At 36.7% G+C, this 57671-nt stretch carries 50 protein-coding genes, 1 pseudogene and 1 riboswitch (1 of these 52 running past the window's edge); of the genes and pseudogenes, 39 read left to right on the forward strand and 12 right to left on the reverse strand.

The window, feature by feature from the left end:
- Positions 1–6: 6 nt before the first annotated feature.
- The 8 genes from AC4G3O_RS14045 (at position 7) to AC4G3O_RS14080 (ending at position 6281) form a co-directional block, all read left to right on the forward strand.
- The gene (locus AC4G3O_RS14045; protein WP_151675546.1) at positions 7–744 is read left to right on the forward strand and encodes an AAA family ATPase; all 738 of its coding nucleotides are present in this window, start codon (positions 7–9) and stop codon (positions 742–744) included.
- A 202-nt stretch (positions 745–946) separates the two neighbouring features.
- Positions 947–1282, forward strand: coding sequence for a hypothetical protein (locus tag AC4G3O_RS14050; protein ID WP_491136378.1), 336 nt, complete (start codon positions 947–949; stop codon positions 1280–1282).
- A 385-nt stretch (positions 1283–1667) separates the two neighbouring features.
- Positions 1668–2444: a class I SAM-dependent methyltransferase gene (locus AC4G3O_RS14055; RefSeq protein WP_491136379.1), complete on the forward strand. Its 777-nt coding sequence runs from the start codon at positions 1668–1670 to the stop codon at positions 2442–2444.
- Positions 2445–2700: 256 nt separating this feature from the next.
- Positions 2701–3432, forward strand: coding sequence for an ABC transporter ATP-binding protein (locus tag AC4G3O_RS14060; RefSeq protein ID WP_066108437.1), 732 nt, complete (start codon positions 2701–2703; stop codon positions 3430–3432).
- Positions 3429–4493, forward strand: coding sequence for an ABC transporter permease (locus AC4G3O_RS14065; RefSeq protein WP_066108436.1), 1065 nt, complete (start codon positions 3429–3431; stop codon positions 4491–4493). Before AC4G3O_RS14060 ends, AC4G3O_RS14065 begins: the two co-directional genes overlap by 4 nt.
- 40 nt (positions 4494–4533) lie before the next feature.
- Entirely contained in the window at positions 4534–5187 is a 654-nt protein-coding gene (locus AC4G3O_RS14070; RefSeq protein ID WP_066108434.1) for a TetR/AcrR family transcriptional regulator, read from the forward strand.
- A 280-nt stretch (positions 5188–5467) separates the two neighbouring features.
- Positions 5468–5956 carry a hypothetical protein gene (locus AC4G3O_RS14075; RefSeq protein WP_140462136.1) on the forward strand — a complete coding sequence of 163 codons (489 nt, stop codon included), beginning with the start codon at positions 5468–5470 and terminating at the stop codon, positions 5954–5956.
- Positions 5957–6083: 127 nt separating this feature from the next.
- Positions 6084–6281, forward strand: coding sequence for a hypothetical protein (locus AC4G3O_RS14080; RefSeq protein ID WP_140462137.1), 198 nt, complete (start codon positions 6084–6086; stop codon positions 6279–6281).
- Between the two features lie 103 nt (positions 6282–6384).
- Here AC4G3O_RS14080 and AC4G3O_RS14085 read toward each other — a convergent pair whose 3' ends face one another.
- Complete coding sequence (locus AC4G3O_RS14085; RefSeq protein ID WP_491136380.1) at positions 6385–7380, reverse strand: DUF4179 domain-containing protein; 996 nt, start codon at positions 7378–7380, stop codon at positions 6385–6387.
- Positions 7358–7885 carry a sigma-70 family RNA polymerase sigma factor gene (locus AC4G3O_RS14090; protein ID WP_491136381.1) on the reverse strand — a complete coding sequence of 176 codons (528 nt, stop codon included), beginning with the start codon at positions 7883–7885 and terminating at the stop codon, positions 7358–7360. Before AC4G3O_RS14090 ends, AC4G3O_RS14085 begins: the two co-directional genes overlap by 23 nt.
- A gap of 1044 nt (positions 7886–8929) precedes the next feature.
- Between AC4G3O_RS14090 and AC4G3O_RS14095 the strand changes: the two genes are divergently transcribed.
- From AC4G3O_RS14095 to AC4G3O_RS14105, 3 genes are read left to right on the forward strand one after another with little or no spacing between them, the layout of a single operon-like run.
- On the forward strand, positions 8930–9358 hold the full coding sequence (locus AC4G3O_RS14095; protein ID WP_066108432.1) for a helix-turn-helix transcriptional regulator: 429 nt from the start codon (positions 8930–8932) through the stop codon (positions 9356–9358).
- Between the two features lie 4 nt (positions 9359–9362).
- Positions 9363–10094, forward strand: coding sequence for an ABC transporter ATP-binding protein (locus tag AC4G3O_RS14100; protein ID WP_066108428.1), 732 nt, complete (start codon positions 9363–9365; stop codon positions 10092–10094).
- Positions 10094–10825 (forward strand): ABC transporter permease, encoded by a 732-nt coding sequence (locus tag AC4G3O_RS14105; protein WP_066108426.1) that lies wholly within the window; start codon positions 10094–10096, stop codon positions 10823–10825. Before AC4G3O_RS14100 ends, AC4G3O_RS14105 begins: the two co-directional genes overlap by 1 nt.
- 814 nt (positions 10826–11639) lie before the next feature.
- Here the strand turns inward: AC4G3O_RS14105 and AC4G3O_RS14110 are convergent.
- Entirely contained in the window at positions 11640–12908 is a 1269-nt protein-coding gene (locus tag AC4G3O_RS14110) for an MFS transporter (protein WP_066108425.1), read from the reverse strand.
- A gap of 817 nt (positions 12909–13725) precedes the next feature.
- Here AC4G3O_RS14110 and AC4G3O_RS14115 point away from each other — a divergent pair.
- The gene (locus AC4G3O_RS14115) at positions 13726–13914 is read left to right on the forward strand and encodes a hypothetical protein (protein WP_066108423.1); all 189 of its coding nucleotides are present in this window, start codon (positions 13726–13728) and stop codon (positions 13912–13914) included.
- Positions 13915–14053: 139 nt separating this feature from the next.
- Here AC4G3O_RS14115 and AC4G3O_RS14120 read toward each other — a convergent pair whose 3' ends face one another.
- Positions 14054–15214, reverse strand: coding sequence for an ROK family transcriptional regulator (locus AC4G3O_RS14120; RefSeq protein ID WP_066108420.1), 1161 nt, complete (start codon positions 15212–15214; stop codon positions 14054–14056).
- A 250-nt stretch (positions 15215–15464) separates the two neighbouring features.
- On the opposite strand from AC4G3O_RS14120, the gene xylA reads away from it, so the two are divergent.
- The 8 genes and pseudogenes from xylA to AC4G3O_RS14160 form a co-directional block, all read left to right on the forward strand.
- Positions 15465–16772 (forward strand): xylose isomerase, encoded by a 1308-nt coding sequence (xylA, locus tag AC4G3O_RS14125; protein ID WP_066108417.1) that lies wholly within the window; start codon positions 15465–15467, stop codon positions 16770–16772.
- Between the two features lie 127 nt (positions 16773–16899).
- The gene (locus AC4G3O_RS14130; RefSeq protein WP_491136382.1) at positions 16900–18510 is read left to right on the forward strand and encodes a glycoside hydrolase family 43 protein; all 1611 of its coding nucleotides are present in this window, start codon (positions 16900–16902) and stop codon (positions 18508–18510) included.
- A 53-nt stretch (positions 18511–18563) separates the two neighbouring features.
- Positions 18564–20072 carry a sugar ABC transporter ATP-binding protein gene (locus AC4G3O_RS14135; protein ID WP_066108411.1) on the forward strand — a complete coding sequence of 503 codons (1509 nt, stop codon included), beginning with the start codon at positions 18564–18566 and terminating at the stop codon, positions 20070–20072.
- A gap of 65 nt (positions 20073–20137) precedes the next feature.
- Positions 20138–21100, forward strand: coding sequence for an ABC transporter permease (locus AC4G3O_RS14140; protein ID WP_077248174.1), 963 nt, complete (start codon positions 20138–20140; stop codon positions 21098–21100).
- A gap of 82 nt (positions 21101–21182) precedes the next feature.
- Positions 21183–22211: a sugar ABC transporter substrate-binding protein gene (locus AC4G3O_RS14145; protein ID WP_066108405.1), complete on the forward strand. Its 1029-nt coding sequence runs from the start codon at positions 21183–21185 to the stop codon at positions 22209–22211.
- Positions 22212–22305: 94 nt separating this feature from the next.
- Positions 22306–23799 carry a xylulokinase gene (gene xylB, locus AC4G3O_RS14150; RefSeq protein ID WP_066108401.1) on the forward strand — a complete coding sequence of 498 codons (1494 nt, stop codon included), beginning with the start codon at positions 22306–22308 and terminating at the stop codon, positions 23797–23799.
- A 68-nt stretch (positions 23800–23867) separates the two neighbouring features.
- Complete coding sequence (locus tag AC4G3O_RS14155; RefSeq protein WP_491136383.1) at positions 23868–26246, forward strand: phosphoketolase family protein; 2379 nt, start codon at positions 23868–23870, stop codon at positions 26244–26246.
- A 66-nt stretch (positions 26247–26312) separates the two neighbouring features.
- Positions 26313–26429, forward strand: a pseudogene (locus AC4G3O_RS14160) (adenine deaminase C-terminal domain-containing protein); the annotation flags it as partial.
- A 352-nt stretch (positions 26430–26781) separates the two neighbouring features.
- Here the strand turns inward: AC4G3O_RS14160 and AC4G3O_RS14165 are convergent.
- Positions 26782–27081: an IS3 family transposase gene (locus AC4G3O_RS14165; RefSeq protein ID WP_066108397.1), complete on the reverse strand. Its 300-nt coding sequence runs from the start codon at positions 27079–27081 to the stop codon at positions 26782–26784.
- A 383-nt stretch (positions 27082–27464) separates the two neighbouring features.
- On the opposite strand from AC4G3O_RS14165, the gene AC4G3O_RS14170 reads away from it, so the two are divergent.
- The 6 genes from AC4G3O_RS14170 to AC4G3O_RS14195 all read left to right on the forward strand — a co-directional run bounded on the left by AC4G3O_RS14170 (position 27465) and on the right by AC4G3O_RS14195 (position 33584).
- On the forward strand, positions 27465–27647 hold the full coding sequence (locus AC4G3O_RS14170) for a Sec23/Sec24 zinc finger-containing protein (protein ID WP_066108395.1): 183 nt from the start codon (positions 27465–27467) through the stop codon (positions 27645–27647).
- Positions 27648–27707: 60 nt separating this feature from the next.
- Entirely contained in the window at positions 27708–27953 is a 246-nt protein-coding gene (locus AC4G3O_RS14175; RefSeq protein WP_066108394.1) for a hypothetical protein, read from the forward strand.
- Positions 27954–28684: 731 nt separating this feature from the next.
- On the forward strand, positions 28685–29824 hold the full coding sequence (locus AC4G3O_RS14180; protein WP_217491086.1) for a BMP family lipoprotein: 1140 nt from the start codon (positions 28685–28687) through the stop codon (positions 29822–29824).
- Between the two features lie 124 nt (positions 29825–29948).
- Positions 29949–31481 carry an ABC transporter ATP-binding protein gene (locus AC4G3O_RS14185; protein WP_066108391.1) on the forward strand — a complete coding sequence of 511 codons (1533 nt, stop codon included), beginning with the start codon at positions 29949–29951 and terminating at the stop codon, positions 31479–31481.
- A complete protein-coding gene (locus tag AC4G3O_RS14190; RefSeq protein ID WP_139892748.1) occupies positions 31474–32625 on the forward strand; it encodes an ABC transporter permease in 1152 nt (383 codons plus the stop codon). The genes AC4G3O_RS14185 and AC4G3O_RS14190 overlap by 8 nt, the downstream gene beginning before the upstream one ends.
- Positions 32625–33584: an ABC transporter permease gene (locus AC4G3O_RS14195; protein ID WP_139892747.1), complete on the forward strand. Its 960-nt coding sequence runs from the start codon at positions 32625–32627 to the stop codon at positions 33582–33584. The genes AC4G3O_RS14190 and AC4G3O_RS14195 overlap by 1 nt, the downstream gene beginning before the upstream one ends.
- Before the next feature lie 286 nt (positions 33585–33870).
- On the opposite strand, the gene AC4G3O_RS14200 is transcribed toward AC4G3O_RS14195, so the two are convergent.
- Positions 33871–34365, reverse strand: coding sequence for a DinB family protein (locus AC4G3O_RS14200; protein ID WP_139892746.1), 495 nt, complete (start codon positions 34363–34365; stop codon positions 33871–33873).
- 466 nt (positions 34366–34831) lie between these two features.
- Positions 34832–34936: riboswitch (purine riboswitch) on the forward strand.
- Positions 34937–35020: 84 nt separating this feature from the next.
- Here AC4G3O_RS14200 and ade point away from each other — a divergent pair.
- Positions 35021–36730 carry an adenine deaminase gene (gene ade, locus AC4G3O_RS14205; RefSeq protein WP_491136384.1) on the forward strand — a complete coding sequence of 570 codons (1710 nt, stop codon included), beginning with the start codon at positions 35021–35023 and terminating at the stop codon, positions 36728–36730.
- Positions 36731–37233: 503 nt separating this feature from the next.
- Here the strand turns inward: ade and AC4G3O_RS14210 are convergent.
- Genes AC4G3O_RS14210 through AC4G3O_RS14220 form a run of 3 tightly spaced genes read right to left on the reverse strand, consistent with a single transcriptional unit; the run spans position 37234 to position 39398 of the window.
- Positions 37234–37602 (reverse strand): hypothetical protein, encoded by a 369-nt coding sequence (locus AC4G3O_RS14210; protein WP_139892769.1) that lies wholly within the window; start codon positions 37600–37602, stop codon positions 37234–37236.
- 54 nt (positions 37603–37656) lie between these two features.
- Positions 37657–38730 carry a HAMP domain-containing sensor histidine kinase gene (locus AC4G3O_RS14215; RefSeq protein ID WP_139892745.1) on the reverse strand — a complete coding sequence of 358 codons (1074 nt, stop codon included), beginning with the start codon at positions 38728–38730 and terminating at the stop codon, positions 37657–37659.
- Positions 38727–39398: a response regulator transcription factor gene (locus AC4G3O_RS14220; protein ID WP_139892744.1), complete on the reverse strand. Its 672-nt coding sequence runs from the start codon at positions 39396–39398 to the stop codon at positions 38727–38729. Before AC4G3O_RS14220 ends, AC4G3O_RS14215 begins: the two co-directional genes overlap by 4 nt.
- Before the next feature lie 300 nt (positions 39399–39698).
- Between AC4G3O_RS14220 and bsh the strand changes: the two genes are divergently transcribed.
- The 6 genes from bsh (at position 39699) to AC4G3O_RS14250 (ending at position 45883) form a co-directional block, all read left to right on the forward strand.
- Positions 39699–40697 (forward strand): choloylglycine hydrolase, encoded by a 999-nt coding sequence (gene bsh / locus AC4G3O_RS14225; protein ID WP_491136385.1) that lies wholly within the window; start codon positions 39699–39701, stop codon positions 40695–40697.
- 390 nt (positions 40698–41087) lie between these two features.
- Positions 41088–41459, forward strand: coding sequence for a DUF956 family protein (locus tag AC4G3O_RS14230; RefSeq protein WP_066108374.1), 372 nt, complete (start codon positions 41088–41090; stop codon positions 41457–41459).
- Between the two features lie 434 nt (positions 41460–41893).
- Positions 41894–42862 carry a mannose/fructose/sorbose PTS transporter subunit IIA gene (locus AC4G3O_RS14235; RefSeq protein ID WP_066108371.1) on the forward strand — a complete coding sequence of 323 codons (969 nt, stop codon included), beginning with the start codon at positions 41894–41896 and terminating at the stop codon, positions 42860–42862.
- A gap of 37 nt (positions 42863–42899) precedes the next feature.
- The gene (locus AC4G3O_RS14240) at positions 42900–43706 is read left to right on the forward strand and encodes a PTS mannose/fructose/sorbose transporter subunit IIC (RefSeq protein ID WP_066108368.1); all 807 of its coding nucleotides are present in this window, start codon (positions 42900–42902) and stop codon (positions 43704–43706) included.
- Between the two features lie 18 nt (positions 43707–43724).
- Positions 43725–44636: a PTS system mannose/fructose/sorbose family transporter subunit IID gene (locus tag AC4G3O_RS14245; RefSeq protein WP_066108365.1), complete on the forward strand. Its 912-nt coding sequence runs from the start codon at positions 43725–43727 to the stop codon at positions 44634–44636.
- A 230-nt stretch (positions 44637–44866) separates the two neighbouring features.
- Positions 44867–45883, forward strand: coding sequence for an oxidoreductase (locus AC4G3O_RS14250; RefSeq protein ID WP_491136386.1), 1017 nt, complete (start codon positions 44867–44869; stop codon positions 45881–45883).
- 121 nt (positions 45884–46004) lie between these two features.
- Here the strand turns inward: AC4G3O_RS14250 and AC4G3O_RS14255 are convergent, their stop codons facing one another.
- Positions 46005–47033, reverse strand: coding sequence for an HD domain-containing protein (locus AC4G3O_RS14255; RefSeq protein ID WP_066108359.1), 1029 nt, complete (start codon positions 47031–47033; stop codon positions 46005–46007).
- A gap of 451 nt (positions 47034–47484) precedes the next feature.
- Between AC4G3O_RS14255 and AC4G3O_RS14260 the strand changes: the two genes are divergently transcribed.
- On the forward strand, positions 47485–48462 hold the full coding sequence (locus AC4G3O_RS14260; protein WP_490558872.1) for a tRNA dihydrouridine synthase: 978 nt from the start codon (positions 47485–47487) through the stop codon (positions 48460–48462).
- A gap of 280 nt (positions 48463–48742) precedes the next feature.
- Positions 48743–50404 (forward strand): M4 family metallopeptidase, encoded by a 1662-nt coding sequence (locus AC4G3O_RS14265; RefSeq protein ID WP_066108356.1) that lies wholly within the window; start codon positions 48743–48745, stop codon positions 50402–50404.
- Between the two features lie 409 nt (positions 50405–50813).
- Here AC4G3O_RS14265 and AC4G3O_RS14270 read toward each other — a convergent pair whose 3' ends face one another.
- The gene (locus AC4G3O_RS14270; protein ID WP_491090507.1) at positions 50814–51668 is read right to left on the reverse strand and encodes a DegV family protein; all 855 of its coding nucleotides are present in this window, start codon (positions 51666–51668) and stop codon (positions 50814–50816) included.
- 151 nt (positions 51669–51819) lie between these two features.
- On the opposite strand from AC4G3O_RS14270, the gene AC4G3O_RS14275 reads away from it, so the two are divergent.
- The 4 genes from AC4G3O_RS14275 (at position 51820) to AC4G3O_RS14290 (ending at position 56567) form a co-directional block, all read left to right on the forward strand.
- Positions 51820–52383, forward strand: a complete 564-nt coding sequence (locus AC4G3O_RS14275; protein ID WP_066108350.1) for a TetR/AcrR family transcriptional regulator — start codon at positions 51820–51822, stop codon at positions 52381–52383.
- A 403-nt stretch (positions 52384–52786) separates the two neighbouring features.
- Positions 52787–53089, forward strand: coding sequence for a nucleotide pyrophosphohydrolase (locus AC4G3O_RS14280; protein ID WP_066108347.1), 303 nt, complete (start codon positions 52787–52789; stop codon positions 53087–53089).
- Positions 53090–53142: 53 nt separating this feature from the next.
- Positions 53143–54789, forward strand: coding sequence for a DUF2075 domain-containing protein (locus tag AC4G3O_RS14285; RefSeq protein ID WP_066108344.1), 1647 nt, complete (start codon positions 53143–53145; stop codon positions 54787–54789).
- 278 nt (positions 54790–55067) lie between these two features.
- A complete protein-coding gene (locus AC4G3O_RS14290) occupies positions 55068–56567 on the forward strand; it encodes a malate:quinone oxidoreductase (protein WP_490558870.1) in 1500 nt (499 codons plus the stop codon).
- 115 nt (positions 56568–56682) lie between these two features.
- On the opposite strand, the gene AC4G3O_RS14295 is transcribed toward AC4G3O_RS14290, so the two are convergent.
- A protein-coding gene (locus tag AC4G3O_RS14295; protein WP_491136387.1) for an SH3 domain-containing protein crosses the window boundary here: on the reverse strand, positions 56683–57671 show its 3' portion. Its footprint extends 106 nt past the window's final position; only the last 989 of its 1095 coding nucleotides appear in the window; its start codon lies beyond the right edge, outside the window; its stop codon occupies positions 56683–56685.

Raw genomic sequence — 57671 nt, forward strand, 5'->3', positions numbered from 1 at the left:
CTAATGTTGTTTTTACGTAGAATTACTTTTTTACGAGAAGAAGTACCTGATTTAAATACGTACCCATTCACTGTGCCTGCAATTAGAGGAATGAATACATTGGACTTAAAAAGTGAAGTAACATTTTTTGTAGGGGAGAATGGTTCAGGAAAATCTACTTTGCTTGAAGCAATTGCTTACAAATGTGGGTTTAATACAGCAGGCGGAGGAATAAACAATATATACGATGTAGATTCATCCCACGCTGCTTTGGGAAAATACATTCGTTTGTCTTGGTTGCCAAAAATCAATCAAGGTTTCTTTTTAAGGGCTGAAAGTTTTTATCATTTTGCGTCTCATCTGGATCAACTAGCCAAGGAAGACCCGACTATTTATCAAGCATATGGAGGTAAATCATTACACCACCAGTCTCACGGAGAATCTTTTTTATCGCTATTTTTAAACCGTTTTTCGGGTAAGGGCATTTATATATTGGATGAACCCGAGGCAGCATTATCACCAGCTCGCCTATTAGCATTTATGAGAGTTATTTATCAATTGGTGAGTAGCGGAAACGCTCAATTTATCATCGCCACACATTCGCCTATTCTTCTGGGGTATCCAAACGCACACATCTTTAGTTTTGATTCCAATGTAATCGAAAGTGTCAGATATGAAGACACAGAACATTATCAAATAACAAAGGGTTTTTTAGATAGAAAGGAAAGGTACTTAGAAGAGTTATTTTTAAATGACGAGGATTAATAAAAATATAGCTTACTCCGCTAACAAAGACATTGGTCCAAGAAGGATTAATGCCTTTTTGTGTTGAATTTCTTATGGAAGTAACGGGGCAGGTTTGTTTAAGAAGGTTATAGGTGAATCAATCACTATGTTTATTATAGAAAGGCTGTTTTCGTAAAGATTGTTGCTTTTGAATAAAAAGGGAAGCTGAAAGGGTGCTCTTATGTCAAAGAAAACTGTCATTCGAATTTTAATTGCAATTGTTATTATAGTAATTGGCGTAGTAGGGTATGTTCAAGGAAAGCACTATGTAACAAGGAAAGAAGTTAAAGACTATCTCTTAACTGAGAAAGGATACTCTGAATCTGATATTGTTGAAACTGAATCACTTATAGGTAATCTATCTGGTGATAGCAACTGGTTAGTATTAGTGAGGATAAAAGGGGACGACGGGCGCTACTACTATTATTATGATCGGGATAAAGATAAAGTTATTTTATTGACTTATATCTTAGGTGATACAGAGTATAGCGACCCATCTGAAGCACCGAAAGAATAAGAGGGAGGCAGATTGCCTCCCCTACAGTACAACTTAGTGTAGCCTATCCAACCTTCTTGAACAAAAGGGTCAGCATTCCTGTAATGAATGAAGAGTGTGGAGTAAGTTTGTGAAGAAACGTACTTAAACTAATAGGGGCGTTGATCCAAGAAGAAGGATTAATGCCTTTTTGTGTTGAATTTCTTATTGAACAAACGGGGCAGGTTAGTGGAACAGTATCATATGGAAAACTTATGAGTGCTAATAATTGTTTTGAAATTTTATCACGGAAATATATGGCATAAAATAAGGGTGGGAAGTACACACGTCGCTGCTGTTAGTTAATTATCAATCTTACTCAAATAATTCTGATGAAACTAACTAAATGTGAAATGGGGGATGTTAGGTGGGAATTGATTTTCATAATGAGGAAAATCGAAATACTTATACAACTCGAAATGCCGATAATTCGTGGATTGACGCTATTAAAGACCTTGTACCAATCGAAAATATAACCAAGGCATTGGATATAGGATGTGGCGGTGGTATTTATTCTAAGGCACTGTCTGATATGGGGATATATTCTGTTACTGGCGTCGATTTTTCCGAAGCAATACTTGAAGGTGCAAGAGAAAACTGCAAAGAACACCAAAATATATCTTTTAAGCAAGGTAACGCTTTTCATACTGGATTAGAAAGTAATAATTTTAATTTACTGCTTGAAAGAGCATTGATACATCATATAGATGATTTGCAAAAATGCTTTAAAGAGGCATATAGATTATTAAAACTTAAAGGATATTACATTATTCAAGACCGAACACCTGAAGATTGTTTATTAAAAGGTAATGATAGTCATATTAGAGGGTACTTCTTTGAATTATTTCCAAAATTAATTGAAAAAGAGACTAATCGCAGACACAATAGTCAATTAGTAATAGAAACACTTAAAGAAGTGGGATTTCTAGAAATTGAGGAAGTTAAGTTGTGGGAAACAAGAAAAGTGTACATTGATAAAAAGCAATTACTAAAAGACTTAAGTGAGAGAACAGGAAGAAGTATTTTACACGAATTAAACAATAAAGAATTAAAATTACTGGTGAATTATATAGATGAATCATTTTCTACTGAATGTAACATAGTTGAAAAAGATAGATGGACTATTTGGAAAGCAGTTAAATAATTGGATGGCTTGATTTAGCTTGTGAAAGTATGTACTTAAACAAACGGGGGCATTGATCCAAAAAGAAGGATTAATGCCTTTTTGTGTTGAATTTCTTATGGAACAAAAGGGGCAGGTTAGTTGCATAAGAAAAATAATATATAAACCCTTTAAAAAAAGTGAGTAATTACTCACTTTTTTTATTGAAAACCAGTTAACTTGGAATTATAATCAACCTAAGTGAGTAAACGCTCACTTTTGAAAGGAGGATTACATAATGAATGAAACTAATACTATTCAAATACAAGCAGTAACGAAAAGTTTCGGCAAAAAAGTGGTATTAAAAGATATCAACTTAGATATTAAACAAGGTAGTATCTATGGTTTTATAGGGCCTTCAGGAGCAGGAAAAACAACCTTGATAAAGTTGATTGTTGGAATGGATTTTCCTGATGAAGGTTACGTCCATTTATTAGGTGAAAAAATGCCTAATTTAAACATCTTGCAAAAAATTGGCTATATGGCACAATCAGATGCCTTATATGAAGCACTTACTGGTAAAGAAAATCTTATGTTTTTCGCATCGCTCTTTAAATTAAACAAAACTGAAAAACAGAAACGGATTGCCTATGCAGCACAATTAGTTAACTTGACCGCAGATCTTAATAAAAGAGTGTCAGCGTACTCAGGTGGTATGAAACGTCGATTATCTCTTGCAATCGCTTTAATTCAGGATCCCCAAGTTTTGATATTAGACGAACCTACTGTGGGAATAGATCCTGAATTAAGATTAAGTATTTGGAATGAGCTGTTAAGATTGAAAAACGAGGAAGGCAAAACGATTATTGTAACGACTCACGTAATGGATGAAGCCGAAAAATGTGATTATATCGCAATGGTTAGAGATGGTTCATTCATAGCATCTGGCACACCTCGCCAATTGAAAGAACAATATAATGTCAATAGTTTAGATGAGGTATTTTTGGATGCTGGGAGGAAAGTACAATGAGAACAGTAGCACTTATTAAGAGGATTTTATTGCAAATACTTAGAGATAAGCGTACATTGGCTCTTCTCTTTGTTGCTCCATTATTAGTATTAACACTAATGAACCTAGTCTTTAATGGAAATACCGTTGATCCTGTTTTAGGAGTTGCTAATGGGAATCAGCAAATCATCGAAAAATTAGAAGACGCAGATATTGTAGTAAAAGAATATAACAAAGTTTCTAATGTTAAGGATATGATACTTGATAAAGATTTAGATGGTTTTTTACAAGTGGAAGGCGATCAAACAACCTTAACTTTACTGAATGATGATCCGACAATAGCAAAAAGCTTAGAAATGAAAGTAAAGCAAATTGATACTCAAGCAAAGCAATTAAAATTGATGGGGACTAACGCAATACAGAGTGAATTGCTCTCACAAGATTCCTTGAACACAAATTATGTTTATGGCAGCAGTGAAACAGAGCTTTTTGATACCTTTAGTCCTATTTTAGTCGGGTTCTTTGTCTTCTTCTTCGTCTTCTTAATCTCTGGCATAGGCTTATTAAACGAAAGAACAACTGGCACGTTGGAACGACTATTAGCAACCCCTATTAAAAGAGGAGAGATTGTCGCAGGATACCTTGTTGGCTATGGTTTACTGGCATTGATACAGACAGTTATAATCGTTTTGTTTGCGATAAATGTATTAGATATGGTTTTAGTTGGTTCCATTTGGACTGTTATGTTAATCAATGTCATCATCGCCCTTGTAGCCTTGTCACTTGGAATATTATTATCTTCTTTCGCAAGTTCCGAGTTTCAGATGATTCAGTTCATACCAATTATTATTGTGCCACAAATATTCTTCTCAGGTATTTTCTCCATTGAGGGAATGGCGGATTGGCTACAAGTATTCGCAAACTTTATGCCGTTGTATTATGCAGCAGATGCATTAAAAGGAGTAATGTACGAGGGCTTAAGTTTATCTGAAATTAGTAGTAATCTATATATTCTATTGGCTTTTGCAGCAGTATTTATCGTTTTAAATTTGTTTGCTTTGAAAAAGTATCGTAAGCTATAATACGGAAGCGATACAGCTTTACGCAAAGATGGTGATTTAAATGGTTAATAATAATCTACTGGATGAAATGGCTAAAATACTTGAAAAATCCAATAAACAAACGGTTAAGCAAAAGAAAATTATTGAGGTTGCTATCACCTCTTTTGCGGAAAAAGGATATTCAAATACATCAACATCTGAAATAGCTAAAAAAGCAGGCGTAGCAGAAGGAACAATTTTCAAACATTATGGAACAAAGGAAAATTTATTGTTATCTATAATGGTTCCTTTTCTAAAAGATTTTTTTCCTACGATGGCAGATGAACTCATTAGGGAATTAATGAATGATAAGCGTTCTTTTGAGGAATTCTTAAGAGTTCTTTTAACAAATCGTAGTGCTTTTCTTGCGGAAAATAGAGAAATATTTCAGGTGTTCATTAAGGAAATATTTTATAAAGAGGAACTTAGAAACGAATTCCTTCCCTTTGTTTTAGAAGTTGGATCCAATCACTTAATAAAAGTGATTGAAGCGTTTAAACAACGGGGCGAAATTAGAGATATACCGAATGAAATAATTTTAAAAATGCTAGGCACTGTAATAGGTGGATTATTTATTTCTAATTTTGCATTGTTAAATAAACATTCGGTTAGCGAAAATGAAATTGAGGAAGCCATATTTTTTATACTGAATGGTCTTGGACAATCTCCTCAATAGAGGGATTTTTCTTTGAAGATTATGGATAACCTCTCTTTTCATTTAAAGGCAGCTATATTTTAGCTGCCTTTCCTTTTTATACAGAAAAATGATGGAATTATGCCAATTCACATAATAAACATTGTGAATGTTTGTACTTAAACTAACAGGGGCGTTGATCCAAGAAGAAGGATTAATGCCTTTTTGTGTTGAATTTCTTATTGAACAAACGGGGCAGGTTAGTGGAAGAAGATAACAAAGAATTGTTAAGGCATATAGTCTGGAACAATTGGTTAATAAAATGACAGGGGAGAATGATATAGAAACTTCTATTTTGTATTATAAAATACATCAAAGCAATGTTAAACCTAATGACTATATTAATTGGGCTTTGAGGATGTTGGAAAATGATTATTCATCTTTTTCTTTGAATATCCTTTCTTCTCTAAGAGAACCTCTTAATATCTTTGAGGTGGAAGGTTATTTTAGAAATGCTGTAAGTGAGCTAAGCATAAAGGAACCAACATATACAGAATGTGCAGAATTTTACATTCATCAATTATCAAAAAAGATACTAGAAAATGAAAATAATGCGATTGATATAGCATATCAGATTTATGAGATAGTTCAAGACCTAGATTATCCCGAAGACCTAGAAGAATGGTACAACATCAGCGAATTTTTAGATGATTTTAAATATGGAGATAATCATTCTAAATTAAGTAAGGTCGCCTTAATTAGAACTATCGTGAACGAAGCAAAAAATCACTTAAGAAGAAACAGCAAGTAAAGGTTCTTATTTAACTACGGGGGTGTTGATCCAAAGGAGGATTAATGCTCTTTTTTGTTGAATTCCTTATTGTAGAAACTGGGCAGTTTAGCGGAAGAAGGAATGTAATACTTTAAGGGGGATTACTATGCAAGATTTAGAAGTCAGGAAAAAGTTCTTTTTGTCGCTTCTTATTTTCCCGCCAATTGGTCTCTTGATTAGAACATACGATGAACTGTCATTGGTAAAGGAAGGCATACTGACTACGGATATGTATGTTTTGATTTTAATTACAATAGTCGGAACAGTTGGGTATGTGAATGCCAAAAAGAAAAATAAACAGTAAATAGATGTCAGTATGTTCTAGTCATTATTAGACAAAAGGGGCAGTTTAGTTAAAGAAGAAAATGAGGAAGCGTGCGATAGATTATTCTATGCACGCCTTTTGTTTAAGGGATATCTATTATTATTGGTTCTACAGGTGAATGTGTTTCAGCATATGATGGCCAAACAGTTAAAGTTGTATTTCGCAGCAATTTAGGAATAACTAATTTTCTAACAATAGTTGTCTCATCTCCATTTGTTAGTTGATCGATTTTCCCATCACTTGTTCCTTCCTCTGTTAATTTAGCATTACTGTCAACATTCAGCATTGCAAAAGAGGAATCTAATTTCGCCTTTGGATAAGTTACGCTATAAATGATGGCAGTAGAAGCTTTACCAGTTATAACAGAATCCACTTTAAATACCACATCGCCCTCTGGATTCGTGCTTTCTTTGTTTTCAAACACGTATTCCTCGACTGGGTTTTGTTGCACAGGTACATCAAATTGCCAATTGCCTTTGTTCATCCCTATTTCTTCAAAGGAAATGGGAATGGTATCATTCTTAGGCAGGTCCTTATATGGATAAACAATTCGGATATGTCCAGTATATCCATCTCTCGTTTTTGTCAAAGTAGTCAGTTCCTTTGTCTCATCCGCCAATGGGTCGCCATTAAACAATTCATATAATGCATAATAATATCCATCTTTCTCCTGGAGATTCCCTTTCACATCAAACGTAATTCCAATTAGATATCCGTCATAGTATGCACTTGTTAACGCAACATCCACACCATTGCTTGTAAAGGTCTGATTGAGCTCCTTCACTAGATTTTGCTTTTCTAAGTTCCTCCCAACCATATCGTTAAAGGTTGCATACAAACCTCCGATTATTGGTGCATCCGCCAACACTCTTGAAAAAGAAGGGACGATGAAGCTAGAAGACATTAGGGTTACCGCAGCAGCAGTTGTCATAAGCCAAGTCTTTAAAATAGATTTTTTCCTTTTCTTAGGTCGTTGTTCTTCTACCGATCGACTAATCCCCATTTTTATTGATTGTAAAACATCTTCTTTTGGTACATCGACTTCGTTAACTTTGTTAGAGAATGTGTTTTTGTCCATCAAAATAATCCCCTCCTAATAACTTTCGTAACAGTTTTTTTCCACGGCTCAAATATGTTTTAATGGTATTCTCAGGTGTGTCTAAGGTTTTGGAAATTTCCTTCAAACTCATATCGTTATAATAGAAAAGGATAATACTCGTCCGATATTTTTCTGGTAATTTCCCTATCGCTTCAGTAAGGTCTATCTTTTCATCAATTTTTTCTCTCGGTAAGGTGAATTGTTCTGCTAAAGCAACTACATTTTGCCTTTTCTTTTGAACATCATACGCACAGTGAATGAGAATTCTTGTTATCCAAGTTAAGAAAAATTCTTCGTGCCTTAATTGCTTTATGGAGGAGAATGCCTTATAAGCTGTCTCTTGTATGACATCTAGAGCATCATCTCGATTTCCAACATACAGATATGCTGTTCTATATAAGCGATCGCTATGTACAATTAGCAATTGTTCAAATGCTTCTGAATCACCCTGAATCGCTTTTCTGATTAAAATCAACTCATCCAACTTTTTTCCCTCCTTTCACTCATTAGAGGTGGATATATGTTAAAAGGTTTCATTTTTTTTAAATATACTATTTTATCGGTTTAGATGTTAGGAGTATGAAATTGATTGGGAAATGAAATATCAAATTATAGGTGGTTTTTTAGTGATTAGAGAGTTTCTCTATTGAATTATTGTTAATAAATACACTTAAACTAACAGGGGCATTGATCAAGGAGGATTGGTGCTCTTTTCTGTTGAACTTCTTATAGAAGTATCGGGGCAGGTTAGCTTTAAATGCTCATTGTTATTTACATATTTAACCACTTACATTACCATTGAAATATCATTGATTTAAGAAGGTGTGGAATTTGGATTTATTGATGTTTTGTTTATTGTTCGCTGGGATTTTTGCGATATATAATGCCTTAAGAGTTTTGAATAACAATATTATTGATCAAACAAAAGAAATAAGAAAATTAAACAAGTCATTAAACAAAGAAAAGGATTAATGACTTGTTTAATTTCATTGGCTCAATCAATTTATATAATTGGTCGATTGAGTCTTTTTCTATGCTGCTAAAGGGGCAGGTTAGTTGAAGATCGATATTAAACTTATGTTCAACAATCGGTCCATATTGTCAAGTAAATATTTACTTGTATAGCATTACATCAGGTAAGACCGTATCGTAAGTAAGTACGGAATTATAAAATATCTACCTGAGATGCTGTTTAGTCAGCATCTCAGGTAGATATTTTAATTAGGATATGTTAAATTTCAACGTTGAAAAATGAGAGAAGATTTTAAGTGGTAATTAGTAGTAGATTTAATTTTCTTATTAAATAATTGTAGATAGCCGTAAAGGAGGCTATCCCTCTTTTTCTTAACATTCAATTTTAACAGAGCTAAAGTCTTAAAAATTTTACGGTTTGTTAGAATGTGGGGTTTATCATTCACATCTATTTTCATTTTACATTTTGCTACGAATAATAACATTAATGTTATACTCCGTTGGTAGATTTACTACTAAAATAGTATTTATAATTACATATGAGAGGATGAAAAGTATGATTAATATGAATTTATGCTCGATGAGAAAACGTCATAATCTAACTCAGGAGCAATTAGCCCAAGAATTAAATGTTTCACGTCAAGTAATTGCAAAATGGGAAAAAGGCGAATCGACACCAGATTTACACCATAGTATGAATATTGCCAATTTCTTCGGAGTAACCTTAGATGCGTTAGTAAACCATAACCCAGAAGAAATGGGTATAGATATTCCACCCAAAGGCCAGCATTTTTTTGGGACAGCAACAGTAGGGGAACGTGGTCAAATTGTAATTCCCAAAAAAGCCCGTGAAATTTTTCAAATTACCCCAGGTGATTCAGTCGTTATTATAGGGGATGAGGATCGTGGGTTGGCGTTAGCACCTGAAAAAATGATTAAACAGTTTTTAAATATGGTGAAAAATCATCAAAAAGAGGAGGAATAAATTAATGAGTGCTGCAATTGAACTTCAAGGTTTATCAAAACGCTTTAAAGAAAAAGTTGCCGTTTCTCCGATGACACTTACGATTAACCAAGGTGAACTATTCGGACTCCTTGGAGTAAATGGTGCTGGTAAAACGACAGTTATCAATATGTTAAGTGGCCTTGCCAAACCGACTTCAGGAGATGCGCTTGTACTTGGGCATTCGCTTAGTAAAGAGTTGCCAAGTATTCGGGGATTACTCGCTGTCTCACCTCAGGAAACGTCCATTGCACCAAATTTATCTGTGCGCGAAAATTTATTATTAATGGCACGCATTCACGGCTTTTCGAAGGATGAGTCCATTGAAAAAACGGAGGCTTTAATTAGCCAGTTTTCACTACAGCCTTACGAACATCAACGTGGTAAAAAATTATCCGGTGGTTGGCAACGAAAGTTAAGTATTGCAATGGCTCTCATTGCAGATCCAAAAATTTTATTTTTAGATGAACCTACATTAGGGTTAGATATTATTAGCCGCCAGGAACTATGGGCAATGATTAATAAACTGAGAGAGACGACTACAATTGTACTTACGACGCACTATTTAGAAGAAGCGGAAGCATTGTGTGATCGCATTTGTATTATGAGGGATGGCGAAATAAAGGCACTAGGTACAGTAGACGAGCTCCTTACAACAGCAAGTAAAGAAAACTTTGAGGATGCATTTGTGCATTTCGTAACAGGAGGCGAATTATAATGAGGGCATTGGCATTTGCTGGACGTTGTACGAAAGAAATTGTACGTGACCCGATTTCATTATTTTTTGGTATAGTCTTTCCAATCATTTTACTTATGATTTTAACTGCGATTAATCGCAATGTTCCAGAAGCACTTTTTAATATTGAACATTTGACACCTGGCATCGCAGTATTTAGCCTTTCTTTCATTGCTTTCTTTGCAGCACAAACGTTAGGAAAAGACCGTTCTACTTCTTATTTAATAAGATTGCTAACTACTCCTATGAAAGCAAGTGATTTTATTATTGGATATACGCTTCCTTTAGGGATATTTGCTGTGCTTCAAAGTATTACTTGTTTTATAACCGCTTACTTTTTAGGTTTGGAGCTATCTTTCAACCATGTATTTGCATTTATTGCCTTACTCATTACATCTACTATTTTCATAGGAATCGGACTGTTATGTGGCTCCTTATTTAACGAAAAGGCAGCAGTAGGCTTATGCGGAGCTTTATTAACTAACTTAACAGCATTTTTATCTGGCGCATGGTTAGATTTATCGTTAGTTGGAGGAGCTTTTGAAAAAGTCGCTTATGCCCTGCCATTCGTCCACGCTGTTGATTTAGTTCGAGCAATTGTGGCAGAAGACTTTAGCGCAATGTTTCCCCATTTATATGTTGTGGTAGTTTATGCAGCTGTCCTTTTTAGTCTTTCGATTTTTATTTTCAAATATAAAATTCAGCAAAATTAATAGTTAATCAAACTTACGTTACTTAAACGTAGGTTTTTTTATTAAAATTAATAGCTCTGTTAAAGTTGATTATTGAAATAGAAAGCGCTAGCCTCCGTTACGTTGCTGAAAATAAAAAAATACTTTCTTAGACAAATTAGAAAATGAGCTTAAAAGCTGATTGTTATTCAATTAAAAGGCGCAATTGTTGAATAAGATTGCTTCTCTTTTCCTTATTGAACTAACGGGGGCGTTTGTTTAAGAGCAAGTATACCGACTTTCTTTCTGAAGGTGCCTGTTTTCATATCTCGAATAAATATTAGACAAAAGCAACAATCCTTACGAAAACAGGTAAAGATGTTGATAAACCCACCAACATCCCTTGTGTTGCCACATACACTCCACACACGTGGAAAGTGTAGCAAAATTAGTATTGAAATAAGGCAGTTGCCCTTTGGCGCTGCTTTTTTCTTTTCCCTGTAATTAGATTTAAGTACTGTACTTTTTCAATATATAGCAGTAGAAAATTTTCTTAATGATTTCAATCGGTAATACTATTTAAAAAAATTTGGTAGTCGTATCCTCATAATTCTTTCGCCTTTCAAGTCCAATACAGACCCATAAAAGCAAGCTATATTTTTCTATGTATTTATATCTACTCTCATTCTTAGCTCCCCTTTGCTGATTTCTATTCGGGAATATTTCCGTTTTCCTTGCTCTAAAGAAAACGTTCCCTTTGGGTTTAAAGCAAACTGCTAATAGACAAGTGAAAAAGGAGGGTATCAAAAAGAGCGAAACCACAGATGTGATTTCGCTTACTCCTTAACTATATCGCTTAATTCCATTGACCCGCTTTTTCTAATTTTTCTTTACCTTTGAACGCAATGATGATTAACAAGACACTTAACAGAATCATCCCTGCAACAGCATATAACACGTATAGATAGCTGCCCGTTGCATCAAATACAAACCCATAAGCAGGGAGCGCCGTAATACCTGCTAATGCTAATCCTAATGCTGCCGTTCCATAAATGGCGCCATATTCTTTCGTGCCGAAGATAGAAGTAGTCAATAACGGTCCTAGCGTTCCAACTGATGAAGAAACAAATCCAAATAATCCGATTGCCACTGAAAATACCATTGGATTGTCTGGTATGAAGATCAATAAGAAAACGGAAATCAATCCGACGAACATGGAGAAAAAGGTGGTTTTCTTTGCACCCATTTTATCGGTCAAGAAACCGAACACCAATGATCCAACTAAAACACCAAACATGAACACACCCATGACATTTCCGGCAAACTGGACATCATACCCAATGCTTTGTGCGTAAGGGGCAATAAATTGAGCAAAACTTGCAACCGCGGTAATTAAGAATAAAAAGAATAATAGAGCATAAAAGGCCAATGACTTTTTCGCCACTGCGGCTGTGACACCTTTGTTTTCTACCGTTTGTGCATCTTGTTTCGAATCGTTAGCTTCTACCTTGTCTAAGCCATAAGGTAATAGACCTTTTTGTAGTGGTGACATACGAATGAACAGTAAAACCACTGGTATTACAATGACAATCGCCGCAATCCCAACAATGATGTAAGAAGTTCTCCAACCTTGTGAGGCAATTAACGTTCCTACATTCGGTTGAATGATCGCCCCAAACATACCGCTCGCTGCCATCATAATACCAAGGGCTAGTCCGTTTCGTTTTTTAAACCATTGGTTTATAAGAACGGGACCTGCCAATTGTGTCACAAGAACACTACCGACAGACAGCGGAATCGCTAATAAATACCAGCCCCATACCGAATTCATCATTCCAAATAACGCAAATGCACCACCTTGTAACAGAATGGATACAATCAAGACCATACGAATATCGTATTTACCCATTATCTTTCCGGCAAACGGCAAGAATACCATCATCGCAATGGAAGAGACACTCAAGTATAGGGTAAGTTGTCCCATACCAACGCCTAAATCTTCTGACACAGGTGTTAAAAATAAACTAGCAGCATTATTTATGCCACCACGTGCAACACCCATCATAATGGCTAACCCAAACAATACCCACCAAGCAAAATGAATTTTTTTCTTTTTCTGTTGCATGTTCTACCCCTCCTGTCCCTGTATAATTTTTTCTTTCCATAACCCTTTGCTTTCGCAAAAAAATATATCAGTATGTTCTATATTTATTTTACCTTATAAAAAAGGAGAGTTACAATTTTGACCTTCCTCTTTTTTATATACTCACATAATACCTTTATCGAAGCTTAGTAGGATTAACACCTGTTTTTAATATAGCTAATGAAAAGTTCAAAGATTTTACTTAGTATATTGTTGAATCGGCTATATCAATAAGATCAATAGAAAGTAAGATTGGCAATTTAAAGGTGAAGCAACATAAGAGACATTTGGGACTTGCAAATAATTTGGCTGTTAGAAGCCAACTTACGCTTTCTATATATTCTTTTAGGTTATTTAAAAACATCACCAACATCCCATGTGTTGTCAATTACACTCCACACACGTGGAAAGTGTAGCGAAGCTTATATTAAAATAAGGAAGTCAGCCCTTTTTTGATCTGACCCAAGAAAGTTAGAAATAAATAGTCATGCTGCTTTGAGGACCTGAGTCCGTTATTCAACCGGGTTTAGGTCTTTTAATTTTGCCTTCATTCGTTTGTGATTGTAATAATGTGCCATCCAAACTTATGAAAAAGTGGCTATAAACTATTCGATTGGTAAATTCGAAACGAAGGGATATGAATGGACATATAAAGCGGAGAGTAACTGTGTTTTAGCAAAAAGGCAAGCCGGTGAAGTGTTTACGATAAGTAAAATTTCACCGGCTTTTTTGCATGCGAAAACGTGAAAAGAAAGGCCTTGCTTATAATATTTGAAATTGAAGTGAAGAGAGGGGTGAAATGAGATTAACTTTACGATTTGTCAGTAAATTCGAGGGCAATTACTATGAAAATTGCGGTACATGGAATTTATGGCTAACAGGGATCGGAAGCGAACGTTTTATTTATGCCCTCATAGCATTTTCAGCTCTTTTATCTGGTTATCCATTGTGTGGCCTAATGAACATGGTAAAGTCGCTTGAGCCTTGATGCATGCAAGTTCTGGGAATCTAATTGAAAATGCCCAAACAAGTCTGCACAGTTGACTACTTGGGCATTTTTACCTATGGAAAATCATTTGAACGAGAGCAAACGCAAAGAAATCCATTAGGTCCATCTGAAAATTCCACTAAGCCTTTGTATTGAATTTCATATGTTTAATACCAAGGAAATTTTGGAGATTTAAGGCTAAGCCTCCTAGAAGAGTAGCTCGTTCATTAAGTTTGCTGTTTCGAACAATTATACATTTAGAAAAAGTGCTATATAGATTATTTTTTAACATTGTCATCATTTCAGGAATTTCGCGGTAAAGAGAACTATTTAAAACGATAACCTCAGGGTCGTAATGGGCAATCATATTATTTATACCGAAACTTAAATAGCGTGTATTCTCCTTGACGACTTTTTTGGCATCAGTATCCCCATTGTTATAGTATTCTCTTAAAATAATTGCATTGACATAATCCATATCTTTTAATTGTGCAAAATATTCAAAGGAAGCTTTATTTGAGGCATAGGCTTCTAAACACCCGAGATTCCCGCATTTGCACTTCTTACCGCCAGCAGAGATAATTTGGTGGCCAATCTCTCCAGCGAACCCATGCGAACCAGTTTGTATAATTCCGTCTCGGACGATACCGGCACCTATACCTCCATGAATATTAATACTGATTAAACTAGAGGATTCAGATGTAAAAGTATACTCACCTAGCGCTGATAAGTTAGCTTCGTTTTCTAGAAATATAGGGTAATCAATTAGGCTTTCAGTTATTTCACGGAATCGAATCTTATCTAAATTGTAATGTGGAGTAAAAATAATATTTCCATTAAAAACAGGTCCATGAACAGCGATTACTACACCAATAATATCGTAGAGCGATTTAGGCTTTATCTTATCAAAAGAAGAGAATATCTCAGAAAAATAAGATCTGACGGTGTCTTCATTTAAGGTGATTGGTTTCTTCTCAATGTAGGAAATTTCTTCACCATCAAGATAAGTTAATAAGGCGCGAATGTAATTATATCCAACATCAATAGAGATAGAGAGACCGGATTTTCCATTGTATTGTAGCTTGATGGGTTTACGTCCGCCTAAATTACTGCTTTGACCACTGCCTGTTTCAGTGACTAAATTGTCATCCAGTAATTTCTTAACGATGCTAGAGACAGTAGCTTTAGTTAAACCAGTTATGGTAGCCAGTTCAGCTCGTGACACACCTAGATTATTAATAATCGTCTCCAGACAAAGGGATTCATTTTGAGTACGTATAATATAATGAGAGTTTTCCATATCATAAACACCTCCTTTGTTAATTTATTTATTAAACATACTAACTAATATACTAATAGATTTTTCATAAATTTACTAGTCATTTGTTGGAAAAGTAGTAATTTACTAGTCATTTGTTGGAAAAGTAGTAATTTAGTATAAATTTATTATAGTGCGAAAATTACTTGACTACTAAAATGAAAGCGACTACAATCAAGTTAGTAAAACATATAAACAAACTAACTTGCTTAGTTTGGGAGGAGGATTTCAGATGACTTATTTTCCGAATGTAGGAAAAATCAAGTATGAGGGAAAAAACTCAGATAACCCGTTTGCTTTCCGTTATTACAATCCAGAAGAGGTTGTGGCCGGCAAAACAATGAAAGAACATTTGAGATTTGCGGTCGCATACTGGCATACAATGACACAAGATGGTAGTGATCCATTTGGTTTGCCTACAAATCAACGAACTTGGTTTGGTGAAACAGCAATGGATACAGCTAGAAACCGTGTGGTCGCTTTCTTTGAAATTTTAGAGAAACTAGGCGTTGAATATTTTTGCTTCCATGATGTGGATATTGCGCCGGAAGGTAATTCTTTAGAAGAGTTCTATAGAAATCTAGATGAAATTACTGATTTGATAAAAGAACAAATGGATAGAACTGGAATCAAATTACTGTGGAATACCGCAAATATGTTTAGTCATCCAAGATATGTAAATGGAGCAGCTTCTACTAATAATGCAGATGTATTTGCTTATGCAGCGGCACAAGTCAAAAAAGGGCTTGATATTTCCAAAAAGTTGAACGGCGAAAATTATGTGTTCTGGGGCGGCCGTGAAGGCTATGAAACACTATTGAATACAGACATGGCTCTTGAACAAGATAATATTGCGCGTTTATTCAAGATGGCTGTAGCTTATGGAGAAAAGATTAATCATAAACCACAATTTTTGATTGAACCTAAACCAAAAGAGCCATCTAAACACCAATATGATTTTGATGCTGCTACCGCATTACAGTTTATCCAAAAATATGATCTTACTGGTGAATTTAAGCTGAACCTTGAAGCAAACCATGCTACACTTGCTGGCCACACATTTGAACATGAGATTGAAGTTGCACGCATAAATAATGCCTTAGGATCTCTCGATGCGAACCAAGGTGATGTTCTGCTAGGTTGGGACACAGACGAATTCCCAACAAATGTTTATGATGTTACGATGGCCATGTATGGTGTACTAGAAAATGGAGGAATTGCACCAGGTGGTATTAACTTTGACTCTAAAGTGCGTCGTTCCAGCTTTGAAATGGAAGATTTGTTCTTAGCCCATATTGCCGGTATGGACACATTTGCTAGAGGACTAAAAGCAGCGGCTAAATTAAAAGAAGATCGCTTCTTTGATAGTTTGAAAGAAAAACGCTATGCCTCTTTCTATGAAGGAATTGGAGCTTCCATTGTTAATGGCAAGGAAGACTTAGAAAGCCTGACAGAATACGCATTAAAATTAGATGACATCAAATTGGAATCCAGTCATATTGAATACGTGAAATCTCGCTTAAATGACTATCTATACTAAAAAGGATTTACATCTCCAGTCACAGTGTATAAGCTACTTAATCTTTTAAACCTATTATATAGTATTGATTTAACAGGGTACCGTCTTTATGGAATAGCGTATAAAGAACTTAAGAATGGAGTTTATCATGAAAATTACAAATCCTATTTTAAAAGGCTTTAATGCAGACCCTTCTATTATTCGCGTAGAAGATACCTATTATATTGCGACTTCTACTTTTGAGTGGTTTCCAGGTGTAAGGATTCATGAATCAAAGGATTTGATTCATTGGCAATTAGTTTCGCATCCATTATCAACTACTGAATTGCTGGATATGAAAGGAAATGCGGATTCTGGGGGAATATGGGCGCCGGATCTATCTTACGCTGACGGGAAATTTTGGTTAGTTTATACTGATGTGAAAGTGGTAAACGGTGCGTTTAAGGATTGTACAAACTATCTGACCACCTCAGAAAATATCCATGGCCCTTGGAGTAAACCAATCAAATTAAATGGAGTAGGCTTTGATGCTTCCCTTTTTCATGATGATGACGGGCGGAAATATCTGCTGCAAATGGAATGGGATCATCGAGAATACTATCATCCATTTAATGGTATTAAGTGCACGGAGTATTCTGTGCAGGATGAACGCTTACTTCCAGAAACCGCAAAGATTATATGGAAGGGTACGGATGTAAAACTGGTTGAAGGTCCACATCTGTATAAATTATTCGGAAAGTACTATCTTTTCTGTGCCGAAGGCGGAACAACTTATACACACCAAGAAGTTGTAGCTAGATCTTCTTCGATTTATGGTGAATATGAAAGTCAACCAGATACGTTCCTGACCGCTTTTAATCATCCTGATCATCCTTTGCAAAAATGTGGGCATGGGTCTTTAGTGGATACACCGGATGGAGAATGGTATTTCGCCCATTTAACGGGACGTCCATGGCACCATTCTTACGAATCTAGCCATGATCCTCGTGGCTGGTGTACGTTAGGAAGAGAAACTGCGATTCAAAAAGTTGAATGGTCGAAAGATTTATGGCCAATGATTGTTGGTGGAAAACAAGGATGCGTTGAAGTGGAACCGCCTAAAAATGTGGTGCCAAATAGTTATCCTTCTAACTATTTGGTGATGGATGATTTTGATCAACCAGAGTTAAACATTCACTTTAACACTCTACGTGTACCATTTACAGAACAAATTGGAAAAATCAAAGATGGTCATCTTGTATTGATGGGCTCTGGAAGCTTAACTAATCTGCATGAAAATTCACTTGTGGCTAGAAGATGGCAGGCATTTGAATTTGAAGCAGAAACAAAATTAAGCTATCACCCAACAACTTTTCAACAAATGGCTGGACTGACTAATTACTACAATAGTCAGCATTGGTCCATGGTTCAAGTAACCTGGAACGAGCTTAATGGTCGTGTAATTGAAGTGACTGAGAATAATCGTGGTGTACTCACTAGCTATTTAAAGGAAAGGGCAATTGCCATTCCAGAAGAAGTTCAATATGTTTACTTTAAGACGGTTGTGAAGAAGAGCTATTATACATATGCTTATTCATTTGACGGATTAACGTGGATAGATATTCCTGTCCAATTGGATGCCAAGATCCTATCTGATGATTATGTGAATCAAAGCTATGGCGGTTTCTTTACAGGTGCATTTGTAGGAATGGTGAACGTAGACTATTCTGGTTATGAGCTAGAAGCTAAATTTGATTACTTCAAGTATCAAGAAAAATAAATAAATTGTAGCTCTTAGTTACTTATTTTCTGAGAAAGGAGGATTAAGATACCATGAAAGATGAGATTTTATTTTCAATGACTGGTATTGAAAAAAGTTTTGGCAAGGTTCATGTATTAAAGAATACTCAATTTGAAGTCCGTAAGGGCGAAATTCATGCATTGATGGGTGAAAATGGTGCTGGCAAGTCTACCTTGATGAATATTCTAGCGGGACTATTAGATAAGGATGCTGGTGAAATTACTTTTGAAGGAAAACAGATAAGCAAAATGACACCAGATCTTGCATCCGAATTAGGAATTGCTTTTGTACATCAGGAATTAAACTTAGCAGAGGATTTATCAGTTGCAGAAAATGTCTTCATCGGACGTTTGCCGTATATCAATAAGTTTCTTGGGATAATTGATTTTAAAAAATTATATGAAGATACACAGTACTGGCTGAATATGGTTGGAGCTAAGGTGAAACCTACAGATCTTGTAAGCTCTCTTTCTACGGCAAATAAGCAGTTGATTGAAATTACAAAAGCTTTGAGCTTGAATGCTAAAGTAATTATTTTTGATGAACCAACAACGTCTCTTTCTGATAAAGATGTAGAAGTATTATTTATTATTATCCGTCGCCTAAAAGAGAAAGGCTTTTCGAGTATCTATATCTCTCACCGCATGAGAGAGATCTTTGAATTATGTGAACGGATTACAATCATGCGTGATGGAAATTACATTGCGACGGAGGAAGTAAAGAGTTTATCAGAAGACCAAATTATATCCATGCTTGTTGGTAGGGAAATAAAGGATTTATATCCCAAACAACCTACCGATATTGGACCTGTGCGCTTACATGTGAAAAACTTCACATGTAAGGCCGGGAAAGTAAATGATGTGAGCTTCGAAGCAAAGCGTGGAGAAGTAGTAGGATTTGCGGGGTTGGTTGGTAGTGGTAGAACTGAAACGATGCGATTGCTTTTTGGAGCTGATCGCCTAAAATCGGGAGAAATCACTATTGATAACCGTAAAGTAACCATAAAATCTCCAGTAGATGCAATTAAGAATGGGATTGGATTATTGACGGAGGATAGGAAGCACCAAGGGCTTTTCTTGGGACTATCAATTAAGGACAATATCACAATTACTAGCTTGAAACAATTCCTTCTCAATCAGAAGCAATTAGTCAAAATCACCAATGATTCCGTTGAAGAGGTGAATATAAAAGTTAGTGACATCGATAATCCAGTTTCTAGTTTATCAGGGGGAAATCAACAAAAAGTCGTACTGGCTAAATGGTTAAATGCGGATAATCAAATTTATATTTTTGATGAACCGACAAAAGGAATTGATGTAGGTGCAAAATCAGAAATCTATGCAATTATTAATCAGCTTGCTCTTCGAGGGAAAACCATTTTGATTGTTTCATCGGAAATTCCTGAATTATTGGGTACTTGCGATCGCATTCATGTCTTCCATGAAGGAAAGATAACCGGTGAGTTAATTGTTTCTGATTATAAGAATAGAAAAGATGAAGCACAAGAATTGATTATGAAATATGCAACTGGGAGTCAATGATAAATTTCTTATCCTAGGGAGTCGTTCATCAAATCATACTTACTATGAATGATAGGAGCAAAAACATGGAAAAAGCGGGAAAAAGAATAGACTTAAAATCCCTATTTATGAATTATTCAGTGTATATAGTTTTAATCGTTCTACTGGTATACTTTTCAATCGCAAATAGTGATTTTCTTAGTTCATACAATATTGAGAATTTCTTGCAACAAATACCACCTGTAGGAATCTTAACTGTTGCATATGCCATGATTCTGATTTGTGGTTATGTTGATTTATCGATTGGTTATGTAGCAATGGCCTCTGGTATGGTAGGTTTATATGCTGCTAATAGCGGGCTTCCAGCGCCTGTTGTGATCCTCCTTGCATTGATGACAGGTGCAATATTAGGAACGATGAATGCTTTGTTAATCAAAAAGTTCGACTTACCTTCATTTATTTTGACTTTAGGTTCATGCTATGTAATTAAAGGTATGCTTGGATTTTTCACGAACGAACAATTTATTGGTTCAGAAGCAGAGTGGTTAAGTGGATTAGCCAAAACACCTATTGGTACTGAAACTGTAAAAAGTAACACATTGATATTCATTGTGATAATCGTATTATTTGTCTTTATCATGAAAAAGACACGTCTTGGAAAAAATACATATGCTGTTGGTTCTAATCAGGAGGCAGCACGCCTATCTGGTATCAATACGGACCTTCATATTGTCAAGGTCTTCATTATTGAGGGTATTCTAGCAGCAATTGCAGGTCTATTGATTGTGTCTAATTTAGATGGCGGTGCTTCAAAAGATGCCAATGGTTTGGATTTATTCGCCATGGCAGCTGCGATAATGGGCGGTACATCATTTAGTGGCGGTATTGGTACTATTGGCGGAGCTGTAGCTGGGATCATGACTTTGCAGGTATTCAAAAACGGATTAACTCTTATGGGAGTGAATTCTTTCTTGCAGGATACGGTAACAGGTCTTGTAATCATCCTGGCAATCATCATAGATTACTTCAAACGCAAAGCAAGTCGCTGATCTTGTTTTGAGCAAAAGGGTAACAAATAAGAATTGGAGTTTATTTCTACTCAAATAGATAAGGTAAAGGAGATAGTCTATCATGTTGAAAAAAGGGAAAAAACTAGTTACTGGACTCACTATTGCAACATTGTTATTAGCTGGATGTGGGAAAGAAGAAAACACTGCGAGTGGAGCTGAGGATAAGTCCTTGTATTTTGTTCCTATCGTAGATACGGGTGCCTATTGGAATCCGATGAAAAAAGGAGCAGAGGATGCAGCGAAAGAATACGGTTACACATTAGTAACGAAAACCTCCCCATCCGCTGAGCCAAGTAAGAAAGAAAAACATATTGGATTTATTAAGGAAGCAACAGCAAAAGACGTTGCAGGTATTGCAGTTGCGCCTATTGAAAAGAAAGCATTTGTTTCTCCAATCAAAGCAGCAATGGATAAAGATATCCCTGTAATCACTTTTGATGCAGATTTAGAAAATGAGGCAGATCGTACAGCTTATGTTGGAACAGATAACGTATCTGCCGGTAAAGAATTAGGGGTTCAAGCAGCTACAGAAATGAAGGAAAAAGGGATTACAAGCGGTTCAATTGCAATTGTTTGTGTAGACGTGGCACAGCCGACGATGATTGACCGTGAAAAAGGGATAAAAGAAGGCTTTGAAGAAGTTTATGGAGCTGACGCGAAGAATTTCAAATTCTTAGCTACTATCCAGGATAATGACCAACCATCTGAATCTAAGAAGCAATTAGAAGGTTATATTTCTGCGAATAAAGATTTAGTAACTGTATTCTCACTTGGTTCTGAAGGTCCAGATGTAGGTGTTATGAGTGCAATTCAATCACAAGGAAAAGCTGGAAAAATTCTTCATTATGGATTTGACTATACTGATACTTGGTTAAAAGGTATTGAAGATGGCCGTATTACTGCTATTGTTGATCAGGATGCCTATCAAATTGGTTATCAAGTAATTGAAAACCTAGTAAAAGTAATCGATGGTGAAGAAATTGATTCTACAATTCCAATTGACGTTAAATATGTTAAAGCTGATGATTTGAAAGAATATGGAGAAGGAAAAAGTAAAGTAAAAACTAGCTCTACTGACGATGCAGAATAATAAGCATAGTTCGTCATTTGGAAGATAAATAGAATGAGAGATAAACAGACTGTTTATCTCTCATGTATTAGAATGATCGTTTAGAGGTGAAAAAATGGCATACGTCTTAGGGCTAGATTTAGGTACTAGTGCAATAAAGGGATTATTAGTAAACAAAGATGGAAATCTGGTTGCAGAAGCGACGGCAACATATCCATTGGATACCCCGCAAATAGGATTTAGTGAGCAAAATCCAAAGCATTGGATAGAAGCTGCCAATCATGTAATGCTTGAGCTTTTAGAAAAGGTTCCTGATATGAAAGAGTTGTTAGAGGGAATTAGCTTTTCTGGGCAAATGCACAGTTTGGTATTGTTAGATGAGAAAGATAAGCCACTACGTCCGGCCATTCTATGGAATGATGTTCGTACCACCGAACAATGTAAGGAAATTAAAGAAAAAGCAGGGGAACTGATTCTTTCCCATACTAAAAACATTGCATTAGAAGGGTTTACTTTGCCTAAGATCCTATGGGTTCAAAAGCATGAGCCGGAAATTTGGTCAAAAGTTAAACGCATACAGTTACCTAAAGACTATTTACGTTTCTGGTTAACTAATCAATATCATATGGACTTTTCAGATGCCGCTGGTACCTTGATGTTAAATCAGGATACAAAGGAATGGGATCATGATATTTTAAGCAGATTTGATATTCCAAAGTCAATTTTACCAGATGTCGTACCTTCAACTAAAGTCGTTGGTTTCTTGAAGCCCGAGCTGCAAGAATATTATGGTTTTTCTCGTGACGTCAAGATTATTACGGGTGGAGCAGATAATGCATGTGCTGCAGTTGGAGCTGGTATTTTGCAAGAGGGTATTGGTATGTGCTCTATTGGAACCAGTGGTGTTTTTCTCTCATATGAAGAAGATGCCAAAAAGAATTATCAAGGAAAATTGCATATGTTTCATCATGCTATGGATGATGCAAACTATTCAATGGGTGTCACCTTAGCTGCAGGAAATAGTTTAAACTGGTTTAAACAAAATTTTGCACCAAATCAATCATTTGGGGAACTTTTAGCTGATATTAATTCTGTGGCTATTGGCAGTGATGGGCTTCTTTTTGCTCCATATATTGTTGGTGAAAGAACACCGTATAGTGATAGTCAGATTCGCGGAAGCTTTATTGGAATCGATACACATCATCAATTAAAACATTTTGCAAGAAGTGTATTAGAAGGTATTACTTTCTCTTTGATGGACTCAAAAATAATCATGGAGGAAATTGCAGATAAGAAATTCGATCGTATTGTGTCAGTGGGCGGTGGAGCCAAAAATAATGACTGGTTACAAATGCAGGCGGATATTTTTGATACAGCCGTTGTTAACTTAACGACAGAACAAGGGCCAGGTTTAGGAGCTGTAATGCTGGCAGCAGTTGGCTGTGGCTGGTTCTCTGATTTAAATGATTGTGCAGCGCGTTTTGTTTCTTATAAAGAAGAAATCATACCTAAAGCAGAGAATGTAGAAAAATATAAAGAAGTTTATGCGCGTTATCGCAAAGTATATGAAGGAACAAAAGAGATTTGTCATAGTTACTTTGGCAAATAAGGTCTGAGGTATAACAAGTAAGATGAACTGGTTTAACGTTTGATGGGAATTGGAAGGAGATCTTATAAATGACAAACTTTGATTCGAAAGATTATTTAGCAAAAGTTGACGCGTGGTGGCGTGCTGCTAACTATATTTCAGTAGCACAAATGTATTTAAAAGATAACCCACTGCTTAGAGAATCAATTCAAGAAAAGGATATAAAAACCCACCCAATTGGGCATTGGGGGACAATTTCTGGTCAAAACTTTATTTATGCACATTTAAACCGTGTTATCAATAAATATGATTTAAATATGTTTTACATAGAAGGCCCCGGACATGGCGGTCAAGTGATGGTAGCGAATTCGTATATTGATGGCAGCTACACTGAAATATACCCGGAAATTACACAGGACGAAGCGGGTTTAAAAGAGTTATGTAAAATCTTCTCTTTTCCAGGAGGTATAGCATCACACGCAGCACCTGAAACACCTGGATCTATTCATGAAGGTGGAGAACTTGGATATTCATTAGCACATGCGACAGGTGCCATTTTAGATAATCCAGATGTAATTGCAGCAACTGTTATTGGTGATGGAGAAGCGGAAACAGGCCCGTTAGCAGCAGGCTGGTTTTCAAATGTATTTATTAATCCAGTCAATGATGGAGCTGTCTTGCCAATTCTTTACCTAAATGGCGGGAAAATTTCAAATCCGACTATCTTAGAGCGTAAATCAGATGAAGAGTTAGCGCAATACTTTAAAGGTTTAGGCTGGGATCCTATTTTTGTTTCTGGAACAGACCCGGAAGTAGTCCACCCATTAATGGCTGAGCAATTAGATAAAGCTATTGAGCAGATTAAAGCTATACAATCCGAAGCTCGCCAAGAAAAGGCTGAGGTAGCCCAACTCCCTAACTGGCCAGTTCTCATCGTTCGTACACCAAAGGGATGGACAGGCCCTAAAGAGTGGGATGGAGAACCAATTGAAGGCGGATTTCGTGCCCATCAAGTGCCAATTCCAGTAGACGCTCATCATATGCAGCACATTGATGCGTTGATTGATTGGTTGAAATCCTATCGTCCAGAAGAGTTATTTGATGAAAAAGGTGCAATTGTTGAGGAAATTCGTGAGATTTCACCAAAAGGCGATCGCAGAATGTCTGCTAATCCAATTACAAATGGCGGCATTGATCCAAAACCAATGAAGATTACGGATTGGAAGCAATATGCGATTGATACGACGAAACCTGGAGCAGTAGTCGCACAGGATATGGTGGAATTCGGCAATTTTGCAAGAGATCTAGTTCTGGCAAATCCAGATAATTTCCGGATATTTGGGCCTGATGAATCCAAATCGAATCGCTTAAACAAAGTTTTTGAAGTAACGAATCGTCAATGGTTAGAAGCCAAACATAATGATTATGATGAATGGATCGCTCCGGCTGGTCGTGTAATCGATTCACAGTTGTCTGAACATCAATGTGAAGGTTTCTTGGAAGGGTATGTTTTAACTGGGCGACATGGGTTCTTTGTAAGCTATGAGGCATTTTTGCGTGTAGTAGATTCAATGATTACCCAACATTTTAAATGGTTGCGTAAGGCTAAGGAACAATCATGGCGTAAGAACTATCCATCATTAAACTTGATTGCCACTTCAACTGTTTTCCAACAGGATCATAATGGTTATACACATCAAGATCCAGGATTGTTAACGCATTTAGCGGAAAAGAAACCGGAATTCATTCGAGAATATTTGCCAGCGGACACTAATACAATGATGGCTGTCATGGCAGAGGTTTTGAGTTCAGAAGAACTAATTAATCTGGTTGTTTGCTCAAAGCATCCACGTCCGCAATTCTATTCTGCCGAAGAAGCGGAAATTTTAGTGAAGGACGGCTTAAAAATAATTGACTGGGCATCCACTGAAATTGATGGTGAAGATCCAGATGTTATTATTGCAGCGGCAGGAACAGAGCCTAATTTAGAAGCCTTAGCTGCTGTTACAATACTAAATAAAGCATTCCCTGAACTTAAAATTCGTTTTATCAATATTGTAGATATTTTAAGATTACGCCATCCTGATATTGATCCAAGAGGTCTAACGGATGAAGAATTTGATCAGTATTTCACGAAAGATAAGCCTGTTATATTCTGTTACCATGGTTATGAAGGAATGATTCGTGATATTTTCTTTGATCGTCATAATCATAAACTATATATTCATGGTTATCGTGAAAATGGTGACATTACAACACCATTTGATATGCGTGTTTATTCTGAAATGGATCGTTTCCATGTTGCAAAAGATGCAGCTAATGCAGTATATGGTATGGGAGCAGCAGATTTCGCAAAACAAATGGATGAAACAATCAGCTTCCATCATAGCTACATTCGTGAGCATGGAGTAGATATTCCGGAAGTTATAAATTGGACTTGGGGATTAGAAAAAAAAACAGCTTATTAGAGCTTAATAAATGATTTCATAAAAACTCCCTTAGATTCAGCAACAATCTGAATCTAGGGGAGTTTTTTTGATTCATTGCTGACATTATCCTTTTTGTTCTTGCCAGTTATTCCTTCGTTAAAGCTTACAAATCAAGGATTGTTAGATGTTGATACATTTACGTTTGTGGATGTAAGTGTGTAAATTAAACGAAGAGGCCTCTCGAAAGTCTTCAATCATGCTTGAGAGGTCTGTTTCCACTTGTTTGTAGCTAAATGCGTATGAATCATTCACGTAAATTTGTTCAACAATCCATCGAATGCGGTATCTACATATGTAGTTAAGTTAGTGGGAAATTCTTTAATAATCGGGTCTTCTCCGGTATTGGCAGGATAGTAAGGTGTGCATTAATAGTACAGTCATAGATGCAAGGTTCTGGTAAATAAATTGTCCTGCTACATTGTGTTTAAACGCAATGGTACATCACCATACTGCTAAAGCTCGAATAGCTGGTCTTATCGTATTAAAGACGTGAGGTGACCTCAAAAAGTTAGAGTTATAATGAAGCAACTGGTTGGCTGGTATGAAGACGGTATTCAACCGGAATCATACCAACCAATTCTTGCTTGATGCGTTTTGTATTGTAATAGTTAATGTATTTGTTAATCTTATTCTTTAATTCTTCATAGGTACATAAAGGTTCTCCATAATACATCTCTTGTTTCAGTACGCCAAAAAAGTTTTCCGTCGGTGAATTGTCCAGGCAGTTGCCCATATGGGACATACTTTGGAATACTTGTCCATGAAGGTACTTCTGTACAACTTTGTATTTAAATGATTCGCTGTATTTAGTCAAAATAAAACACCCCTAAAGTTAGTTTTTTTAACTCTAACTTTAGGGGTGGACTTCAATGTGTCTTTCGACTTTACAAGGTTGCCCGGTTTTGCGCCAAATCGCCACAATACTGCCAGTTGTTCAGGGAAAGGAAGATGTATGCCATTGTAGAGAAGTATTTTTGCTAATGAAAATATATTAATGAACTATAGGATAGAACGAATTGAATTGAAATTATTTGATAAAATATTCAGAGAAATATTACTATAATTATATAATATATTAGTATGATTTATACTGTGTTGCTTAATTCATAGGTGCTCCATGCGCCATGCTATTACACCATATGGCATTAGGAGCATATTAATTACTTGGGGCAAATTCAGAACAAGGAGGTGGACATTATGCAGGAGAGATTTCCGGGTATCGTGTGGTTTTGCGATCGCTGCAATGCTTGCCTGAGCGAGCAGCCGGGTTTTGATGACCATCACTATGTTTGGAAATGTACAGAGTGTGGTCATAAGAATAGCATTTCTTCGGATACAATCTATGAATCTAAGGATGATTTCAGAAATTATGACGGTTAAGTACAATTGGCTTGGGATTTCTTGAGTAGACTGCTTTATAAATATAAAGGAGGGTAAGCAATGGCTAATTTAAAATTTCCAAGAAGTGGACGATTTGTTCCATTCGGTGTACTTAATAATGAATCTGATAAATCTAAAGAATTAGGCGAGTATGATGGTATCAATGATATTGAAGATATAGACGATATTGAAGAATTAGATGAGTCATTAAGTGTTTACGAAGCAGCGGAGATATGGGCTTCTCACGGGAAAGATGAAGATTATATGTTTGGTTATACTGAAGAAGAATTGGAAGATGCTCTTTAAAATACAGCACCCTGCTAGCTTTATATAGTTAGCGGGGTGTTAGGCATCTTAGGGGTTTGCATTCCATTCTTGTAGGGGAACTACATATCCTATTTTGAATAAATCGATACATAATAAGCAACCGGCCTATACTAATGATTTTTTATAAATGGCCAAAAAGAAATTGATGGGACTTCATACACATTGGTTCCAGGTCTAATTGATTCACATGTCCACATTGAATCTAGTATCCTCGGTGAAATGCGTGACAAGTCCGGGGAAATTCGGAGGAAAAGGGTTTATGGCCTGGACATACTCGGGCTATGCCTGGCCTATCCCTGATCAAAGGAAGGTCAAATGCTATTCAAGTCCATATGAAGTATGAATCAAACTCCTTCATCCCTATCCATAAAATACAAATCACATTGCCCCCCTCTTATTAGGGATATTTCGTTTTTTTGTCAATCTTATGCATGTATTCTTCTGTAATATTCGTGTTTGTTGTATTAATAGCGAATATTAATCGTTATTTTTTAAAAATCGTACGGATTTTTTATTGACGAACTTACCTCTTGTTGATATGATTGGTTTGTACTGATTAATGTTATTTTAATATAATATAAAGGCTATGACTTAAATATTTCTGCTGGGGCATTATGAATAGTGTAAATAGATTTTTTCAGTTGGAATTGGATATGTTCTATAGCCAGAAGAAAAAATTAATAGTAAAGATGATATAGGAGGATAATATCTTGAAGCGAAATGCAAAGAAATTGGTTATGTTAGTATGTATTGCCCTACTGACTTTTGCTATGGCAGCATGCGGGAAAAGTGAAGATAAAGAATCCGGAAGTAATAAAGATGGGTTAAAAATTGCGATTGTAACAAGCCTAACTGGTGTTGACGATGGCAACTTTAACGAAAATAACTACAATGGTATTTTAAAATTCATCGAAAACCATCCAACAGCTACTGTAAAAGCTATTAAAGAAGAAACGGGTGATCCTGCTGCGGGAGTACAAGCCGTTGCTGATATCGTGGCAGATTATGACGTGATTGTAACACCTGGCTTCCAATTTGCTGGAGTTTCCAGTGTTGCTTTAGAAAATCCTGATAAGAAATTTATTTTAATTGATTCTGAGCCTACACCTGTAGGTGACCAAAAAACGTTCGATAATATTTACTCTATGACTTTTGCCGAACAAGAAGGTGGCTTTTTTGCCGGAATGGCAGCAGCACTTGAAACAAAATCAAATAAAGTTGCAGTCGTAAATGGAATTGCTTATCCATCAAATGTAAACTATCAATTTGGTTTTGAATCTGGCGTAGAGTTTGTTAATAAAAAGTATGAAAAAAATGTTGAGGTTGTTGAGTTATCTGGATATGCAGGAACTGATGTCAACGGAGTGGATGTTGGCGGTAACTATGCAGGATCTTTTGGAGATGAAGCAACAGGAAAAGTAATTGGTAATGCATTGATTAAAAAAGGTGTAGACCAAATCTTTGTTGCAGCAGGTGGAACGGGTAACGGTGTGTTCACTGCTGTTAAGGAAGCGAAAGGCGATGTTAAAGTAATTGGTTGTGACGTTGACCAATTTGATGATGGTGTAAATGGTTCTGAGAACATTGTATTAACATCTGCAGCTAAATTTATGGGCATGAACGTTGAAAAGCAATTGAATGCAATTGTTGACGGAAGCTTTAAAAGCGGAAACGTAGTTCTTCATGCAGATTCAAATTCTACTGGATTTATAAAAGAAGAAGGACGTCACCAATTATCAGAAGATACCCTTACGAAAATGAATGAAGCGTACGAGTTAGTGAAAGAAGGCAAAATCGTGCCGGCATCTAACTTTAATGGTTATACGCCAGAAAAATTCCCAGGGTTGTAATATTCATTAGAAAAGCATGATGGAATAATCGTTAGAAGTTTATCCCTTCCTGATTTACTGGATCAGGGGGAGGGTGAACTTCTAATTTTTTCCTTTCCATTTAATGTGATAAAGGAGCAGAAAGATGTCTGATTATATTGTAGAGATGAAACATATAACCAAACGATTTCCTGGAATAGTAGCGAATGATGATGTATCCATTGGCATAAAAAAGGGAGAAATCTTTGCTTTACTTGGAGAAAATGGTGCTGGTAAATCAACGTTGATGAGTATGCTGGGTGGCATGTATGAACCGGATGAAGGCGAAATCTATATCCGGGGTGAGAAAGTGAATATCAGCTCACCTAACCATGCGGCGAAGCTCAATATAGGGATGGTCCATCAGCATTTTAAACTGGTATCAGATTATACGATTACAGAGAATATTATTTTGGGAATCGAGCCAATCAGAAAATTTGCAGGTCTCTTTCCATATGTGGATATTCGAAATGCCAATCGAAAAATTGAAGAGCTATCCAAGAGCTTTGGATTAGAAGTGGATCCTACGAAAAAAATAGCTGATTTAAATGTTTCCATGCAACAGCGTGTGGAAATTTTAAAGGTGCTTTATCGGGAAGCAGACATCCTTATTTTTGATGAACCGACTGCAGTCTTAACACCGCAGGAAATTGAATTCTTGCTGGATATAATCAAAGGACTGCGAGACGGTGGGAAAACGATCATATTAATTACACATAAGCTGGAAGAAATTAAGAAGGTCGCCGATCGATGCGCCGTATTGAATAAAGGCAGATTAATTGATGTTTTGGATGTAAAGACAACCTCCGTTAATCATATGGCCCAATTAATGGTAGGGCGAGAGGTAAACTTTGAAGCAGAGAAAGAGCCAGCTCAATTTAAAGACGAAGTATTGAAGGTAGAAAACCTAACCGTTAAGAATGAAGATGGGTTTGAAGTAGTGAAAGATGTTTCCTTTACCATTCGCAGCGGTGAAATCTTTGCCATTGCAGGAGTTGCAGATAATGGACAGGTTGAAATAGCGGATGCAATAGCTGGACTAACAAAGGTCAGCAGCGGAAATATACATCTTAATGGCAAGGATATTACGAATGAAACGATAAGAAGCAGAACAGAAGCTGGTATATCGTATATACCTGAAGATAGACAAAGCTTTGGACTGTTTTTGGATTTCGATTTAGCTACTAATCTAGCATTAAAGCAGTACTATAAGGAGCCTTTTTCTAGTAAGTGGATGCTAAATAAAGAGGAATTCGAGCGATCTGGCAGTGAGTTGATTGATAAATATGATATTAGAAGCGGACAAGGCGTCAAAACGCAAGTTCGTTCGATGAGCGGTGGTAATCAGCAAAAAGCCATTATTGCCCGAGAAATCGAATTGCAATCACCTCTTATGATTTTTGTTCAACCAACACGGGGAGTAGATATTGGCGCAATCGAAAATATCCATAAGATGATCATTCAGGAACGTGATCGTGGAAAAGCGATTCTCCTTATATCATTGGAGCTAGATGAAATTATGAATGTAGCAGATACGATAGGAGTTATCTATAATGGCCAACTTCAAAAGATTGCTAGCAGAGAGTCATTAACGACCAATGAAGTCGGTGAATATATGATGGGGGCAAAGCATGAGTAAAGATAGAAAAAGTAATAAGTTACGTAGTAGTCTTATTCGGCTGATAAATAATGAGAAGTGGCAATCGATCTCCATTCCACTAGTCGCCATAATCATGAGTTTTATTGCGGCAGCTATTGTCATACTTTTAATGGGTAAAAATCCTTTGCAGGCGTTTTATAACTTATTTCAAGGGGCAGGAATTTTACCGAAGCCATTTTATGCTGGCTATAAAAGCATGCTGACTGATTTCATGAGTTTGCTGAATGCGATGACGCCGCTTTTATTTGCAAGCTTGGCAGTTGCTGTCGCATTTAGAGCGGGTCTATTTAATATTGGGGTTGCCGGTCAAATGCTCGTCTCTGGTTTTTTTGCGACGATTATTGTCGGCTACAGTGGCTTGGATGCGGTGATCGCAAAGCCGCTTGTTTTACTGATTGGTATAGTCACCGGGGGACTAATGGGAGGATTAGTTGGGTGGCTCAAATATAAATTTAACATCAATGAAGTCGTATCTACGATTATGTTGAATTATATTGCTCAATATGTTATCAGCTTTTTTATTCAAATGTATTATATTGATCCAGTCTCAAGGCAATCTAAATATATTTCTGAAGCAGCAAGATTAACATTGGCGAATGTTGAAATAGGAAATCTGAAAATGGATATTCCGTTAGGCTTTGTTTTGGCCATCATTACCGCTATTCTAATAAAGATTCTCATGGACAAAACGGTTGTTGGATTTGATATTAAAGCGGTAGGCTCCAATCGTAATGCTGCAAAATATGCGGGAATTAATGTGGGAAGAAATACAGTCCTGGCAATGGTTATATCGGGTAGTTTGGCTGGACTTGCAGGTGTCACATATTATTTAGGTTATTACGCTTCTATACAACCAAAGGTATTATCAGACATCGGCTTTGATTCCATTGCTGTAGCCCTATTAGGAAACTCTCATCCAATTGGTGTTATTTTTTCTTCCTCACTCATATCAATCATTGATCAGGGAAGCACATATATGAGTTCACAGGCAGGAATCAGACAAGAAATTTCTTCTGTGATCATCGGGTTGATCCTATTGTTTAGTGCATGTGGTGTATATCTGAAGTATAAAATTAGCCGCATGAATGAAAAAGCAGCGGAACGAAAGGAGAGTAAATCATAATGGATACAGTACTTATTGATGGTCTATCCTTTGCTTTGCCTCTTTTTATTATAGCAATTGGCGGTATATACAGTGAAAAGAGTGGTATTACCAACTTAGCACTTGAAGGATTTCAAGGTTTTGGGGCATTCATCGGGGCGCTGTCAGCTGTATTAATCGCAAATGCCTTTGGTACAGATATTCAAGATTTGTTTTACGTAGCGTTACTATTTGCCATGATCGGCGGAATGGTTTTCGCAGTTATTCACGCTGTACTATGCATTAAGTTTAAGGCAAACCAAGTTATCAGTGGTGTCGTCATTAATATACTGGCGTTGGCTTTAACAACATTCTTAACGACACAGATCAATGCGCTTGTCTTCGGAACTGCTTCGGACAAGTTCCAGTTAGGTGTCATGGAGCGGTTTACTATTGCTGGTTTAGCCGATATACCAGTAATAGGTGCAATCTTTACGAATGTGTATCCGTTTGAAGTAATTATCATCGCGATTGCCATTTTTGCTTGGTATCTTTTATATAAAACAAAGTTCGGCATGCGCTTAAGAGCGTGTGGGGAAAATCCTCATTCCGTTGATGCAGCAGGTGTAGATGTTGCGAAACTCAGGTTTACAGCAGTCTTAATATCAGGTCTATTATCTGGTCTGGGCGGCATGTGTTTTGCCTATTCCATTTCAGCTAACTTTTCTTCCAGCATTTATATGGGATATGGGTTCTTAGCCATTGCCGCATTAATTTTCGGTAATTGGAAGATTGTCCCGACGCTAGCTGCGTGTCTTTTGTTTGGTTTTGCGAAATCTGGTGGAGCTTTTATTGCTCAATCAATGGCATTGCCAAGCAGTTATACTGATTTATTTATGATATTGCCGTATGTATTAACATTATTGTTATTAATCTTCTTTTCTAAATCAAACCGTGCTCCGAAAGCGTTAGGTGAGATTTATGACAAAGGAAAGAGATAAATAAATTTACTAAGCAGTTTCCATGGGCTAACATGTTAAATTTGGTTGACGCAACGTGTGAGTATCGATAAATTACGGTCTAAGATAATGCACACTCTTATCGTGCGTCGACATAAGGTGGAAATATACCTAGTGTGTGGACATACAGTCCACATGTGGATAGTGTAGCAAAGCTTATAATGAAAAAGGCAGCAGCCCTCATTGGGGCGCTGCCTTTTTAGGTTTCTTACAATGAATTTACAAAGCTGGATTTAATGTGAATTGTCTTATCTGATTGTCAGGTTACCTACCAAATGCTATCCCAAGAGGATTGCAACTTTCGCAATAGAACAATTTGGCCGATATGATACGAATCGTGCATCATGATATTGCTGAGTAAACGCTCAATAGAGTACCTGTTAGCTGCATACAAAGTTTTTAGCTTTTCATCCTCAAGGTCCGCCGCAATGACCGTTTTTAATTTACTCATGACTTCATTAAGGCGCTGCACTGTCTGGGCCCATCTGATTTCGTCTTCTGGATCCCCTGGATTTCCAAAGGTTTCTTCATTGTTTTCTGGCTTATGCGGATTCTCAGTTCCCTTAATTCGGTGGATTACATCTTCATTCCAAAATATCAAGTGATTGACAATTTGCCAAATCGAATTGCTGTTTTCCGAACTTCTCCATGCCGCCTCAGCTGCAGTGACTCCATGAAGTGCCTGATTCATGGAAGCAAACCATTCATTCTCATGGCAGTGCATGTCGAGTTGTTCTAAAAACACTTTAGTTACAACTTGCATACAACCAATCTCCTCTCTGTTTGGGATAATTTAAAGTAAAAATCTGACAATAATAATCCTATAATCTATTTAACAAAAAGCCACTCATACGCATAAAATAACCATCATTTTGGACTGTTGGCTATATAAGGACGAATATATTCTCAATAAAATGCTCTATACATTTATATTGAGAATACAACCAAACTATAATACTCTGACTTTATTCGGCGCATCCAGCATGTATTCCTTCCACATAACAAATAAAGTTCTTATATATGGGATAGGTAGGCTATGCTTAACAAATTCCTCATAAACCTACGATTATTCCTGGTGATAAAAGCTATTGATCCCATACCAGGAAGTTTAAGATTAAAATAATAAGGTAAATGCTTCTTTTCACAAAAATAAATTTAGTAAAAATATTTTCATTGACTATCACTGCATGCGTTGTTAGAATGCAAAAAAGGTTTACGAAATAAAAACAACTAAATTATAAAAATAAACTCGTATAATCTTGGAAATATGGTCCAAGAGTTTCTACAAACTAACCACTTTAATTAGTTCGTCTACGGGAATAGATACGTACAGAATGTATAGTAAACTGCTATATTTTATTTATACATCCTTCTACTTTCTTATTTTTCCCGCCGAGCAAAAAATGAGGAGGAATAAGATGAAAACCCCAAAACAAATCAAATCCCAAATACTAGCGGCAAGAAATATCAGTTTACCTGAGTTAGTTATTAAAAATGTTCAATTAGTAAATGTGTTTACGGATGAAAGGGAGCGTGCAGATGTTGCCATTCATAATGGTAAGTTCGTAGGTATCGGCCACTATAATGGTAAAAAGGAAATCGATGGCACTCCATATACAATGGTTCCGGGTTTAATTGATTCACACGTCCACATCGAATCTAGTATGCTTTCTCCTTCTCAATTTCAAAAAGCTGTTTTACCGCGAGGGATTACAACTATTATCACAGATCCTCATGAAATAGCTAATGTCCAAGGATTAAAAGGAATAGAATGGATGTTGCAGGACAGTGAAAACTGTCTATTGAATTATCGCTATCAACTGCCGTCCTGTGTCCCGGCAACTTCCTTTGAGGACAATGGAGGGACTCTGACGGCTGAGGATCTTGCGCCGTTTTATAATCATAAGCTTGTGCTTGGCTTGGCGGAAGTGATGGATTTCCCTGCAGTATTATCTGGTCAGGAAGATATAATGGCAAAGCTGTCAGGGGCAATGATCAACAATGTTCCGATTGACGGACATGGTGCCGGTTTAAGCGGAAAAGATATTAATGCCTATTTGACAGCGGGTATTACAACGGATCACGAATGCGTAAAACCAGAGGAAATGATTGAACGCGTCAGACGAGGTATGTATGTGATGCTTCGCGAAGGCTCTGCTGCCCGCAATCTTCATGATTTGTTAGCCGGCTATAGTAAAGAGCTTTCACATCGTTTAATGTTTTGTACAGATGATAAGCATATAGATGATCTATTGGAAGAGGGAAGCATTGATTATCATGTACGTGAATGCTTAAAGGCTGGAATCGATGTATATTCTATTATGAGAATGGCATCTCTTAATGCATCTCAATGCTATAATCTAAAAGGAAAAGGGGCAATTGCGCCTGGCTATGATGCTGATTTTATTTTATTGAATGCCATTGAAGGCTTTGATATACATTCTGTTTGGGTAAACGGAATCCGTTACGAAGAAGATAACGAACAAGAGAAAGAAGCGTCTTTTGAAAATACCGTTATATTGGGAAGCTACTCAAAAGAGCTTTTGCGTCTGTCATTGACTACTGATATAGCGAGGGTAATTGAAATTATTCCTAATTCGATTGTGACGAAAAAAGCGCAATACAAGGTACCGGTTGTCAATGGCCTGTTTGTGCCAAGTGAAGAAGAGGATTTCGTGAAAATGGCTGTAGTCGAAAGACATAAAGGTACAGGAAGTGTAGGAGTCGGTATTGTAAAGGGCTTCCGTCTGCAAAAAGGAGCTATTGCTACAACGATTGCTCATGATTCGCATAATATTATCTGCATCGGAAAGAATGATGAAGATATGGATGTCGCAATCAGGGAGCTTGAGAAAATTGGCGGAGGTATTTCAATTGCTTGCAATGGAGAGACAATCGCTTCATTATCATTGCCTGTGGCAGGATTAATGACAACTATCTCACCTGAAGAATTAAATAAGCAATACAGCCAGTTGCTGATTGCACTGTCATCACTTGGAATTACGGATGAATTCTCACCTTTACTAACATTATCCTTTTTGGCCTTGCCAGTTATTCCTTCGTTAAAGCTTACGAATCAAGGATTGTTTGATGTTGATACATTTACGTTTGTAGATGTAAGTGTATAAATTAATCAGAGGGGCCTCTCTAAAGTCATCAATGATTTTTGAGAGGCCCTTCTTTGTTTGTGCTAGTGCGTATGAATCCTCCCCAGTAAATTTGTTTAAAAATATCCATTGGATGGAGCACCTGTATGTATAACTAATTCAGTGAAAAAGTGTCGCAAAGCTTATTGAAATGAGGCAGTATCCCTGCGTAATAAGGGCGCTACCTTTTTATATTTGAGAATGCAGTGATTATTGGATAACTTTATAAGGTGGATTCGACAAACCTAGTGTAAGCACATACCCTTCTGCAGCATCAATCAATAATGTAATAAAAGTCTTTTTGTTTTCCATCTTGTAATATCTCCTTTGTATACTTCATTTGATAGTTTTATCTTACCTATTTGATGTTTGTGAATTGCAAAAGAAATGTTTACTAAATGTTAAAATGAAAAAATATTATCTATATATAAAAGAATCCTATAAACGATTACCGTTTATAGGATGTTCTACTTCCCTTATGAAATCTATTTTAATAATTCCTCGCTTAAAGACAGTATCTTTGGTGCTAGTTTCTCTCGTTTTCTTTTTGTTATTTTCACATATATGGGATAGGCAACGCTTATTAGCACAAGTCCTAAAAAACCTATGATTATTCCTGGTATTAAAAGCTGTTCACCCCATACTAGACAGCAGCTCATACCTATTCCAAACAATAATGTTCCTATAAGGCCTGACATAATGGCCAAGATTGTTCCTGGTCTTTCTGCACTTTTATCCAAATTTCGTAACTGTTCGAATGGATCATCTTCCTTTTTCATATATTTCTTTTTAATAGCTTCTATTTCTGCCTGCCTTTTTGCAGAATATATATACTCAAATTTACTATTTTCCATCATTGTCCTCCATTTCTGATTTATATTTACGCATAAGACAATATTTCTATAATTTTATTTGATGACGCTCTCCCTTAAGTAGACAGTAAACGTACTTCCTTCTCCTAATGTACTTTGTACATGAATATCGCCACCAACTATATCAATCACTTTCTTTACCAAAGCTAGTCCCAAACCGTTTCCCTGCACAGCATGGGAAGTATCCCCCTGATAAAATTTTTCGAAAATATGCTTCCCTGTTTCCGGGCTAATGCCACAACCGCTGTCGCTGACTTCTACAAATGCGGTAAGTCCTTCTTTTTTCACCTTAACACCAACAGCTCCGCCATTATCTGTAAACTTTATCGCATTTGAAAACAGATTGTTCCATACTAGACTTAACAGTTCGGCATCTTCGTGTATGAAAATATCTTCCTCTAGATCGGTTTCAATATTAATGTTCTTACTTGCCCATGACTGTTCATATAGAAGTAAACATTCGCGAATCTGTTCTGTTAAATTATAGTATTTTCTCTCAGGAAAGATTTGTTGATTTTCCAGGCGATTTAATTTCAATATATTTGTAATCAGACCAGATAATCTTCTTGTCTGCTCGGTAATGGCCTTTGCATATTCTACCTTCTGTTTTTCTGAAAGGGAATGTCCCTGAAGCAGTGTTCCATAATTTTGGATAGCCGCAAGGGGAGTCTTAATTTCATGAGAGACATTTGAAATGAAATCTGTTCGGAGAGTTTCTACTCCAGACAACTCTACAGCCAGCTCATTAATCCCTTTGATAATTGCATCGAATTCATTGCTACTTTTTTCATTTCTAATATAGGGAATCTGTGTCTTGAAATTGCCGGACATTATTTCATCCAGACCTGCCTGAATCCGTGCTATTGGTTTTCTTACCATCAAGGTACGGCGAATTTCATCAATCATACTGAAAATAAATGTGAGAATGATAACGTTTAAGAAGGTAATGGGAACAGCAGCTTTCATTTCTTCCGTCGTCAAATCAACCCAATGTAAAAACAGTACCAGATTGCAGGTAACTACAAATGCCATCAGTATAAAAAATATTAGGAATCTCCCAAAATTAAATAAAAACTTTTTCCTATTTCGTTCATCTGTTGTAATTTTCATTTGAGCACCGTTTTATATCCTAATCCATGCACGGTGACAATTTCAAAATCCTTGCACGCAGAAAACTTATCTCTCAATTTTGTAATATAAACATCCACTACACGTGGTCCGGACTGGGATTCGGCATCCCAGAACTCATCCATCAATTGAGTTCTTGTAAATGTTTTCTTTGGGTATGACAACAGCTTATACAATAACTTGAATTCTCTTACTGTCAGATTGATTTCTTCCTCGTTCAAATAAGCTGTATGCTCTTCGATATCAAGCCTCAGCTGGCCAATTTCGATTTTTTTATTGGATGCAATTTTTGCCCTGCGGAGCAATGCTTCCAGTCGAAGGAGTAATTCATCCAAATCTACAGGTTTAACCATGTAATCATCCACACCGGCATGGAATCCTTTTCTTTTTGATTCGAGATCTTCCTTTGCTGTCATAAATAACATAGGGATATCATTGTTCAATTCCCTAACAGACTTAGCAAATTCAAATCCATCAATCCCCGGCATCATTATGTCAGAAATAATTAAATCAAATATATGGTCAGTCATCGCATCATAGGCATCATTGACATTTTGAACACCTTTAGCTTGATAGCCGTTTAGGTTCAAATAAGTACAGACTGTCTGATTTAAATTTTCATTATCTTCTACTACTAATATTTGAAACATATGTATTCTCCTCGTTGTATTTTTGACATTATAGCATGTGATTGTTTACGAAATGTTAACGTATTATTAAAACGTCTAATAGATAAATAAAAGATATGCTATAAGAACCATCAGAAGAAGAAATTGGTCTATTGTTGACTGATACTAATGAGAGCCTAATCTAGAGTCTTTAAACAAAACTGATTCAATAATGATTACGATGTGAACATAGCTTGTATAAAAATTAAAAAATGCAGAAAAATATAGTGGATGATAGATGGTTATTTTTGCATATCTGATCTTTTGTAATATAAAAATGAGGTGACCGATATTTGTACAGGATTAAGTATTCAATCTCAAGAGGGTAAGTGGTTTTTTGGAAGGAATATGGACTTAGCCTATTACTTCAATCAAGCAGTTATGATTATCCCAAGAAATTATCAATATCAAGATAGAGTCTCAGGTAATATGGTAACCAATAAACGCGCTATCATTGGAATGGGGACGGTAATTGATAACCATCCTCTTCTGGCGGATGCTATGAACGAAGTTGGCCTAGCCTGCGCAGGATTAAATTTTGAAGGGTACGCGTACTTTGAGAAAGAACCGATTGAAGGGAAAAATAATATTGCACCCTACGACTTTATACAATGGGTTTTATCAAATCACGAAACAGTAGAAGAAGTTAAACGTGGAATTGAGCATTTAGAACTTGTGGATTGCCCAATCAATGAAAATACACCTGTTTCAATGCTTCACTGGATGATTACAGATAAGACAGGAAAGGCTATTGTGGTAGAAAAGACAAAAGACCGAGTGACTGTACATGACAATCTGATAGGAGTTTTGACCAACAATCCTACCTTTGATTGGCATTTAACTAACTTGAATGAGTATTTACATCTGACACCAATTTCACCAAAAGAAACAAAATGGGGCAAGCAAACATTAAAAGCACTAGGCATTGGAGCTGGAACATTAGGGATACCCGGAGACTTTGCTTCCGTTTCCAGATTTGTAAGGATAGCTTATATTCGTACACATATGCCTAAAATTGAAGGAGATATACATTCTATTACACAATTTTTTCATATGCTGGATTATGTAAAAATGGTTAAAGGAGGGGTCCTTACAGATGATGGGTTAGAGGATGGTACAACCTATTCTTCTTGTATGGATCAAGAAAAAGGTGTTTATTACTATAAAACGTATGAAAATAATCGTATCAATGCGATAGATATGCATAAGGAACAATTAGAGGGGACAAATCTTAAAATCTTTAAATACCTCACAAACCAGGATTTCAATTATCAGAATTAGGTTTACCTAAGAGTTTACATAAGCGAAAAATATTTCGTAACTTATATTAAAAGGCACTCCGTCCTTAGCTAATGGGACGCTGCCTTTTGATTTTTCCAGTATTGGATTTATCAATATGTATAGACTCCGGAAATGCAGGCATTTTCTCGGCAAGTGAGTGAAGGAGTTGCAGTTATTGTCTTTAGGATTGAAAGGATCTTCATTAAGTTGATTAATATCTTTCATTATTCTAGATAAGCTCAGTTAGTAGTAATATCCACTGGCAAGCATCTACTTGTTTAGTTTTATCTATGATGCTGGTTTTTCTATGTTTATTAACTCTATTCACTTAAAGTGAGAAAATGCGTATAATAATGAATATTAAAAGAGAGAAATGGAGTAGTATATCAAATGGTTCAATCAATCAATACAAAAGTCGAGTTAGTTATTGATGCGACCTCACATAACGGGCTTCCTGAATACGGAAAAATTATGATTGGTGACAAAGGATTTGAATTCTTTAATGAACGTGATGCTCGTAAATTTATTCAAATTCCTTGGGAGGAAGTTGATTATGTGATTGCTTCTATCATGTTTAAAGGGAAATGGATTCCGCGTTATGCTATTCAAACTAAACGAAATGGGACATTTACATTCTCCTCGAAGGATTCAAAAAAAGTTTTGCGAGTCATTCGTGAACATGTTGATCCCGCTCATATGGTGCAATCATTAAGTTTCTTTGATGTGGTCAAACGCGGTATGAGTAGTATATTTAAAAAGTAATAGTTTTAAAAAAAGATAAGTTAGTACTTGTCTTTTTTTTGTCGAAAAAAACAAAAATTGCACGGTATGTAAATGTCCTTGGCAAAGAGGCTTTGGACATAGAAAATTTTAATCCTGCTTGAAAGCGGATTATATAGCGTGCTATAATCACTAAGAAAGTTTATTGAAATTTTCGAAAAGCTAGTCTAAATAACCATCTCCTTTATTTTTTACGCGATACTACTTCGATTAGATGTAAGTAAAAAGTATTGATTGATGAAGAGAAAAAGGGGAGTCTTTGTACCTATAACTTCATTTAATCACTTTTTTTTATGTCTTTTTTTGTCGAATATAGTCGTTTTCAGATGGTTGGAAAACACATCTATAGAAATATAGAAATAGACGTGTTTTACCGTATTAGTTTGCTTGTAACTATAATAATAGGAGGTAAAAAGATGGTAGGGATTATCATTGCTAGTCATGGTGAATTTGCGAATGGTCTCTTGCAATCTGGAGAAATGATCTTCGGAGTACAAGAAAATGTAAAAGCTGTTACATTGATGCCGAGCGAAGGACCTGATGATGTAAAGGCAAAAATGAAAGAAGCAATTGCCTCTTTCGATAACCAAGATGAAGTCTTATTCTTAGTCGATCTTTGGGGTGGTACTCCTTTCAACCAAGCCAATAGCTTGCTTGAAGATCACCAAGACAAATGGGCAATCGTTGCTGGTATGAACTTGCCAATGTTGATTGAAGCTTTTGCATCTCGTTTTTCAATGAACAAAGCACATGAAATTGCCGCTCATATTTTGGGCACTGCTAAAGAAGGAGTTAAAGTTAAACCAGAAGAGTTAGAACCCGTTACAGAGGTTAAACCTGCTGATAAACCGTCAACTGCAGGTGCGCCTGGTAAATTTGAGTACGTGTTAGCTCGCATCGACTCTCGTTTGCTTCACGGACAAGTAGCGACTGGTTGGACTAAAGCAACAAATCCTACTCGTATCATTGTTGTATCTGATACAGTAGCTAAGGACGATCTTCGTAAGAAATTAATCCAACAAGCTGCTCCACCAGGTGTAAGGGCACATGTTGTTCCTGTACATAAAATGATTGAACTTGCAAAAGATGATCAACACTTTGGCGGTCAGCGCGCATTGCTTCTTTTCGAAAACCCGCAGGATGCACTTAGGGCGGTTGAAGGTGGCGTTCCATTAGAGACAATCAATGTTGGTTCTATGGCACACTCACCTGGTAAAGTTCAACCGAATAAGGTATTGGCATTCAATCAAGAGGATATTGAGGCTTTTGCTAGTTTAAAAGAGCGTGGTTTGAAATTTGATGTACGTAAAGTTCCGAACGATTCAAAAGGCAACATGGACGAGATTATCAAGAAGGCTCAAGAAGAGTTAAACAAACAAAAATAATCATGATTATCACGAAAAAAAGGGAGGATAAATCATTATGGATTTGACTATTATTCAAATAATATTAGTCCTTTTCGTAGCATTCTTAGCCGGTGTAGAAGGAATTTTGGATGAATTCCATTTCCATCAGCCAATTATTGCATGTACGTTAATCGGCTTAGTTACAGGAGAACTTGTACCTTGTCTTATCTTAGGCGGTACGCTTCAAATGATTGCTTTAGGATGGGCAAATATTGGAGCAGCCGTAGCACCGGATGCTGCGTTAGCATCAGTTGCATCTGCTATTATTTTAGTTTTAAGTGGACAAGGTCAAGATGGAGTATCTTCTGCAATCGCGATTGCAGTTCCGCTTGCAGTTGCTGGCCTTTTATTAACAATTATCTGTCGTACGATTGCGACTGCATTTGTTCACTTTATGGATGCTGCAGCTGCAGAAGGAAATATCAGAGTAGTAGAATTTTGGCACATTGCTGCAATCTGTATGCAAGGATTACGTATTGCAATCCCAGCTGGATTAATTTTAGCCATTGGTGCAGGTCCGGTTCGTAGCTTGCTTGAATCTATGCCAATGTGGCTGACAAATGGTTTAGCTATCGGTGGTGGAATGGTTGTAGCTGTTGGTTATGCAATGGTTATTAATATGATGGCTACAAAAGAAGTATGGCCATTCTTTGCAATTGGATTCGTATTAGCAACTGTTACAGAAATTACACTTATTGGTTTAGGTGCTATCGGTGTGGCTCTAGCACTCATCTATTTAGCTCTTTCTAAACAAGGCGGTTCAGGTAATGGCGGAAATGGTAATACAGGTGATCCAATAGGCGCTATTATTGATAATTACTAAGAAGGAGGAGGACAGAAAGTGGAAAAAGAATTGAGATTATCGAAAAAAGATCGTATTTCTGTTTGGTGGCGTTCAACCTTCATTCAAGGTTCTTGGAACTATGAACGAATGCAAAACGGTGGTTGGGCGTATGCAATGATTCCAGCTATTAAAAGATTATATAAAACAAAAGAAGACCGCTCTGCTGCACTAAAACGTCACTTAGAGTTCTTTAACACTCATCCATATGTAGCTTCACCTATACTCGGGGTAACTTTAGCGCTTGAGGAAGAACGTGCAAATGGTGCACCGGTTGATGACGTAGCTATTCAAGGTGTTAAAGTTGGTATGATGGGACCTTTAGCGGGTATCGGAGATCCAGTTTTCTGGTTCACGGTTAAGCCAATCCTTGGTGCGTTAGCAGCTTCTCTTGCCATGACTGGTAATATACTTGGACCGATTCTTTACTTCGTTTTATGGAATCTTATTCGTATGGGATTCACTTGGTATACACAGGAATTTGGTTACAAAGCAGGATCTAAAATTACAGATGACTTATCTGGCGGGTTACTTCGAGATATTACTAAAGGTGCATCGATACTCGGGATGTTTATCCTTGGTGCATTAGTTAACCGTTGGGTTTCTGTTAAGTTTACGCCAACTGTATCTTCCGTTCAGCTTGATGAAGGTGCCTATATTGATTGGGATAAGTTACCTGCAGGAGCAGAGGGAATTAAAACAGCGTTGGAACAACAAGCTGCTGGTCTATCATTAAGTGATGTTAAAGTAACAACTCTACAACAAAATTTAGATAGTTTAATCCCAGGCTTATCTGGATTGCTATTAACACTTCTTTGTATGTGGCTGCTTAGGAAGAAAGTATCACCAATCGTAATGATCCTTGGATTGTTCGTCGTTGGTGTTGTCTTCCATGTATTAGGCATCATGTAAAAATAAATTTATAAAGCTTGTTCAGACTTATACAAAGATAGATTATAAGACTGTTAAACAAATAGGGAAGCACCTCCTGAAATTGAGCGAATCATTTTCAGGGGGTGCTCTTTATATACCGCCAGAAACTTGATCATTACTACTATATACATATCAATGGAAACCATTTTGAATTAAACTATTGCTTAATAGAAGATATTAAGTATAAATTTATATTTTAGGAGGCTGCCATGCTTACAATTGGCTATATTGGAAATGGGAAAAGCACGAACAGATACCATTTACCGTTCGTCCTGCAAAGAAAGAATATAAAGGTAAAGACAATTTATCAAAGGAATCCTAAACATGAAAGCTGGGATCGGATTCCAGGGGTCACTTATACATCTGACTTAGATCAACTGTTAAATGATAAAGATATACAACTCATTGTAGTTTGTACAAAACATGACAGTCATTATGAATACGCCAAATTGGTATTAGAACATAATAAACATTGTTTAGTTGAGAAGCCTTTTATGGAAACCTCCGAGCAGGCAAAAGAAATATTTGCAATCGCGCGTGAGAAGGGACTAATTGTTCAAGCTTACCAAAACAGACGCTTTGATAGTGATTTTTTAACTGTTCAAAAGGTTATCGAAGAAGGGAAGTTAGGAGAACTGCTGGAAGTAGAAATGCATTTTGACTATTTCCGCCCCGAAGTACCAGAATCCACTACTACTTTCGATCCTGCTATGTCATTTTTATATGGACATGCATGCCATACATTGGATCAGGTTATCAGCTATTTCGGCAAGCCGGATCACATCCACTATGATGTTAGGCAATTATTGGGGCAAGGCAAAATGAATGATTATTTTGATTTAGATCTATATTATGCTGAATTGAAGGTTACTGTAAAATCCAGTTATTTTAGAATTAAAGAAAGGCCTAGCTTTGTAGTTTACGGTAAAAAGGGATGCTTTGTGAAAGCAACGAAGGACCGCCAGGAAGAACACCTAAAATTATTTTACATGCCGGATAACAAGGATTTTGGAGTAGATACGCTAGAACATTATGGTGTACTGACATATGTTGATGAAGAAGGTACCATCCATGAAGAAAAAGTGAAATCCATCAATGGTGATTATGGGTTAGTGTATGATGATTTATATGAAGCCATTATGAATGGTAAAGAGAAAACTATTACAGATGAACAGACACTGCTGCAAATGGAAATATTAGAAACTGGCATTAAGAATTTAAAATAAAATAAAATAAAATTAAATGATAGAGACAGCCCCCAATACGGCACACTATGCATGGTATTGAGGGCTGTCCACTTTTTTAGGAAAACACAGTTGTATGTGATGCTAACCAGCCTCACATATCTTATTGATCTTTTTGCTCGTAGAGAGCCAGAAATGCACATTCTATTGCGCGCAAAGTATGGGCTGGAATTCCGCCGCCCATATTATTCCACAGATCAGCGAATAGTCTAGGACTATGACCTTCACGCAGTAGCTTTTTGGCGTATAAGACTATCATATTCGGATCGCGTTGATGACGTAACAAGCACATCGGAGACGGATAGTCTTCACGAAGTCTATTTTCCATCTCAAGAGCTTCTCTTTTCGAAATGGCAGTCAGTGTCGGTTGAATTTTTTCCCACTCATCGAGCATAATGGGTATCCATTGGCAATTGTCCTCATGGTAGAAGTAAGTCTCCTGACCATTGGTCTGATAAATAATTTCTGCACCTTCGTTAAATTCACGATAATAGGTTACGAAAATATCCGTATACAGATTGGAAATTTCCCAATACATATCATATTCATGCAGGGGTGCAAATGCATCAATTAGCCTACTGTAATACCAGCTCTGCTGCTCTTTTCCACGGTTGAACCTGGTCCAGAGTTCGTCTCCGCATTCAATATAGTCTGCTTTAATACTGCGGAGATTGGATAGTTTGTCCGCGCAGGCAAGTAAGAGCTCTTCAAAGCTAGCTGACTCTGTCATGTAGTCGATGGTATGCTGCTTTCGCTCTTCCCAGCTGCGTGACTTGTCCTCGCTGTTTGACTGAATAAGGGATAAAACTAAAGGACCAAACTCGTTTTCAATTGCATCAGAAGTCTCGTCTGTATCTTCCAGAACGTCATGTAGCAGGCCTGCAATAATCAGCGCAGTATTACAGCCGGCAGAGGTTAGAATCTGGGCAACCTCGAATGGATGAGAAATATACGGAATATCGGTTCCTTTACGAGTCTGTCCTTGATGTGCTTTCGTTGCAAAGAGAATTGCTCGATGCAGGATGGCATTTCCGAACCACGTATTTGGCGTATATAGTGTACACTCTTCATCTGCCTTTTCGACTTCAGGTATCTTTTTAACCTTAGATGAATCTATCCTCTTTTCCGTCATTGAGTTTCCCTCCTTCATTTCTTTTCCTCTTATAGTTAGGGATATATTATATAAAAATAATTATAACATCTATAAGCTAAGACTGATGAGGAAGACAATCAAGTGAAATATCGTCTATTTGATTTCTTCTGTTCCATTCCATTAATATATTGGTTCTCTTACTAGGAATTATTCAGATTAGCAATTCAATATCTTAGTAAAATAATTTGGAAATAAGTAAGTAATGAATATGAACATGGATGATGTACTTTACCATTGACCAGACTGGACCTAATTTTCCTGGTTTTCTTTGTACTCTTTGTTCATAATAAGGGATAATATGTTCAAAATTTCTATAGTTTGATAAAAAGTGCCCAAGCATGCTATAAGTGTAAAAGAAGATTATTTCTGTTTAGTTTTGGGATAGATTTTTATATGATATCCCATTTAATGAGAGGATTGGAATTTGAATATGAAAGAAAATTTTTGGCGTGATCTACCACGACCTTTTTTTGTACTGGCACCAATGGAAGATGTGACGGATGTTGTTTTTCGTCATGTCGTGAGTGAAGCTGGGAGACCTGATGTGTTTTTTACAGAGTTTACAAATTCGGAAAGCTATTGTCACCCTCAGGGAAAAGAGAGTGTGCGTGGACGTTTAGCCTATACAGAGGATGAACAACCGTTGGTAGCCCATATTTGGGGTGACAGGCCTGAAAACTTCCGAAAAATGAGTATTGGTATGGCGGAGTTAGGGTTTAAAGGCATAGATATCAATATGGGATGTCCCGTACCTAATGTAGCTGACAATGGGAAGGGAAGTGGTCTGATCTGCCGTCCCGAAGTTGCAGCCGATTTAATACAAGCAGCTAAAGCAGGGGGATTGCCGGTAAGTGTGAAGACGCGGCTTGGTTTCGCGGATATAGACGAATGGCGTGATTGGCTGACACATATATTGAAGCAAGACATTGCTAATCTTTCTATTCATTTGCGTACAAGAGATGAAATGAGTAAAGTAGACGCTCATTGGGAGCTTATTCCGGAGATTAAGAAACTTCGTGATCAGGTCGCACCCGATACACTTTTAACGATCAATGGAGATATCCTTGACCGTGAAATGGGATTGAAACTGGCTGAACAATACGGTGTAGATGGGATTATGATTGGGCGTGGTATTTTCAAAAATCCATTTGCCTTTGAGCATGAGCCAAAGGAACATAGCAGTAAGGAATTGCTGGATCTCTTGAGGCTGCATTTAGATCTCCATGATAAATATTTAGAAGTAGTAGCTCGCAAGTATACACATCTTCATCGTTTCTTTAAAATCTATGTCCGTGGATTCCATGGGGCTGGTGAATTAAGAAATGAGTTGATGAATACGAAGTCCTCAGATGAAGCGCGTGCATTGATCAATAAATTTGAAGAGCTTAATGGGATGGACGAAAAGTAAGAAGCAATCGAATGAGAAAATTGTTGCTACTTCTCTATAGTAGAACGGATTTCAAATCTGTATGGTATGTTATGAAGTAATCCTAATCTTAAAATAACCCTTGGAACTGCGTGTTTTCCGCATGTCTAAGGGTTTTTCCTTTAGAATAATCTATTGCTGCTTCTAGTATTGTAGGATTAACTATCTATCGATTTAAATATTTTAATAATTCAAATTATTCATGATATTATTCTTCCTCCGATTTATAATGAATAAAATAGGGTTTAGTGGAGGGAATACATTGAAGAAAAAATTGATAGTACCAGTACTTTTAACATCCGCTATATTAGTAGGCTCGATTCCGGCCGGAAGTGTAATTGCACAGCCAGTTAATTCGAAAGCAGTTAGTAAGGAGTGGAATGAGAGGGCTAGCGTTCCTTTATTCGTGAAGGAGCGGTCTGCTGAAAAATACTCTTCTAGTACCCCTTCCAATGCTTTGAATTATTTGAAGAATAGTCAAGGAAAGACTGGAATCAGTAATCCGGAGAAAAACTTGAAGGTGAAAGATGTACAAAAGGATGAACTGGGCATGACGCATATCCGCTTTAATCAGACGGTAAATGGAGTAAATGTTGAAGGTTCAGACATTATCGTTCATTTTAATAAGGATAATGAAGTTGAATCCGTTAATGGTAGGATGAATCAGACACTTAGTGAATCAAAAGTGAATACAGCTGTCTCTTTAAGCAGTGAAAGAGCAGTAAAAGAAGCCTTATCCTCTGTTAAAGCCCCTGAAGAGCTGACATATGAACCTACTACTGAATTGGTTGTCTATCCTTTTAAAGGAGAAAACCATACAGTCTATAAAGTAAATGTTAACTTTATGGGTGTGGAACCTGGAAACTGGTTTGTCTTTGTAGATGCACAAACGGGTGAGATAATTGATCAGTATAATGCCATCATGCATGCCGCTGAAAGAAAAACACAAAAAGGTACAGGAATCGGTGTGCATGGAGAACGCAGAGAATTACACATTACCCGTGTAAAGGAAGCGAATTCTGGTACTAAGTTTTCTTTAGCGGATTATGCTCATGCTAACCTTGGTGGAATTGAAACATACGATGCCAAAAACGATAACACTTCCAGTAATGATACGCTTTATGTAGGGAATTCAGCTTCATTTATCAAAGACTACGATCGTGCTGCTGTCGATGCGCACTATAATTCCGAAAAAGTATACGAGTATTTTCTAAACGAGCATGGCCGTAATTCTCTAGATGGAGAGGGAATGGCAATTATATCTAAAGTCCACTATGGTACCAATTATAATAATGCTTCCTGGAACGGACGTTGGATGACCTACGGTGATGGAGATGGAGAGTTTATGATTTCTCTGGCAGCAGGTCTTGATGTAGCTGCTCATGAAATGACCCATGGTGTAATTTCTCATTCAGCTAATCTGGTTTACCGGAATCAATCAGGAGCACTAAACGAGTCTTTTGCTGACGTGTTTGGTGTACTAGTTGATGATGGTGACTGGGAAATGGGAGAGGATATTATGGCACCAGCTGCCAAAGCTGAAGGGGTGACGGTATTGCGCAGTTTAAGTAATCCTAACAGTGTAATCGTCAGCAACGAGCAAAGAAGAGAATATAGCACAAATGGTGGTGTCTATCCAGACCATATGGACGAGTTTTATCATATGCCGACTTCCGTAGATGGCGGTGGTGTCCATGTTAATTCATCTATTACAAACCATGCTGCATACCTGATCGGTCAAGAACTTGGAAGAGAAAAATTGGGGAAAATCTACTATCGAGCTTTAACGGTTTATTTAACCTCTAATTCCAATTTTAGCGATGCTCGGAACGCAATTGTGCAGTCTGCTATTGATTTGTATGGTGAAGGCAGCGAGGAAGAGGCGGCCGTACAATCTGGTTTTGATGCGGTGGGAATCTATTAATTCATCCAGATGACTTGAAGGAAGGTTAGTTTATATTTATTTGCTCCCTTAGACGATGAGTTTAAGGGATTTTTTATGTGCATATATAAACTATTAGCGATCCAGAGTAGGAAATTTCTACATGAAAAAGAGGCTGGGACATAACTAAATTTACTATGTCTAAAACCGAATGATGTATTTGATTTTTATTAATCTAAATAGAAAAAGCCGAACTATTATTAATAATTGATGTTAACACTGCATTATATAATAGTTCGGCTTTTATAGATGCTGGAGACCTTTTGTCCCAATCTCTTTTTGTCTCTTATTGAGGCAATAATATCAATGTTTGATACTCTAATTGGCTCATTGAGTTTAGTTAGGTGATAATCTCCTGTCGCCCAATCGGAGATATCCCTTCTATTCTCATTTATTGTTTTATATAAGCAAGTCCTAGACAACCTGGGCCTGTATGGCTGCCAATGGATGGGCCGATTTCAGTGATGAATACTTGATCGAAGGATTGTTCTAATTCTAGATCTGCTTTTAAGGTTAATGCATGATCAAGATTATTAGAGTGTAAAATACAAATCATTTCTCTCTCAACATTTGAAGCTAGGAATCTTTCTTTGATTTGCTTGGTTGCACCGGATGTTTTTCGAGCTTTGCAGACAGATTCAATGACTCCATTATCTGTAACAGAAAGGATTGGCTTGATTCCGATTAGTCCACCAATCTTCGCAATAGCCGGATTTAGTCTGCCACCTCTGGCTAAGTATTGTAAGTCATTCACGTAAAATTCCACGTGGAAGGATTGTTTGTTTTCTTCCAGATATTCGACAATTTGGTCGTAGGAATACTTCTCATCTCTCATCATGCAAGCTTTAACCACTAACATACCCATAGCCATAGAACCGGTCAAGGAATCGATTACGGCGATGCGACTTTCCGGATATGAATCTAGTAATTCCAGACTTGCCAATCTAATATTATTAAACGTGCAGCTTAATGCGCTGGAAAGAGTTACACAAATGATATCATTTCCTTTTTCCAATTCTTCTTTTAATACTTGAATTGCGGCTGAAGGAGAGCTGGCACTGGTCTTGGCAACCTCGCCATTTGCTAATCTATTATAAAACTCCGTAATTTCCATTTTACGTTCGGAACCGTACTCTATTTGATCCTCAAACTGAAAATGAAGAGGAATTAATTTTATTCCATATTTTTCGATTACCTCTGCTGGGATATCGCAACTTCCATCGGTAATAATTGATATATTCTTCATGAAAACCTCCGTTAGTTATTAAACACTGTGTTGTATAAAATTTGTTATCATTGTATAATGTTGCCCCGGAAGCATCAATCATCAATTTTAATCAGAATGAAAGTTATTAAACAGAATGGGACGATTTGTTTAAGAATAGGAGTCAGAATGGATGGAAGATCGCAGAATAAGATATACCAAAAAAGTAATTAAAGACACATTTATTGAATTGTTAGAACAAAAGCCAATCAATAAAATTACCGTAACCGAGCTATGTACAAAGTCTGAAATCAATCGGGCTACCTTTTATCGGTACTATGAGGATGTATATGATTTGATGGAGAAGCTAAAGAGTCAATATGTGGATGAACTGAAGGCAGCTATCTCCATTTCAAAGGACGACTACACGATTTCGGGATTTACAAATGAAATTCTTGAGGTGATTCTAAGAAATAAGGAACTGAGCAGAATTCTCTTTACTTTGAAGAACGGAAAAGACTTTCTTGATGATGTGTTAGATATTGCCCATATGAAATGTATAGAAAAGTGGAATCGTTACGGGAAAAATGTACCGCAAACACAAGTGGGGTATCTATCAACGTTTATAACTGCTGGGACAATAGGTATCCTGAATGAATGGATTCAAAATGATTACAAGGAGTCTCCCTCAGAGATTGCCAATCTGATTGAAAATATAAGTCACTACGGTCTGGCGAAGATTATTTATGGGAAGTAAGTAAAGATACCTGAATCAAAAAAAGTAAAAGATATTCTACTGGCCCTAAATTTTTTCATAGAGCTTTTTTTCGTAATATAGGGTCTTTTCCTTATGCAATAAATAGGAGAAACCAGTATCTTGTTAACTTTACTGCGCATTTGTTTAAAACAATCAATTTCCTATGATGAATAAATTAGGCGGATAAAAGCAGTGGATAATTGTAAAGTCGGTAAATTAAGGAAAGTGAAGGGCAGGCTTAGAAATCAATAGCGAATCAACAAAGCCTTCCTTTCAATAGTGTATTTACTCTATTTCTAACTAGTTCTTAACCGAAAACTCTACTGGATAATGTTTTTATATATTTTATATTAAAAATGGTAAAGTAGAATATATCGAATAAAAGACTAGGTGGTAATAAAAAATGAAAGAAGTCATACAAAAGGTTTTAGAGTTCAGGGATGAGCGGAATTGGGGACAATATCATAATGAGAAAGATTTAGCGATTTCGATTTCATTGGAAGCGAATGAATTATTGGAGAATTTCCAGTGGAGAGATAGCGAAGAGGCAGCGGCTGATTCAATAGACAATATAAAAGAAGAAATGGCCGATGTATTTATCTATCTCTTGCAGTTAGCGGATAAATTGGATATCAATCTGGAAGAGGAAGCACTCAAGAAACTGAAGAAGAACGCCATAAAATACCCGGCTCCGGCAAAGAAATAGTCATATTATGAATCATATTCAGCTTACAATCATGTGTGATGTGGAGGTGCGGTATGAGTACAAGTACAGTAAAAATAGAGACACTGCCTTTTAACAAGGCATCAATAAATCGCCTGAGCGGGTATTATATTGATTATCCTGTCGTGTATTTTCTGAACAATGAAACTACGGTCTATATAGGCGAAACAGTGGCAGTCAAAAATCGGATGAGGGACCATCTGAATAATAATGAACGAAAATCATTAAGTAAGATGTCCTTAATTATCCATAATAAATTTAATCGTTCTGCTACATATAATATAGAAACGAAGCTAATCAATTATTTCTTGGCGGATGAGCGTTATAAGCTGCAGAACAAGAGTCAAACTGCAAAGAATGTAATGCATAATTATTATGAAAAACAATACTATGACGAACAAATTTTTGATGAAATTTGGACTGAACTTTTAAAAAGAAAAATTGTCGATCATTCAGCACAAGCAATTGAAAATAAAGATATCTTTAAGTTATCCCCCTTTAAGGAAATGACGACTGAACAGTTAGAGCTGCAACAGGAAATTATAAAGGTATGCAAAGAACATATAAAGGATGAAAAACCGTTTGTTTTTCTTATTAAAGGGGAAGCGGGTGTCGGAAAGAGTGTTGTCTTAAGTTCGGTTTTTAATAAAATACAAGAGCTCGCCAAGGAAAAAGATAACGATTTATCCAAAACTGAAAACTATTTATTAGTTAATCATTCTGAGATGTTAAAGACCTATAGAAAAATAGCTGGAAATGTTAAAGTACTTTCTAAAAAGAATTTTGAAAAGCCGACAACATTTATCAACAAGCGAAAGAAATTGGGGAAAAAGGCTGATATCGTTCTAGTAGATGAAGCTCATTTATTGTTAACAAAACCTGATAGTTACAATAATTTCAATGAAGAAAATCAATTGGAAGAGATCATTAGACATAGCAAGGTAGCCATTATCGTCTATGATGACAAGCAAGTCTTGAAAATGAAAAGTTACTGGGACGAAGAAAAGCTATACTCAATCACAAAGAGCTGTAATACAGGGAATTATGTACTGACAAATCAATTTCGAATGCGTGCCTCCGATAATATGGTCAATTGGATTAATTATTTTGTGGAAAAGAAAATTACACCGATGCCGATTGAAGACGCATATGATTTTCGGATTTTCGAATCGGCAGCAGAAATGTATAAAGTAATCCAAGAGCAGAATAACAAATTTGGTTTGGCGAGAATTGTGTCCACCTTCGATTATATACATAAGAAAGATGGACAAACCTATTATGTGGAAGAGGATGGTTTTAAACTTCCATGGAATAATGATTATGGAAATCATACATGGGCAGAAGAAGCAAATACCATAAAGGAAGTAGGATCCATTTATACAATTCAGGGCTTTGACTTAAATTATGTTGGGGTTATTCTAGGTCCATCAATCGGCTATGATAAGGAAACAGATATGTTAAAAATCATTCCTGAAAACTATAAGGATACAGAGGCCTTTAGGGGAAGGAATGAGTATAAAAACAGTGAAGAAATTATGGAAAGAATTATTTTAAATTCACTTAACATACTGATGAAGAGGGGCATACATGGCCTGTACATATATGCACATGATCCGGAATTAAGGGACAGATTGTTAAAACTTCAAGAAAATAGATTTCCTAGGCAGGACACAAGAAGCTGATTTCATTATAAGAGGCAAAACCCTTAACCAATCTGAATAAGGGTATAAGGTGTTTTGTCTGCCTCTCTTTAAATAAAAGCTTCCATCTTCAATAAAATCGACAAATAGTTTATAATTATCTGTAAATAGTAGATATTTTAGTCGAAGAATCATTATAATGGTATGAGATATGGTAAAAAATGAGATGAAAGGGTTTCTTAAGTAGAGCCTTTCTTTTTGCTTTGTTTAAACAGGAGAGCTTGCTCTTTTTTACAAATTAGGGGATGAGGATGGTTATAATGAGCAACATGCAGAAGAAAACAGACGTTATCTTAATTGGTGCCGGGATTATGAGCGCGACATTGGGGGCAATACTTAAAGAGTTAGCACCTGAATGGAACATCAAAGTATTTGAAAAACTTGCAAGTGCAGGGGAAGAAAGCTCAAATGAATGGAATAATGCAGGGACGGGTCATTCTGCACTGTGTGAGCTTAACTATACATCTGAAAAAGCTGATGGATCTTTAGATATTAGCAAGGCTATCAATATTAATGAGCAGTTTCAGCAATCGAAGCAGTTTTGGTCATATTTGGTTAACAGCAATTTGATTCAAAATCCACAGGATTTTATCATGCCAATTCCTCATATAAGTTTAGTGCAGGGAGAGGATAATATAACTTTTTTGAAAAAGCGTTTTAAAGCGCTTTCTAAAAATCCTTTGTTTGAAGGAATGGAATTTACAGAGAATCCAGAGAAACTAGAAGAATGGATTCCTCTTATAATGGAGGGACGCTCAACGGATGAACCGATTGCAGCCACAAAAATTGATTCAGGAACCGATGTTAACTTCGGTGCGTTAACACGTATGCTGTTTGAACATTTACATAGAAGCGGAGTAGAAGTCAATTATAGGCATAGTGTAGAAGATATTAAAAGTACCACTGATGGCCTATGGCAGGTGAAGGTGCATGATTTGGAGAATGGTAAACTTGAATATCATACGGCGCATTTCGTCTTTATCGGTGGAGGAGGAGGAAGTCTCCCTTTACTTCAAAAAACAGGCATTCCGGAGTCCAAGCATATCGGAGGTTTCCCTGTAAGCGGACTGTTTATGGTTTGTAACAATCCGGAAATCGCTGAAAAGCATCATGCAAAAGTATACGGAAAGGCTAAGGTTGGTGCACCACCAATGTCTGTTCCTCATTTAGATACACGATATATCGATAATAAGAAAACGTTATTATTTGGGCCATTTGCCGGTTTTTCGCCCAAGTTCTTAAAAACTGGTTCCAACTTTGATTTATTTGGGTCCGTAAAACCGAATAATGTTATTACGATGCTGGCGGCGGGAGTTAAAGAAATGGCATTGACTAAATATTTGGTTCAGCAAGTCATGCTATCGAATGAGAAGCGTATGGAGGAATTACGTGAATTTATTCCAAACGCCAACAGCGAAGATTGGCATACAGTTGTGGCAGGCCAACGTGTGCAAGTAATCAAAGATACAGAAAAAGGAAAGGGAACACTTCAATTTGGTACAGAAGTGGTCAGTGCTGAAGATGGTTCGGTTGCTGCATTGCTCGGAGCCTCTCCTGGAGCCTCTACTGCTGTTCACGTTATGCTTAAAGTATTGGATAAATGTTTCCCTCAAAATATGAAGGAGTGGGAACCTAAAATAAAAGAAATGATTCCATCTTATGGTCTATCTTTAATGGAAAATCCTGATCTTTTCAAAGAAATTAATCAATCAACTACAGAAACACTGGGACTTTGTACAAAAGAAATGATCTGTAACTAAGCATAGCTTAATTATAAATAAGGGCAACTCACTATACTAAGCGGGTTGCCCTATCTTTATTTTATGAACAGTAGAAACAACCCTGCACTAGACTTACCAATGCAGGGTTGTTTTATTAGTACGTATTAAGTTCATTAATTGGAGTCTGAATAATGACTGGTTTCTTTTTAGGGTCTAACCATTTCAAAATCTTTTTCACGTTTGCTTCAGATGTTGCGGTGCAGCCTAAAGTATAGCTGTTGCCAATGTGGAAGAAGATTGCGCTTCCCTTATAAGGTGTTCGCTTCGTATTGTAGTTGATTACAAACCCATATGTGTAGGCTGATATATTCATATTTTCTGCACTTTTCCATTGACCCTTGGTTTTCTTTTTGGACTGCCAAGTGTTGTATAGTTTCGATTTCGGATCATCAACCCATACGTCATCCGCTGTGATTTTACGATAATTCAGCTTTGTTCCGGGATTTGCTTTTCGGCCAAAAGCTGTACCGATTGTATACTTCCCAATCGGAGACCTCTTGCCACTTTCTTTCATGTCCTTTTCCTTTGCAAATCCATACTTCCCAATATAACCTTTGGTTATTAATACAGGTACCCATTTTCCTTTAGAGTTCCTCTCGAATGTGCGGATTTCAGCTTTCGATGTATTATATCCACTTGAAGTAACGAGAATGAGTTGCTTGTTGCTTTTGACTGTCTTTAAGCCTTCAGCTAAATTTTTCGGAGCTGCGGGCTTTTTGGAAGTTAAATAGTTACTGGAAGCCCAACCGGTTTTGCTGCCAATGATTACTTTGCTCCAAGAGCCTTTCGTTTGAGTTACTTTAACTGAGCTGTTCTTTTTAACAGTTGTAACTACTTTGTACTTAGTTCCGGCTCCACTGCGAATATTTAATGTACTTGCTGTGACATACATCGTTTTAGAAGTTACTTCTGCAACAGGTTTTTTAGATGTTAAATATTTGCTGGAAACCCAGCCAGTCTTGCTTCCAACCGTTACTTTTTCCCATGAGCCTTTCGTTTGAGCTACTTTGACTGAGGTATTCTTTTTAACAGTTGTAACAACTTTGTATGTAGTTCCTGGACCACTTCGTACATTTAGTGTAC

The sequence above is a fragment of the Bacillus sp. z14 (2026) genome, assembly GCF_058313575.1.

Bases quoted from the DNA above. Each gene is read 5' to 3' on its own strand.
- AC4G3O_RS14050 (WP_491136378.1), top strand. From the start codon at position 947: ATGTCAAAGAAAACTGTCATTCGAATTTTAATTGCAATTGTTATTATA.
- AC4G3O_RS14060 (WP_066108437.1), top strand. From the start codon at position 2,701: ATGAATGAAACTAATACTATTCAAATACAAGCAGTAACGAAAAGTTTC.
- AC4G3O_RS14065 (WP_066108436.1), top strand. From the start codon at position 3,429: ATGAGAACAGTAGCACTTATTAAGAGGATTTTATTGCAAATACTTAGA.
- AC4G3O_RS14070 (WP_066108434.1), top strand. From the start codon at position 4,534: ATGGTTAATAATAATCTACTGGATGAAATGGCTAAAATACTTGAAAAA.
- AC4G3O_RS14075 (WP_140462136.1), top strand. From the start codon at position 5,468: ATGACAGGGGAGAATGATATAGAAACTTCTATTTTGTATTATAAAATA.
- AC4G3O_RS14080 (WP_140462137.1), top strand. From the start codon at position 6,084: ATGCAAGATTTAGAAGTCAGGAAAAAGTTCTTTTTGTCGCTTCTTATT.
- AC4G3O_RS14085 (WP_491136380.1), bottom strand. From the start codon at position 7,380: ATGGACAAAAACACATTCTCTAACAAAGTTAACGAAGTCGATGTACCA.
- AC4G3O_RS14095 (WP_066108432.1), top strand. From the start codon at position 8,930: ATGATTAATATGAATTTATGCTCGATGAGAAAACGTCATAATCTAACT.
- AC4G3O_RS14100 (WP_066108428.1), top strand. From the start codon at position 9,363: ATGAGTGCTGCAATTGAACTTCAAGGTTTATCAAAACGCTTTAAAGAA.
- AC4G3O_RS14105 (WP_066108426.1), top strand. From the start codon at position 10,094: ATGAGGGCATTGGCATTTGCTGGACGTTGTACGAAAGAAATTGTACGT.
- AC4G3O_RS14110 (WP_066108425.1), bottom strand. From the start codon at position 12,908: ATGCAACAGAAAAAGAAAAAAATTCATTTTGCTTGGTGGGTATTGTTT.
- AC4G3O_RS14115 (WP_066108423.1), top strand. From the start codon at position 13,726: ATGAGATTAACTTTACGATTTGTCAGTAAATTCGAGGGCAATTACTAT.
- AC4G3O_RS14120 (WP_066108420.1), bottom strand. From the start codon at position 15,214: ATGGAAAACTCTCATTATATTATACGTACTCAAAATGAATCCCTTTGT.
- xylA (WP_066108417.1), top strand. From the start codon at position 15,465: ATGACTTATTTTCCGAATGTAGGAAAAATCAAGTATGAGGGAAAAAAC.
- AC4G3O_RS14130 (WP_491136382.1), top strand. From the start codon at position 16,900: ATGAAAATTACAAATCCTATTTTAAAAGGCTTTAATGCAGACCCTTCT.
- AC4G3O_RS14135 (WP_066108411.1), top strand. From the start codon at position 18,564: ATGAAAGATGAGATTTTATTTTCAATGACTGGTATTGAAAAAAGTTTT.
- AC4G3O_RS14140 (WP_077248174.1), top strand. From the start codon at position 20,138: ATGGAAAAAGCGGGAAAAAGAATAGACTTAAAATCCCTATTTATGAAT.
- AC4G3O_RS14145 (WP_066108405.1), top strand. From the start codon at position 21,183: ATGTTGAAAAAAGGGAAAAAACTAGTTACTGGACTCACTATTGCAACA.
- xylB (WP_066108401.1), top strand. From the start codon at position 22,306: ATGGCATACGTCTTAGGGCTAGATTTAGGTACTAGTGCAATAAAGGGA.
- AC4G3O_RS14155 (WP_491136383.1), top strand. From the start codon at position 23,868: ATGACAAACTTTGATTCGAAAGATTATTTAGCAAAAGTTGACGCGTGG.
- AC4G3O_RS14170 (WP_066108395.1), top strand. From the start codon at position 27,465: ATGCAGGAGAGATTTCCGGGTATCGTGTGGTTTTGCGATCGCTGCAAT.
- AC4G3O_RS14175 (WP_066108394.1), top strand. From the start codon at position 27,708: ATGGCTAATTTAAAATTTCCAAGAAGTGGACGATTTGTTCCATTCGGT.
- AC4G3O_RS14185 (WP_066108391.1), top strand. From the start codon at position 29,949: ATGTCTGATTATATTGTAGAGATGAAACATATAACCAAACGATTTCCT.
- AC4G3O_RS14190 (WP_139892748.1), top strand. From the start codon at position 31,474: ATGAGTAAAGATAGAAAAAGTAATAAGTTACGTAGTAGTCTTATTCGG.
- AC4G3O_RS14195 (WP_139892747.1), top strand. From the start codon at position 32,625: ATGGATACAGTACTTATTGATGGTCTATCCTTTGCTTTGCCTCTTTTT.
- AC4G3O_RS14200 (WP_139892746.1), bottom strand. From the start codon at position 34,365: ATGCAAGTTGTAACTAAAGTGTTTTTAGAACAACTCGACATGCACTGC.
- ade (WP_491136384.1), top strand. From the start codon at position 35,021: ATGAAAACCCCAAAACAAATCAAATCCCAAATACTAGCGGCAAGAAAT.
- AC4G3O_RS14210 (WP_139892769.1), bottom strand. From the start codon at position 37,602: ATGGAAAATAGTAAATTTGAGTATATATATTCTGCAAAAAGGCAGGCA.
- AC4G3O_RS14215 (WP_139892745.1), bottom strand. From the start codon at position 38,730: ATGAAAATTACAACAGATGAACGAAATAGGAAAAAGTTTTTATTTAAT.
- AC4G3O_RS14220 (WP_139892744.1), bottom strand. From the start codon at position 39,398: ATGTTTCAAATATTAGTAGTAGAAGATAATGAAAATTTAAATCAGACA.
- AC4G3O_RS14230 (WP_066108374.1), top strand. From the start codon at position 41,088: ATGGTTCAATCAATCAATACAAAAGTCGAGTTAGTTATTGATGCGACC.
- AC4G3O_RS14235 (WP_066108371.1), top strand. From the start codon at position 41,894: ATGGTAGGGATTATCATTGCTAGTCATGGTGAATTTGCGAATGGTCTC.
- AC4G3O_RS14240 (WP_066108368.1), top strand. From the start codon at position 42,900: ATGGATTTGACTATTATTCAAATAATATTAGTCCTTTTCGTAGCATTC.
- AC4G3O_RS14250 (WP_491136386.1), top strand. From the start codon at position 44,867: ATGCTTACAATTGGCTATATTGGAAATGGGAAAAGCACGAACAGATAC.
- AC4G3O_RS14255 (WP_066108359.1), bottom strand. From the start codon at position 47,033: ATGACGGAAAAGAGGATAGATTCATCTAAGGTTAAAAAGATACCTGAA.
- AC4G3O_RS14260 (WP_490558872.1), top strand. From the start codon at position 47,485: ATGAAAGAAAATTTTTGGCGTGATCTACCACGACCTTTTTTTGTACTG.
- AC4G3O_RS14270 (WP_491090507.1), bottom strand. From the start codon at position 51,668: ATGAAGAATATATCAATTATTACCGATGGAAGTTGCGATATCCCAGCA.
- AC4G3O_RS14275 (WP_066108350.1), top strand. From the start codon at position 51,820: ATGGAAGATCGCAGAATAAGATATACCAAAAAAGTAATTAAAGACACA.
- AC4G3O_RS14280 (WP_066108347.1), top strand. From the start codon at position 52,787: ATGAAAGAAGTCATACAAAAGGTTTTAGAGTTCAGGGATGAGCGGAAT.
- AC4G3O_RS14285 (WP_066108344.1), top strand. From the start codon at position 53,143: ATGAGTACAAGTACAGTAAAAATAGAGACACTGCCTTTTAACAAGGCA.
- AC4G3O_RS14290 (WP_490558870.1), top strand. From the start codon at position 55,068: ATGAGCAACATGCAGAAGAAAACAGACGTTATCTTAATTGGTGCCGGG.